Annotated in this window: 58 protein-coding genes and 1 other RNA gene (2 of these 59 only partly in view); 28 read left to right on the forward strand and 31 right to left on the reverse strand. The window is 65.8% G+C overall.

What is annotated here, in order from left to right:
- The 6 genes from ectB to E4634_RS12150 form a co-directional block, all read left to right on the forward strand.
- Positions 1-348, forward strand: partial view of a diaminobutyrate--2-oxoglutarate transaminase gene (ectB, locus tag E4634_RS12125; RefSeq protein ID WP_135444245.1) — the 3' portion only. The gene continues 960 nt to the left of window position 1, outside the view; 348 of the gene's 1,308 nt are visible here — the last part of the coding sequence; its start codon lies beyond the left edge, outside the window; it ends in the stop codon at positions 346-348.
- 29 nt (positions 349-377) lie between these two features.
- Positions 378-782: an ectoine synthase gene (locus E4634_RS12130; protein ID WP_135444247.1), complete on the forward strand. Its 405-nt coding sequence runs from the start codon at positions 378-380 to the stop codon at positions 780-782.
- Positions 779-2,233 carry an aspartate kinase gene (locus E4634_RS12135; RefSeq protein ID WP_135444249.1) on the forward strand — a complete coding sequence of 485 codons (1,455 nt, stop codon included), beginning with the start codon at positions 779-781 and terminating at the stop codon, positions 2,231-2,233. The genes E4634_RS12130 and E4634_RS12135 overlap by 4 nt, the downstream gene beginning before the upstream one ends.
- Before the next feature lie 40 nt (positions 2,234-2,273).
- Complete coding sequence (locus tag E4634_RS12140) at positions 2,274-3,704, forward strand: sodium/proline symporter (protein WP_135444251.1); 1,431 nt, start codon at positions 2,274-2,276, stop codon at positions 3,702-3,704.
- 59 nt (positions 3,705-3,763) lie between these two features.
- Positions 3,764-4,111, forward strand: a complete 348-nt coding sequence (locus E4634_RS12145) for a hypothetical protein (RefSeq protein WP_135444253.1) — start codon at positions 3,764-3,766, stop codon at positions 4,109-4,111.
- A gap of 66 nt (positions 4,112-4,177) precedes the next feature.
- Positions 4,178-4,753: a CBS domain-containing protein gene (locus tag E4634_RS12150; RefSeq protein WP_135444254.1), complete on the forward strand. Its 576-nt coding sequence runs from the start codon at positions 4,178-4,180 to the stop codon at positions 4,751-4,753.
- 75 nt (positions 4,754-4,828) lie between these two features.
- On the opposite strand, the gene E4634_RS21695 is transcribed toward E4634_RS12150, so the two are convergent.
- The gene (locus E4634_RS21695; RefSeq protein WP_206046871.1) at positions 4,829-5,659 is read right to left on the reverse strand and encodes a hypothetical protein; all 831 of its coding nucleotides are present in this window, start codon (positions 5,657-5,659) and stop codon (positions 4,829-4,831) included.
- A 191-nt stretch (positions 5,660-5,850) separates the two neighbouring features.
- Here E4634_RS21695 and E4634_RS12160 point away from each other — a divergent pair, with 191 nt between their 5' ends.
- Positions 5,851-6,585: a hypothetical protein gene (locus E4634_RS12160; RefSeq protein WP_135444256.1), complete on the forward strand. Its 735-nt coding sequence runs from the start codon at positions 5,851-5,853 to the stop codon at positions 6,583-6,585.
- A gap of 13 nt (positions 6,586-6,598) precedes the next feature.
- Here the strand turns inward: E4634_RS12160 and E4634_RS12165 are convergent, their stop codons facing one another.
- From E4634_RS12165 to E4634_RS12175, 3 genes are all read right to left on the reverse strand, one after another.
- On the reverse strand, positions 6,599-8,377 hold the full coding sequence (locus E4634_RS12165) for a BCCT family transporter (RefSeq protein WP_135444258.1): 1,779 nt from the start codon (positions 8,375-8,377) through the stop codon (positions 6,599-6,601).
- A 20-nt stretch (positions 8,378-8,397) separates the two neighbouring features.
- On the reverse strand, positions 8,398-9,897 hold the full coding sequence (locus E4634_RS12170) for a hypothetical protein (protein WP_206046872.1): 1,500 nt from the start codon (positions 9,895-9,897) through the stop codon (positions 8,398-8,400).
- Between the two features lie 216 nt (positions 9,898-10,113).
- Positions 10,114-10,443, reverse strand: coding sequence for a type 1 pili tip component (locus tag E4634_RS12175; protein ID WP_135444260.1), 330 nt, complete (start codon positions 10,441-10,443; stop codon positions 10,114-10,116).
- A 308-nt stretch (positions 10,444-10,751) separates the two neighbouring features.
- Here E4634_RS12175 and E4634_RS12180 point away from each other — a divergent pair, with 308 nt between their 5' ends.
- The 4 genes from E4634_RS12180 (at position 10,752) to E4634_RS12195 (ending at position 14,267) form a co-directional block, all read left to right on the forward strand.
- Positions 10,752-11,324 (forward strand): nitroreductase family protein, encoded by a 573-nt coding sequence (locus E4634_RS12180; protein ID WP_206046873.1) that lies wholly within the window; start codon positions 10,752-10,754, stop codon positions 11,322-11,324.
- Positions 11,325-11,423: 99 nt separating this feature from the next.
- On the forward strand, positions 11,424-13,049 hold the full coding sequence (locus E4634_RS12185; protein WP_135444261.1) for a GMC family oxidoreductase: 1,626 nt from the start codon (positions 11,424-11,426) through the stop codon (positions 13,047-13,049).
- 56 nt (positions 13,050-13,105) lie between these two features.
- Positions 13,106-13,366, forward strand: a complete 261-nt coding sequence (locus E4634_RS12190) for a hypothetical protein (protein WP_135444263.1) — start codon at positions 13,106-13,108, stop codon at positions 13,364-13,366.
- 175 nt (positions 13,367-13,541) lie between these two features.
- On the forward strand, positions 13,542-14,267 hold the full coding sequence (locus tag E4634_RS12195; RefSeq protein ID WP_491844334.1) for a hypothetical protein: 726 nt from the start codon (positions 13,542-13,544) through the stop codon (positions 14,265-14,267).
- A 57-nt stretch (positions 14,268-14,324) separates the two neighbouring features.
- Here the strand turns inward: E4634_RS12195 and E4634_RS12200 are convergent, their stop codons facing one another.
- From E4634_RS12200 to E4634_RS12290, 19 genes are all read right to left on the reverse strand, one after another.
- Positions 14,325-14,828, reverse strand: a complete 504-nt coding sequence (locus tag E4634_RS12200) for a TerB family tellurite resistance protein (protein WP_135444265.1) — start codon at positions 14,826-14,828, stop codon at positions 14,325-14,327.
- Between the two features lie 67 nt (positions 14,829-14,895).
- Positions 14,896-15,561, reverse strand: a complete 666-nt coding sequence (locus E4634_RS12205; RefSeq protein WP_135444266.1) for a sugar transferase — start codon at positions 15,559-15,561, stop codon at positions 14,896-14,898.
- A gap of 5 nt (positions 15,562-15,566) precedes the next feature.
- Positions 15,567-16,490 (reverse strand): prenyltransferase, encoded by a 924-nt coding sequence (locus E4634_RS12210; protein ID WP_167854881.1) that lies wholly within the window; start codon positions 16,488-16,490, stop codon positions 15,567-15,569.
- Positions 16,491-16,548: 58 nt separating this feature from the next.
- Positions 16,549-17,367 carry a CmcJ/NvfI family oxidoreductase gene (locus E4634_RS12215; protein ID WP_135444268.1) on the reverse strand — a complete coding sequence of 273 codons (819 nt, stop codon included), beginning with the start codon at positions 17,365-17,367 and terminating at the stop codon, positions 16,549-16,551.
- Positions 17,368-17,423: 56 nt separating this feature from the next.
- A complete protein-coding gene (locus E4634_RS12220) occupies positions 17,424-17,783 on the reverse strand; it encodes a DUF202 domain-containing protein (protein ID WP_167854882.1) in 360 nt (119 codons plus the stop codon).
- Complete coding sequence (tatC, locus tag E4634_RS12225; RefSeq protein ID WP_135444270.1) at positions 17,780-18,553, reverse strand: twin-arginine translocase subunit TatC; 774 nt, start codon at positions 18,551-18,553, stop codon at positions 17,780-17,782. Before tatC ends, E4634_RS12220 begins: the two co-directional genes overlap by 4 nt.
- Entirely contained in the window at positions 18,550-18,957 is a 408-nt protein-coding gene (gene tatB, locus E4634_RS12230; protein ID WP_135444271.1) for a Sec-independent protein translocase protein TatB, read from the reverse strand. Before tatB ends, tatC begins: the two co-directional genes overlap by 4 nt.
- Positions 18,958-18,970: 13 nt before the next feature.
- Positions 18,971-19,174, reverse strand: coding sequence for a twin-arginine translocase TatA/TatE family subunit (gene tatA, locus E4634_RS12235; protein ID WP_135444272.1), 204 nt, complete (start codon positions 19,172-19,174; stop codon positions 18,971-18,973).
- 34 nt (positions 19,175-19,208) lie between these two features.
- Positions 19,209-19,538: a phosphoribosyl-ATP diphosphatase gene (locus E4634_RS12240; protein ID WP_135444274.1), complete on the reverse strand. Its 330-nt coding sequence runs from the start codon at positions 19,536-19,538 to the stop codon at positions 19,209-19,211.
- Between the two features lie 12 nt (positions 19,539-19,550).
- Positions 19,551-19,937: a phosphoribosyl-AMP cyclohydrolase gene (gene hisI / locus E4634_RS12245; RefSeq protein ID WP_135444276.1), complete on the reverse strand. Its 387-nt coding sequence runs from the start codon at positions 19,935-19,937 to the stop codon at positions 19,551-19,553.
- A 46-nt stretch (positions 19,938-19,983) separates the two neighbouring features.
- Positions 19,984-21,609, reverse strand: a complete 1,626-nt coding sequence (gene ubiB, locus E4634_RS12250) for a ubiquinone biosynthesis regulatory protein kinase UbiB (RefSeq protein ID WP_135444278.1) — start codon at positions 21,607-21,609, stop codon at positions 19,984-19,986.
- A 1-nt stretch (position 21,610) separates the two neighbouring features.
- Complete coding sequence (locus E4634_RS12255) at positions 21,611-22,258, reverse strand: ubiquinone biosynthesis accessory factor UbiJ (RefSeq protein ID WP_135444280.1); 648 nt, start codon at positions 22,256-22,258, stop codon at positions 21,611-21,613.
- A 2-nt stretch (positions 22,259-22,260) separates the two neighbouring features.
- Complete coding sequence (gene ubiE / locus E4634_RS12260) at positions 22,261-23,010, reverse strand: bifunctional demethylmenaquinone methyltransferase/2-methoxy-6-polyprenyl-1,4-benzoquinol methylase UbiE (RefSeq protein WP_135444282.1); 750 nt, start codon at positions 23,008-23,010, stop codon at positions 22,261-22,263.
- Between the two features lie 58 nt (positions 23,011-23,068).
- Entirely contained in the window at positions 23,069-23,458 is a 390-nt protein-coding gene (locus E4634_RS12265) for a gamma-butyrobetaine hydroxylase family protein (RefSeq protein ID WP_135444284.1), read from the reverse strand.
- A gap of 11 nt (positions 23,459-23,469) precedes the next feature.
- A complete protein-coding gene (gene hslU, locus E4634_RS12270) occupies positions 23,470-24,795 on the reverse strand; it encodes an ATP-dependent protease ATPase subunit HslU (RefSeq protein ID WP_135444285.1) in 1,326 nt (441 codons plus the stop codon).
- Positions 24,796-24,798: 3 nt separating this feature from the next.
- Positions 24,799-25,344: an ATP-dependent protease subunit HslV gene (hslV, locus tag E4634_RS12275; protein WP_135444287.1), complete on the reverse strand. Its 546-nt coding sequence runs from the start codon at positions 25,342-25,344 to the stop codon at positions 24,799-24,801.
- A 61-nt stretch (positions 25,345-25,405) separates the two neighbouring features.
- Complete coding sequence (locus E4634_RS12280) at positions 25,406-26,008, reverse strand: SPOR domain-containing protein (protein ID WP_240725166.1); 603 nt, start codon at positions 26,006-26,008, stop codon at positions 25,406-25,408.
- Between the two features lie 3 nt (positions 26,009-26,011).
- Entirely contained in the window at positions 26,012-27,697 is a 1,686-nt protein-coding gene (gene argS, locus E4634_RS12285; RefSeq protein ID WP_135444289.1) for an arginine--tRNA ligase, read from the reverse strand.
- Between the two features lie 105 nt (positions 27,698-27,802).
- Entirely contained in the window at positions 27,803-29,989 is a 2,187-nt protein-coding gene (locus E4634_RS12290; RefSeq protein ID WP_135444291.1) for a primosomal protein N', read from the reverse strand.
- Positions 29,990-30,271: 282 nt separating this feature from the next.
- On the opposite strand from E4634_RS12290, the gene rpmE reads away from it, so the two are divergent.
- The gene (gene rpmE / locus E4634_RS12295; RefSeq protein ID WP_135444293.1) at positions 30,272-30,487 is read left to right on the forward strand and encodes a 50S ribosomal protein L31; all 216 of its coding nucleotides are present in this window, start codon (positions 30,272-30,274) and stop codon (positions 30,485-30,487) included.
- Positions 30,488-30,668: 181 nt separating this feature from the next.
- Positions 30,669-31,916 (forward strand): malic enzyme-like NAD(P)-binding protein, encoded by a 1,248-nt coding sequence (locus E4634_RS12300; protein WP_135444294.1) that lies wholly within the window; start codon positions 30,669-30,671, stop codon positions 31,914-31,916.
- A gap of 11 nt (positions 31,917-31,927) precedes the next feature.
- On the opposite strand, the gene E4634_RS12305 is transcribed toward E4634_RS12300, so the two are convergent.
- Positions 31,928-34,357, reverse strand: coding sequence for a penicillin-binding protein 1A (locus E4634_RS12305; protein WP_135444296.1), 2,430 nt, complete (start codon positions 34,355-34,357; stop codon positions 31,928-31,930).
- A 174-nt stretch (positions 34,358-34,531) separates the two neighbouring features.
- Between E4634_RS12305 and E4634_RS12310 the strand changes: the two genes are divergently transcribed.
- From E4634_RS12310 to hemE, 10 genes are all read left to right on the forward strand, one after another.
- Positions 34,532-35,596 (forward strand): pilus assembly protein PilM, encoded by a 1,065-nt coding sequence (locus E4634_RS12310; protein ID WP_135444298.1) that lies wholly within the window; start codon positions 34,532-34,534, stop codon positions 35,594-35,596.
- A complete protein-coding gene (locus tag E4634_RS12315) occupies positions 35,596-36,165 on the forward strand; it encodes a PilN domain-containing protein (RefSeq protein ID WP_135444299.1) in 570 nt (189 codons plus the stop codon). Before E4634_RS12310 ends, E4634_RS12315 begins: the two co-directional genes overlap by 1 nt.
- 3 nt (positions 36,166-36,168) lie before the next feature.
- Complete coding sequence (locus tag E4634_RS12320) at positions 36,169-36,783, forward strand: type IV pilus inner membrane component PilO (protein WP_135444301.1); 615 nt, start codon at positions 36,169-36,171, stop codon at positions 36,781-36,783.
- Positions 36,784-36,785: 2 nt separating this feature from the next.
- Complete coding sequence (locus E4634_RS12325) at positions 36,786-37,313, forward strand: pilus assembly protein PilP (RefSeq protein ID WP_135444303.1); 528 nt, start codon at positions 36,786-36,788, stop codon at positions 37,311-37,313.
- A 22-nt stretch (positions 37,314-37,335) separates the two neighbouring features.
- Positions 37,336-39,483, forward strand: a complete 2,148-nt coding sequence (locus tag E4634_RS12330) for a type IV pilus secretin PilQ (protein ID WP_135444305.1) — start codon at positions 37,336-37,338, stop codon at positions 39,481-39,483.
- Positions 39,483-39,998, forward strand: a complete 516-nt coding sequence (aroK, locus tag E4634_RS12335; protein ID WP_135444307.1) for a shikimate kinase AroK — start codon at positions 39,483-39,485, stop codon at positions 39,996-39,998. Before E4634_RS12330 ends, aroK begins: the two co-directional genes overlap by 1 nt.
- 72 nt (positions 39,999-40,070) lie before the next feature.
- The gene (aroB, locus tag E4634_RS12340; protein ID WP_135444530.1) at positions 40,071-41,147 is read left to right on the forward strand and encodes a 3-dehydroquinate synthase; all 1,077 of its coding nucleotides are present in this window, start codon (positions 40,071-40,073) and stop codon (positions 41,145-41,147) included.
- A 144-nt stretch (positions 41,148-41,291) separates the two neighbouring features.
- Positions 41,292-45,734: a glutamate synthase large subunit gene (gltB, locus tag E4634_RS12345; protein ID WP_135444309.1), complete on the forward strand. Its 4,443-nt coding sequence runs from the start codon at positions 41,292-41,294 to the stop codon at positions 45,732-45,734.
- A 24-nt stretch (positions 45,735-45,758) separates the two neighbouring features.
- Positions 45,759-47,180: an FAD-dependent oxidoreductase gene (locus E4634_RS12350; RefSeq protein ID WP_135444311.1), complete on the forward strand. Its 1,422-nt coding sequence runs from the start codon at positions 45,759-45,761 to the stop codon at positions 47,178-47,180.
- Between the two features lie 7 nt (positions 47,181-47,187).
- Positions 47,188-48,258, forward strand: a complete 1,071-nt coding sequence (hemE, locus tag E4634_RS12355; RefSeq protein WP_135444312.1) for a uroporphyrinogen decarboxylase — start codon at positions 47,188-47,190, stop codon at positions 48,256-48,258.
- Positions 48,259-48,351: 93 nt separating this feature from the next.
- Here the strand turns inward: hemE and cysE are convergent, their stop codons facing one another.
- A complete protein-coding gene (cysE, locus tag E4634_RS12360; protein ID WP_135444314.1) occupies positions 48,352-49,167 on the reverse strand; it encodes a serine O-acetyltransferase in 816 nt (271 codons plus the stop codon).
- 33 nt (positions 49,168-49,200) lie between these two features.
- Positions 49,201-49,875, reverse strand: coding sequence for a tRNA (guanine(46)-N(7))-methyltransferase TrmB (gene trmB, locus E4634_RS12365; protein WP_135444316.1), 675 nt, complete (start codon positions 49,873-49,875; stop codon positions 49,201-49,203).
- 70 nt (positions 49,876-49,945) lie between these two features.
- Here trmB and E4634_RS12370 point away from each other — a divergent pair, with 70 nt between their 5' ends.
- Positions 49,946-50,689, forward strand: a complete 744-nt coding sequence (locus E4634_RS12370; protein ID WP_135444318.1) for an acyltransferase — start codon at positions 49,946-49,948, stop codon at positions 50,687-50,689.
- Here E4634_RS12370 and rpiA read toward each other — a convergent pair.
- Entirely contained in the window at positions 50,677-51,351 is a 675-nt protein-coding gene (gene rpiA / locus E4634_RS12375; protein ID WP_135444320.1) for a ribose-5-phosphate isomerase RpiA, read from the reverse strand. The genes E4634_RS12370 and rpiA overlap by 13 nt on opposite strands.
- A gap of 191 nt (positions 51,352-51,542) precedes the next feature.
- Between rpiA and ilvA the strand changes: the two genes are divergently transcribed.
- On the forward strand, positions 51,543-53,072 hold the full coding sequence (ilvA, locus tag E4634_RS12380) for a threonine ammonia-lyase, biosynthetic (protein ID WP_135444322.1): 1,530 nt from the start codon (positions 51,543-51,545) through the stop codon (positions 53,070-53,072).
- Between the two features lie 181 nt (positions 53,073-53,253).
- A complete protein-coding gene (locus E4634_RS21480) occupies positions 53,254-53,400 on the forward strand; it encodes a hypothetical protein (protein ID WP_167854883.1) in 147 nt (48 codons plus the stop codon).
- Positions 53,401-53,456: 56 nt separating this feature from the next.
- On the opposite strand, the gene E4634_RS12385 is transcribed toward E4634_RS21480, so the two are convergent.
- From E4634_RS12385 to E4634_RS12400, 4 genes are all read right to left on the reverse strand, one after another.
- Entirely contained in the window at positions 53,457-54,035 is a 579-nt protein-coding gene (locus E4634_RS12385) for a 5-formyltetrahydrofolate cyclo-ligase (RefSeq protein WP_135444324.1), read from the reverse strand.
- Positions 54,036-54,040: 5 nt separating this feature from the next.
- A non-coding RNA gene (gene ssrS, locus E4634_RS12390) (6S RNA) lies at positions 54,041-54,221 on the reverse strand.
- Between the two features lie 78 nt (positions 54,222-54,299).
- Positions 54,300-54,623, reverse strand: a complete 324-nt coding sequence (locus tag E4634_RS12395; protein WP_135444326.1) for a cell division protein ZapA — start codon at positions 54,621-54,623, stop codon at positions 54,300-54,302.
- Positions 54,624-54,627: 4 nt separating this feature from the next.
- A complete protein-coding gene (locus tag E4634_RS12400; protein WP_135444328.1) occupies positions 54,628-54,828 on the reverse strand; it encodes a TIGR02449 family protein in 201 nt (66 codons plus the stop codon).
- Positions 54,829-54,989: 161 nt separating this feature from the next.
- Here E4634_RS12400 and E4634_RS12405 point away from each other — a divergent pair, with 161 nt between their 5' ends.
- Together E4634_RS12405 and pepP are read left to right on the forward strand one after the other, a co-directional pair.
- Complete coding sequence (locus tag E4634_RS12405) at positions 54,990-55,562, forward strand: UPF0149 family protein (protein WP_167854884.1); 573 nt, start codon at positions 54,990-54,992, stop codon at positions 55,560-55,562.
- Between the two features lie 9 nt (positions 55,563-55,571).
- A protein-coding gene (gene pepP, locus E4634_RS12410; RefSeq protein ID WP_135444332.1) for a Xaa-Pro aminopeptidase crosses the window boundary here: on the forward strand, positions 55,572-56,001 show its 5' portion. Its footprint extends 929 nt past the window's final position; only the first 430 of its 1,359 coding nucleotides appear in the window; it begins with the start codon at positions 55,572-55,574; its stop codon lies off the right edge, out of view.

Here is a 56,001-nt window from a genome sequence, read left to right on the forward strand (position 1 = left end):
GTGCGTCGCAAGGGCGCCTACATCTCGCGCCGCCTGCAGGAGATCGTCGACAAGTACGGCGACGGCAACTTCACCTGTCGCGGCCGCGGCATGTTCCAGGGCATCAACTGCATCAGCGGTGAACTGGCCGGCGCCATCACCCACCGCGCGTTCAAGAACGGGCTGATCATCGAGACCAGCGGCGCCGACGACCAGGTGGTGAAACTGCTGTGCCCGCTGGTGATCAGCGACGACAACCTCAAGCGCGGCATCGATATCCTGGAACAGGCGATCCACGAGACCTGCGCCGACAACGCGCGCATTCCCGAGGAAATCGATTACTTCGACGACGAACGCCTGATCGCCTGAGCGCAGAGAACAGACACAGAGGTAGCAAGATGATTGTAAGAACACTGGATGAAGCTGCGCGCAGCGAGCGCCGCATCGTCAGCCCCGACGGCAATTGGGAGAGCACCCGCATGTTGCTGAAGAACGACAACATGGGCTTTTCCTTCCATATCACCACCATCTACAAGGGTGCGGATTTTCGCATGCACTACCAGAACCACCTGGAATCCGTGTACTGCGTGTCCGGTCGCGGCGAGGTCGAGACCCTGGCCGACGGGCGCAAATACCCGATCGAGCCGGGCACCCTGTACATCCTCGACAAGCACGACGAGCACATGCTGCGCGCCTTCGAGGAAATGCAGATGGCCTGCGTGTTCAACCCGCCGCTGTCCGGCAAGGAAGTGCACAACGCCGAGGGTGCCTACGAACTCGAGGCGGAGGCGATCGGGGCATGAACGGGCAGTGTGAACATACCGTCGAGAAGATCGGCGGCACCAGCATGCTGGATTACGCCGCGGTGCGCGACAACATCATTTGCCACGCCTCACGGCAGGGCGACTGGTACCGGCGCATCTTCGTCGTGTCCGCCTACGGGGGTATCACCGACCGCCTGCTCGAGCACAAGAAATCCGGCCGACCCGGGGTCTACGCGCTGTTCGCCTCCAGTGAATCGGAGCGCACCTGGCGCGAGGAACTCAGTGTCCTGCGCCAGGAGATGCACGATCTCAACCAGCGCCTGTTCGGCGACCCGCTGAGCGTGGAGCGCGCCAACCGTTTCATCGACGAGCGCATCGAGTCCGCCCGCGAATGCCTGCGCAACCTCGAGCAGCTGTGCCGCCACGGCCACTTCTCCCTGGCCTCGCACCTGGCCACCGTGCGCGAGATGCTGGCCAGCCTCGGCGAGGCGCAGAGCGCATGGAACATGGTGCAACTGCTGCAGCGCGATGGCGTCAATGCGCGCTTTATCGACCTCACCGGCTGGCAGGACGAGGAGCATCTCGGCCTCGACGAGCGCATCCAGCGCGCCCTGGGCGGAGTCGACCTCGCCACCGAGCTGCCCATTGTCACTGGTTACGCACACACCCGCGACGGCCTGATGGCCAGCTTCGACCGTGGCTACAGCGAGATGACCTTCAGCCGCGCGGCGGTGGTGTCCGGCGCCCGCGAGGCGGTCATCCACAAGGAGTTCCACCTGTCCAGCGCCGACCCGCGCATCGTCGGCGAGGAGCACGCTGTGCCCATAGGCCGCACCAACTACGATGTCGCCGACCAACTCGCCAACCTGGGCATGGAGGCTATTCACCCCAAGGCGGCCAAAGGCCTGCGCCAGAGCAACATCGCCCTGCGCGTCAAGAATACCTTCGAGCCCGAGCACGCCGGCACCCTGATCACGCCGGACTACGTCAGCGAGACGCCGCGGGCTGAGATCATCGCCGGCAGCCGCGGCGTGTATGCGCTCGAGTTGTTCGACCAGGATATGGCCGGCCAGATCGACGTCTACGACCGCGAGATCCTCGGTACCATCCGTCGTTTCCGCGGCCAGATCATCGCCAAGGACATCAACGCCAATACCATCACCCACTACCTGGGCGGCAACCTCAAGACCATAAAGCGCATCCGCCAGGCACTGCAGGACACCTTCCCGGACGCGGAGATCGACCAGAAGAAGGTCTCCATCGTCTCCGCCATCGGCAGCGACCTGCAGGTCACCGGTATCCTCGCCAAGGCTGTGTCCGGTCTGGCATCCTACGACATCGGTGTGCAGGCCATGCACCAGTCGATGCGCCAGGTGGACATGCAGTTCGTCATCGAGGACGGCGACTTCGAAGCTGCGGTCAAGGCCCTGCACGAATGCCTGGTCGAGGTACACGACCACGGCGCGGCGATCTGCCTGGCCCAGGCCTGAACCTCGCGATAACTGCTGAACAGGGAGCCGACGCAACCCGGTGATTATCTCTTTCCTGGTCTTCCTGGCCGCCTTCACGCTGATCGGCCTGGCGTCTTCCCTGTTCAGTCGCGGCACCCGCCACGACTACTACCTCGCCGACGGCACGGTGAAGCCGTGGCTGGTCGGCCTTTCGGCTGTGGCCACCAACAACAGTGGCTACATGTTCATCGGGGTCATCGGCTACACCTACGCCACCGGCCTGCCCGCGTTCTGGCTGATGGTCGGCTGGATCGCCGGGGACTACCTGGGGTCCACCTTCGTGCACGCGCGCCTGCGTGCGGCGACTGCCAATTCGGACGAAGTCAGCTACGCCGGTGTGCTCAGCACATGGTACGGACGCGGCCAGCCGCTGCTGCAGCGCGCGATCGGCGGCATCTCCCTGGTCTTCCTGCTGTGTTACGCCTCGGCCCAGCTGGTGGCGGGCTCCAAGGCCCTGCACGTGTTGTTCGACTGGCCGCTGTGGGCCGGGTCGGTGATCGGTGCGGTGATGGTGGCGCTGTACTGTTTCGCCGGCGGCATTCGCGCCTCAATCTGGACCGATGCGGCGCAATCGGTGGTCATGATCCTGGCCATGGGCCTGCTGCTCGCGGTGGCGATCATGGCGCTTGGGGGCCCGGCGCAGAGCTGGCAACAGCTGAGCGAGATTCCCGGCTACATGGACTGGTTCCCGCGCGACCTGCCGGTGCCGGGTATCGCGGGGCCATTGCTGTTCGCCCTGGGCTGGATGGTCGCCGGGCTGTCGGTGATCGGCCAGCCGCATATCATGGTGCGTTTCATGACCCTGGATGATGGCGGCAGCATGCGCCGCGCCCGCGCCTGGTACTACCTGTGGTTTATCGCGTTCTACGCCATGGCCACCGGGGTCGGCCTGTTGTCGCGGTTGTATATTCCCGGCGGCGACGGTTTCGACGCGGAGCTGGCTCTGCCGACCATGGCGCAGTTGCTGCTGCATCCGTGGCTGGTCGGCCTGATCCTGGCCGGTATTTTCGCGGCGACCATGTCCACCGCGGACTCGCTGATCCTGAGTTGTTCGGCGTCCATCACCCACGACCTGTTGCCGCACCGGATTGAGCATACTCTTCTCATCAAGCTGACCACCCTCGGCACCACCGGCGTGGCGCTGCTGTTCGCGCTGTCCAACGTGGAGAGCGTGTTCAACATGGTGATACTCGCCTGGTCCGGCCTGGGCAGTGCCTTCGCTCCCCTGCTGATCGTGCTGTGCCTGGGGCGCAAGCCCTCCGAGTCACTGGCGGTGAGTGCGGTGATCGCCGGTTTCGCCACCGCGCTGGCGTGGCGCTACTTCGGGCTGCACGCCTATATTTTCGAGGGACTCCCCGGCGTTGCCGTCGGCCTTGCGTTGCTCGCCGCCGCGCCGCGCGCGGACGCGGAAGCGATGCCGCAGGCCAGGGCGGCGGGAACTAATCCCTAGCCGGCCTGTCCATTCCAGTGATCCCTGTCATGGTCCATCCCGGGTAGCGAAGGAGTCCGATGCGAATCGAGAGCGTGGACGAGGAAAAGCGTAGCAGCCTGGTGCTTTGGGCACCGCTGTTCTGCCTCGCCCTGTCGCTCGGCGCGCTGTCCCTGCCGGGCGGCGATTCCGGTCTTTCCCTGCAGGAAGCAGACTACTCGCCACAGGCGCTGTTCGGCGCTGACGGCGACCCCGACGGCCTGGACGGGCCGCAAGTATTCCCCGCCGCCGCGCCCGGCTGGCTTTTCCCTGCGCGAGTCAGCGTCCCCCTACCCCGTGCAACCCGCCAGGGTGAGCCACGGCCGGCCATGGCCTATCCGCAGCGGGCCCGCGGGCCACCAGCAGTCACTCCTTCAGTCGTTTCCTGAATTCAATCGGTTAATGCGTGCCTCTCGCGGCGCCGGCGTGCGCCCGCGAGGCGAAGGAGTGACCTTATGCACCGCTATAAATCCCTGCCGACCAAGGCGCTGGCCGACATCGGCCTTATCGAACGGCCCGACCGGGCCGACCCATTGACCACAGACAGCCCTGCGCTGGCCGTTCTCACCGACTTCACCGAACAGCAGCCGCTGATGTTGGAGCAATCGACACCGCTGGACGAGGCCATCGCACTGATGAAACGCACGCACGCCCGGCTCAAGCTGGTGATCGACGCGAGGGAGACCTTTCGCGGCATCATCTCCCTCGCCGACCTGTTGTCCCTGAAAGTGATGCGCGCCAGCCAGGATACCGGGCTGGGGCGCAACGACCTGGTGGTCGGCGATATCATGACCCCGCGCTCGTCCCTGCACGCGGTGGATTACGGCGATCTCGCGCGGGCGCGCATCGGTGACCTGCTGGCGACGATGCAGGATTTCGGCGATCACTATGTGCTGGTGGTCGACGGCGAGCGGCGCAGCGTGCGCGGTATCGTGGCGGCCAACGATATTTCGCGCGGCCTGCACATTCCGGTGCAGATCGGCGAGCGGGCGAATTCGTTTTCGGATATCTACCGGGCGGTGCGGGTGTGAGGCGGGTAGTCGGGGATTGAATCTGAAGCGTACCCGGCGGCGCTGGTCGCCGCCGGGTAGCTGATGCAGGCGAGGTCAGTCGTCGGAGTCGTCGGAGTCGTCGGAGTCGTCTGAATCATCCGAGTCGTCTGAGTCGTCTGAGTCGTCTGAGTCGTCTGAGTCGTCCGAATCATCCGAATCGTCGGAGTCATCTGAATCATCGGAATCATCCGAGTCATCGGAATCATCCGAGTCATCGGAATCATCCGAGTCATCTGAATCGTCCGAGTCATCTGAATCATCCGAGTCGTCGTTACCGTTGTTGAACCCGTCGAGCTTGGTCGCGGTGTCCATCACCGCCAGTTTGTCCCCCGGCTCGACCAGCAGGCCGAGTGTGTTCACCAGCAGGTCCGCGCCCTCGTTGCTGAGCAACATGAAGAGCTTGCGGTTGACCAGTCGGCCGTTGTTTTCGACCTCCGAGGTGGCGTCGTCGAAGCCGATCTCGAATATCGCCATGCGCTGCAGCACCTGGCCGTTGATCTCGACCACGGCGCTGACCACGTTCTTGCCGCCCAGTGCCTCGACGGTGAAATTGTGCAGCGCGAGCACTGTGCCGTCGCCTGCTTCCAGCTGCAGGCCACCGGACAGGTCAATCTCTCCCACGCCGCCGTCCAGGTCGATCACACCACCGTTGACGGGTACCCGCAGCCAGTCCTTGTTGGGGACCATCTTGCCGGGCTTGATGGCGGACTTCTGGACGTCGGCCAGTTCCAGCGCGGTCAGGAAGGTGTTCACCATGTACAGGGTGCTACCACCGGCCTGGTACTTCAGCTGGTAGGTGGGCGCAGCCACTGCACCGCCCGCCGAGATGCCCAGGGCGATGACCGTGCCGGCCACAAGCTTTTTCATGGAAGGATGTTTTTTCATTGGATGTTCCTCTCTTCGAGTGTTCCCGGTGCCACATTGCGACCAAACCGGCCGGCCGCGGCACCCAAATCTGCACAGCGCAGTTATTGGTGAGTACCCCTGTGTCAGGATTTGGTTTTATCCAGTGTTATCGGCTATAACAAGCCGCACTTTTGAATAAGTCCAGAAAATCCATAATCGTAGGATGAACCATGGAATCACGTGCCCCCATCGCCTTCAGTTACCGGCCGAAGGAGGAGGACTACCTGCCCGTCGTGGTCGCCGCCATCCGCCGCCACCTGGGTGACTGGCCGATTGCGCTGCTCACCGAAGAGTCCCATCTCCCATCAAAAAAATGGCTGGAAAACAATAAGATACAGACGATCACCGATTGGGAGCATTCGCCGAAAGCGAACAAGATCCTGCGCCTGTGGGAGCACCAGTACATCTTCGCCCGGCACTTCGACCGCTGGATCTGGTGGCACGACGACATGCTGCTGCTCAAGCCGCTGGCGGACCCGGAGGCCGAATTCGGCCGCCCTTTGGTGCGCCACGGGCAGCGCAAGCGCCCCAACAAGGAGATGAACAACTGGCACAACTGGCTGTGGGAGACCCTGGGTTTTTTCCGCTGCCTGTCGATTCCGGCCCCCAATCCGGTATTGCACACACCGCGCCTGATCGAGCGCAGCGAACTGGAGTCCATCCCGGAACAGTGGAATCGCAGCCGCCTGTTATTCGAGCCCACCTACCTGCTGTGGCACTGGCATCGCAGCGGACAGCGGGCCGAGGTGGCGGAGGATTATCGCGAGGCAGTGTTCGAGGGGGAAATCCCCCCGCTGGCAACGCTGGAGGCCGGCGAACACGTGATTTTCAACTGGGGTCGCAACATCGATCACACAGCCGCGCGGCGTGAATTCGCCGCCCTCTACCCGGTGGCCTTCGAATAGGCCCGGCTCGGTATCACTGCATGCCCTCTACGGCCTGGTTCACCGCCTGCTGCAACACGTGCTCTTCCTCGGCGCTGCGCACGGCCTTTTCCACCGCCTCCTCCACGTAGATTTCCTGGGAGAAGCCCACCCACTGGGCGTAGACCCCGATCAACAACACAAAGGCGAAAGGCAGGCCGGTGCTGACCGCGGCGGTCTGCAGTGTGGTCAACCCGCCGCCCACCAGCAGCACGGCGGCAATAGCCCCTTCCATGAGCGCCCAGAACACTCGCTGCCCGGTGGGCGAATCCAGCTTGCCGCCGGAAGTCAGGTGGTCCACCACCAGCGAGCCGGAGTCCGAGGAGGTGACGAAAAACACAGTGACCAGCACCACTGCGACCGTGCACAACACGCCGGCCAGCGGCAGCGCGTCGAGCATCACGAACATTGCCTTGGCCACGTCCTCACCGACCACGGACAGGATGTCCGCGCCGCCGGTGCCCTGTAGGTACAGCGCCGAGCCGCCGAAAACGGACATCCATAGGAAGGACAGCAGGGTGGGAATGAGGATGACGCCGGTGATGAACTCACGCACCGTTCGCCCCTTGGAGATACGGGCGATGAACATCCCGACGAAGGGCGACCAGGAAATCCACCAGGCCCAGTAGAACACCGTCCAGGAGCCCTGCCAGTTGGTGCCGCGGAAGGTCTCCGTCCACATGCTCATCTCGGGGAAGATCGTCAGGTAATAGCCCAGGTTCTGGGTGAAGCCGCTGAGCAGGAAGACGGTAGGTCCGGCGATCAGCAGGAACAGCAGGAACACCCCGGCGAGAATCATGTTCCATTGGCTGAGGCGCTTCACGCCACCGTCCAGGCCGGCCATTACCGAGAGCGTGGCGATAGCGGTGATGCCGGCGATCAGGATGACCTGGGTACTCACGCTGATTTCGATTCCCAGCAGGTAGTTGAGCCCCGCGTTGATCTGTGTGACCCCCAGCCCCAGCGATGTCGCCAGGCCGACCAGGGTGGCCAGTACCGAGAGAATATCGATGACATTGCCCCAGAAGCCGTAGATACGCTCGCCCAGCAGCGGGTAGAAGATCGAGCGGATGGTGAGCGGCAGGCCGCGGTTGTAGGCGAAAAACGCCAGGCCCAGGCCGACAATGGCGTACACCGCCCAGGGGTGCACGCCCCAGTGGAAGTAGGTAACGCCCATGGCCGCCTGCGCCGCCTCCGGCGTGCCCGGTTCGAGGTGGCCGAACATCGGTGAGGGCGTGCCGAAGTGGGTGATCGGTTCGCCCACGCTCCAGAACATCAGGCCTATTCCCATGCCGGCGCTGAGCAGCATCGCGTACCAGGACAGGGTGCTGAATTCCGGCTCGGCGTCGGCGCCGCCGATGCGGATCTGGCCGAACTTGCCGAGGGCGAAATAGGCCGCGGCGACGATGAACAGGTTGGTGGCCAGCACCAGGAACCAGCCGCTGGTGCTGGTGATGAAATGCAGCGCGGCGGCGAAAAACTCGGCTGCAGCCTGCTTGAACATCAGGGTCAGCACGATGAACACCAGCAGGAAAAAGGCGGAAAACACGGTGACCTGGGGGTGGATGTCAAAACCGAAGCCGACCCAGTTGCGATCGCCCGGCTCGCGGCCGGGGGCGTCGTCCTCGACCGATGCGGTCGGGTGGATCTGCAGGCCGAAGAACTTGGCCCGCTCGCGAATCGCCCGCTCCCGGGCGCGTTGCTCGACGCGCTTGAGCTTGTCCGCCAGTGCCTTGTGCATGCGGGCGTCCTTGGGGTTGGTCAGGTGGTCCATGGTGTCTCCATGCGGGCGAATTAGAAGTAGTAGCCGAAGTTGATATTGAAGCGGTCGTTCCAGCGGTCGTTGCCGGTGATGCCGAAATCGCCGACGCCGTCGTAGATGTTCGAGTAGTCGTCGCCGCGGTTGCCGATGAACAGGTTGCCGGTGGCGCGCACGTAGTCCGTATAGACGTACCAGCCGCCACTGGCGAAGGCCATGCCGAGGGTGAGCATCTGGCTGTCGTTGGCGCGGTCGATGTCTTTCACGATGCTGCTGTATTCGATATACGGCAGGGCGTAGTCCAGCCAGCCCAGGCGCGGGGTGTCCAGCTTGTAGCTGACGGAGAGCGCCGGCACCCAGGCGTCGGCGGCGACCGGCCAGGCGAAGTCGTAGGCGCCCATGGGCAGCAGCTCGTCGGTGCCCAGCGGGTTGTCGGCGTCGATGTCGTACTGGTAGCGGGTGAGCTGGCTGGCGAGGGTGAGCTGGCCGATGTGGTTGATCATGTGCACCGAGGCGGCCCAGTGCTCGCCGTCGTCGGCGCGCTTGCCGTCAAGCTGCCCGGCCTGTAGCGACAGGCCCGCGGCGGTGGGGATGGCGACATCCTCCAGGTGGTAGATGGCGCGCAGGTTGAATTGGTTGCGCTCGCTGTAGCCGTTCTCGGGGGCGGCGACGACGTCACCGTTCGGGTCTATCGCCGAGCGCCAGCGCACCGCATCGTAGCTGTAGCGGGCGCTGTCCGCGCTGTTGCCGTTCCAGTTGCCCTCGCTGCTGGGGAACCAGGCCAAGGCCAGTTCCCAGGGGCCGCGCCGGGTCAGGTACTTGAGCCCCAGGTCCATGTCGTCGGACAGTCCCAGGTAGTAGTGCTGGTCGAAGAACCAGCTCTGCGAGATACCGTAGGGGCCGGGGCCGAAGGGCACGCGGGTGACCCCGGCCTGCAACTGGTCGCCGCTGTCGAAGCCGTAGCCAAGCCACAGGGTGTGCAGGAAGTTGTAGCCGTTGTACCAGCGGTACTCCAGCTTGCCGTTCAGCTTGCCGTAGTCGAGGCTGGCGTTGATGCGGAAGGTGTCCAGTTCGACATTGCCGCCGTTGCCGCCGCGCCGGGGGCCGTCACCGCTGCCGCTGTAGTCGCCATTGACGTAGTTGACGCGCATCGCGCCGCCGATGGTCAGCGGCCCGAAGCGGATCTTGTCATCGTTCGCGGAGGGTTCGCTGCCGGTCGTTTCGAGGCCGGTCGGCTCGAGTGCGGCTGTGTCCTGGTCGGCTATTGCCTGCGCCTGCCCGGTTAATTCCTGCGCCTGCCCGGCGCTGGCCGCGCCAGCACGCTCAGCCTCGCGGGCCGCGGCGAGTCTTGCGCGCGCCTGCGTCAATTGCCGTTCGAGCTCGGCGACATCGGCCTCGAGGGTCCCGACGTCTGCGGCAAGGGAAGCTGGGCTGGTGAGGGCGGCGCCAAGCAGGGCCAGGCACAGAATGACGTACGGCCGTGCAGGCCGCAGTCGCGGGGTCGTGGATGGCAGGATGCCCGGCGCTATATGCATCGGCCCTGTTCCCCCTTGTGCGTCCCGCGCTGGCCGCCCGGCGCCGGTACTTGCTATGGCGGGGACGTGCGCGGGCCTGTGAATGGCTCTCCGTAGAGTTGGTTTGCAGGAACCATCCTAGCGCATATCGACTGCGCTGACGAAAAGGGGCCGGGAGGGGTGGCCAGAGGGGGTGCGAAAGTGGGTGGCGAGACTGCGCGGCGCGGGGCGCGCCGATCAGGACTGGTCGCGCAGGCGCTGGATGTGTTTCTCCACCAGGGCGAGGTAGCGCGGGGTGTAGCCCGCATCCTCGAACACGGGGTCGCCTTCCTCGTCGTGGGCGATGATGCGCTCGCCCTGCACGTAGGGGAAAGCGGCGACCATCTCGTCCAGTGCGCAGCTGAGGAGTTCGGCGATCAGTTGCTCGCGGGTGCGCAGCGGGAAGAGTTCGACCAGGGCCTCGAGCTTGGCGGCGCTCTCGATGCTTAGCTGTACCTGGTACTTGTCGTGGGCGAGTTCCCCGGAGGCCTGTTGATCCCAGATGCCTATCAAATCGACAAAACTCATCGGCCTCTCCATACCTCGGGAACGTGATGTGGCCCGATCGCGCCACTATTCGCGATGCTAACCCAATTCGCGTGTAGCCGCACCTGCCGTGGTGCTGTTCTGGGAATGTGAGTACTCACTGTGAGATCAACGTGCGCCGCAATACTTTCTAATAATTAGAATATTTACTCCATTATTATCGGATTTTTAAACCAAAAATTCGAATATAAGATAGGTTCATCAATGAGTAGCCCGCCGCCCGGTAACGCTCGCGGTCCACCGTAACGGGCAGGGCGGCAACCCGAACACAACGCAGCGAGGAGAATCCCGTGCAAGACAAGACAGCCGAAACCACAACCCCCATCCTCAGCGTACTGGCCGAGCGCTTCAGCCCCTACGCCTTCGATCCCGAGAAAGCGGTACCCGAGGGCGACCTGGAAGCGCTGTTCGAAGCCGCCCGCTGGACCATGTCTTCCTACAATGCGCAGCCCTGGCGCTACCTGGTCGGTGTGCGCGGCAAGGACGACCGCTGGGAGAAGATTCATGCCTGCCTGGTGGAGGGCAACCAGCCCTGGACGGCCAACGCCCCGGTGCTGGTGCTGGGCTTCGTGCGCGACAACTTCGATTTCAACGGGCAGCCAAACATCGCCGCCGAGCACGACCTCGGCGCGGCCTCCGCCATGCTCACTGTCGAGGCCACCGCCCGCGGCCTCGCGGTGCACCAGATGATCGGCGTCGACCTCGACAAGGTAGTGGCAGCCTTCGACCTGCCGGAAGGCACCCGGCCGCTGACCGCACTGGCCATCGGCTACCACGGCTCGGCCGATGTCGTCCCCGAGGCCTATGCCGAGCGCGACGCCAAGCCGCGCGAGCGCCTGTCGGCGGCAGACATCCTGCTGTAGGACCGCGCTCGCCCCGCGCTTGAGGCACCGCGGGACTGCGTGTAATGTGAGCGGCCGGAGCGGGCGCTCACGCCCGCCAGCTGGACGGGAAACAGGTTTATGGCAGCGCAGTCCCTCGCGGGATTCGACACGATCATCATCGGCGCCGGCAGTGCCGGTTGCGTGCTCGCCAACCGCCTGTCCGCCGACCCTGCCCGCCGCGTTCTGCTGCTCGAGGCCGGCGGCGACGACCGCTGGCACTGGTTCCACATCCCGGTCGGCTACCTGTTTGCCATGGGCGACCCGCGCGCCGACTGGTGCTATGAACTGGAACCCCAGGACGGGCTCAACGGCCGCGTCCTGCCCTACCCCCGCGGCAAGGTGCTCGGCGGCTGCAGCGCGATCAACGGCATGATCTACATGCGCGGCCAGGCCGGCGACTACGACAGCTGGAACCTGCCGGGCTGGTCCTGGGATGAGGTCCTGCCGCGCTTCATCCGCTCCGAGAGTTTCTACGGCGGCGCCTCGGAATTTCACGGCGATGCCGGCGAGTTGCGCGTCGAACAGCAGCGCCTGCACTGGCCGGTGCTGGACGCCTGGAAAGAGGCCTGCAACCAGTACGGCATTCCCCCCACCGACGACTTCAACACCGGCGACAACGCCGGTGTCGGCCTGTTCCACGTCAACCAGCGCGGCGGCGTGCGCTGCTCGGCAAAGCGCGCGTTTCTCGCGCCGGTGATGCAGCGCCCCAACCTGCAGGTGGTAACCGGCGTGCTGGTCGACCGGCTGGTCTGGGACGGGCAGAAGGTCAGTGGCGTGGAGGCGATCATCGACGGCCGTCCCCAGCGCATCGAGACCGCCGGGCAGGTGGTGCTCTCGGCCGGCGCCGTCGCCTCCCCATGCATCCTGCAGCGCAGCGGCATCGGCGGTGAGGCGCAGCTGGATGCCGCCGGCATCGACTGCCGGCTGAAGCTGGACGGCGTGGGCGGCAACCTGCAGGACCACCTGCAGATTCGTGTGCAGTTCCGGGTACAGGGCACCACCACCCTCAACTGCCTGAACGGCACTTGGCACGGGCGTGCGCGCATGGGCATGGAATACATGCTGCGCCGCTCCGGCCCGATGTCCATGGCGCCCAGCCAGCTTGGGGCATTTTTCAATTCCGGGACGGATGTCGACCGGCCGGACCTCGAATACCACGTGCAGCCGATGAGCGCGGAAAAACTCGGCCTGGACCTGCACCCGTTCCCCGGTATTACCGCCAGCGTCTGCAACCTGCGCCCGAGCAGCAGCGGCCGGGTTGATGTGCGTAGTAGTGACCCGGCGGCGCCTCCGCGCATCGACCCGCGCTACCTGAGCACCGAGGATGACCTGCGCATCGCCGCGCGCTCCATCGAGATCACCCGCGAGATCGCTTGCCAGCCGGCCGCGGCGCGTTTCTCCCCGGTGGAGATCAAGCCCGGGCCGGAACTCACCTCCGCGCAGGAACTGGCGCGCGCCGCCGGGGATATCGCCACCACCATTTTCCACCCCACCTGCACCTGCAAGATGGGCGCGGACGACGACCCGCTGGCAGTGACGGACGCCCGCCTGCGGGTGCGCGGCCTGGACAACCTGTACATTGCCGACGCCTCGGTGATGCCGTCCATCACCAGTGGCAACACCCACGCCCCGGTGGTGATGATCGCCGAGACCCTCAGCGAATACCTCGGTGCCGGGCCCACACCGGGGCGAACTGGCAGCTGACCGGGGCATGCACCATACTTCAGCGCGAATCCGCTAAACCTGTCTGGAGAATACGCATGAAGCAATGGTCACTTCGTCTGCTGTTGGTCGGCCTGCTGCCGCTGGCCGGTGCCGCGCTGGCCCAGGACATGGGTAAACTGGTCGAGGCTGTCGACCAGGAAAAGGCCCGCGACTCGGTGGATACCGAGCAGATGAAAGAAGCGGTGAGCACGGACGGCGTGGACTACCAGAAAGCCTACGACGCGGTGGACAAGGAAAAGGCCGCGGACTCCGTGGACATGGACAAGGTAAAAGAGGCCTTCACTGAACCGGAATAATACCGCCGCACCGCACCGCGTCGACGCCGGGGGCGAAGTCTTCACCCTCGGCATCGTCGGTGACCTGCACACGCACTGGGACGAGGTCGATGTCTGGCAGTTCGCCGGACGCCCCTACGACCTGCTGTTCTTCGCCGGCGACCTCGGCGGCGGTCTCGCCGACAGCACCCTGCGCGTGGCGCGCTCTATCTCGCGCCTGCGCCAGCCCACCCTGGTGATGCCCGGCAACAACGACACCGTGGATATCGAGGACCTGGCGGCGGAGCTGGCCCTGCAGGACGGGGTCGGGCGTATCCTCGCCATCACCGCCGATCGCGAGGACCAGGCCGGTGATGTGCGCCTGTGCGGCTACAGCCTGCACCAGCTGCGCGCCCCTGGCGTGTGTGTCGACATGATCGCCGCCCGCCCCCACAGCATGGGCGGTGCCAGTCTTTCCTTTCCCGACTACATGCGCGACACCTACGCCATCGACAGCCTCGAGGACTCCGCCGCCAGGCTGCGCGCCCTGGTGGATGCGGCCGAGGCCGAGGACCTGGTGTTCGTGGCACACAACGGGCCCACCGGGCTCGGCGACGAACCCCACGCCATCTGGGGCTGCGACTTCAAACCTGGCGGCGGTGACTGGGGTGACCCGGACCTGGCGCAGGCGATTGATCACGCCCACAGCATCGGTAAACGGGTACTGGCGGTGGTGGCCGGGCACATGCACCTGGAGACGCGACAGGGGGTGGAGCGGCCCTGGCGGGTGGAACGCAACGGCGTGCTCTACGTGAACTCGGCGCGTGTGCCGCGCATCTTTGCCGGGGACGACGACACCTACCGCCACCACCTGGTGATGAGAATCTCCGCCGGGGGCGTGGAGATCGAGGAAGTGCTGCTGGCCGGCAGCGAGCGCGGCTAGCACGCGTCCCTGGCTGAGGGTTCCAGCACCGGGCTTCCAGTGCTCGGCCCCTGGCTTTTAGCCCGTCGATTGCATCGCGCCCAGTAGCTCGCGGGCGCGCTTCGAGGACACCCCGTACCACTCGGCCACGTCGCCGACCAGGGCGCGCTCGCTGTCGGTCACCTCATCGTCCGCCAATGCCACCGCCGCCGCGAGCGTAAACGCGGTTTCGCGATCTCCGCGGTTGGCGCACAGGCGACCGCCGAGGACCTGCAGCATGACCTCGGCGCCGCGCTCACTTGCTGCGGCGGCGCAAGCGTCCAGCAGTCGATCGAGGTCGGCGTCTTCCAGCAGGTCGCGGGTGAGCAGGCGGACCGCGCCGCGCACGGCGGCGATTTCCTGCGGCGCGCTGCGCCCGTCGGCGATCATCACCAGGTACATGGTCTCGGCAAACGGTGCGACCCGCGCCAGGGCGGCGTCGCGGTGGGGGTGGGCATCCTGCGCCCCGGCCCCGGTGGCCGCCTCGGCCAGCAGTGCATCGCGCAGGCGGCGGATCACATCGGTGTTGATAGTCAGGGTCATGGTACGTCCCGGAGAGTCTGGCGAGAGTGTACTGGCAACGCGGCAAATTCGTCCACGCGCGGCCTGCTCATGCGTCGCCGGCCTGCGCCAGGCAGGTTTCCAGGCGCTGGCGGGAGCGCCGGTGGGCGGCCGACGACCAGACGCTGGCGGCGGTGCGGGCCAGTAGGCCGAGGTCGCCGCACAGGCTGCGCTGACGCAGGTAGTCGAGTTCAACCTCGACCTTGGCCGGCAGCAGTACGCGCAGGTAGAGCGCCTCTGGATCGGTTCGGCCGGCGAGCACGGTATCTTCGGCGAGAAAGGCCAGGGCGCCCGCGCCGGTGAGTCCCGGCGCCACGCTGAGCAGTTGCGTCAGCTGGTCGTTTGGAATACTGCCCGCGTGGGCCGGTGGCAGCGGGCGCGGCCCAACCAGGCTCATCTGTCCGCGAACTACCTGCCACAGCTGTGGCAGTTCATCGAGTCGCCAGCGGCGCAGCCAGGACCCCGGTCGGGTGAGGCGCGCATCATCCGCCGGGGCGACGCCGCGCTGCGTACCGCTGCCGGCGGCCAGGCTGCGCAGTTTGTAGAGTGTGAAAGGCACGCCGCCGCGGCCCAGGCGCTGTTCGCGGTGGAACACGGGGCGCCCGGACAGGGCCAGCACTGCCAGCGACAGCGGCGCGAGCAGCGGTAACGTCAGCAGCGCCAGCGGCAGCGCGACCAGCAGGTCGAGGCAGCGCCCGGCCAGGTTCCGGCGCATGGGTGTTACGCACCCCTGCCGAGCAGTATTCCCGCCGTGGTGCCCGCCGAGAGCAAGACAAAAGTGAGCAGGGCCAGGGGTTGCACCGGGCGCTGGCGGTGAAAGCTCTCCGGCTCCCGCCAGCACCAGAAACAGGCGCCCGCCGCCGGCAGCGCGGCGATAAAGCCCAGCGCGCTGGCCGTGGGCAGCAGGCCGTTGCCGAGTTGTGCGGCGAGGGTGGCGAAAGCCGCGAGGTAGATCAGCGGCAGTACCCGGCTGGCCCGCACCCGGCCCAGCCGCGCCACCAGGTTGCGTTTGTCGGCGCCGCGGTCGGCGAGGTAGTCGGGAAACTCGTTGACCCAGAGGAAGGCGGCGATCGCCAGGCCCAGGGGCAGCGCCGCGCGGATCACCCCGGTGTCGACACTGCCGGCGAGCATCAGGAAGGTGCACAGGGCGATGCCCGGGCCGTAGATCAACACCACGTCGAGCTCCCCGAGTCCGCGGTAGGCGAGTTTCAGCGGCGGCCCGTGGTAGGACCAGCCCAGCACCAGGGCAATAACCCCGGGCCAGAACACCGCCGGTTCACGCCAGAACACGATAACCGCGCCCAGCGCCAGCCCGGCCCCGCCGAAGGCGAAGGCGATGGCCCAGGTCTGGCCGCGGCTCAACAACTGGTCCACCATTACCCGCTTGCCGCCGGAGAAGGGGGTGCGGTCCTCGGGGGCCACTGCCAGGTCGGTGCCCGAGTCGTAGTCGATGACATCGCCCCAGGCGTTCTTGGCCACTTCCATACAGAACATGGCAACACCCAGCAGGAGTACCCAGAACCAGGAAAAGTATCCGTCGCTGGCGGCCCAGGCGGCGCCGATGGCCATCGAGGCCGCGGAGGTGATGCTGATCTTGGGGTCGGCGAGGCGCCAAAGTCCCTCGCGAAATGCCGCGGTGATCACGAGCGCGGTATCTCCCGGTTGTGAGGTGGATTGCGGTACGCGCAGCAGTTTCCGCGATTCAGGCGAAGAACACCAGCAGTCGCGACTCGATGCTCTCGCGCGGCGGTGCATCGGCGGGGGCCAGCGGGTTGTCGAAGGCCGTATGCACGGCGCGGGCAGCGCCCTCGCCGGGGTCGGAATCCCAGGTCTTGATCAGCAGCACCTCGTCCGGGCGCATTTCGGGGAAGTAGTACCAGCGGTGCGCCGGGTTCCAGGTGACCAGTTCCAGCTCCCCCACCCGCTCGGCGGCGCGGCGCTCGGAGGGCACCAGGTCTGACTCCGCCAGGCTGCGCCCGTCGCAACAGGCCAGCGGGCTGTGCCAGATCACGCCGGCGACGCTGCGCCAGGCGTTGACGATGGCGAAGCGCCGCTGCAGGCGCGCCGCGGCCTGCTCGGCGGTGAGCCGGTCGCGCACGCGCTTTGCCGCGGAGGCCGCGGTGTAATCGTTGTGGATCAGGGAGGCGGTTTCGCGGGTGGTGCGCGCACCGCGCACCGCGGCGCTGTCCGAGCGCAGGGTGTGGTCGAACACCAGGGCGGATTCGGCGCCGGTGGCGGCCAGCACCAGTTCGGTGAGTTCCACCTCGTAGCGCTCGCGCTGTGGCTCCAGCGCGTAAAAATCGTCCACCGCCGTGTGCTGGGCGCGCAGGCAGAAGCCCTCGCGCGCCAGGCTGGGCAGAGGGCGGAGGGCACGGGCATCCCTGACGGCCACCTCGCGATCCTCGAAACGGGCGGTGACATTGAGGGCGGCGTCCGCTCCCGCCTGGGAGGCATAGTACACGGGGCGCTCGGGCCCCGGGACGAGGTAGCGCAGGCGCGCCTGGGTGTCTTTGCTAGCCATGGCTGAATGGTAACGCCGCCGGCGGGACGTGACCACGTCTCGGCGATGTCCCGGGGTTACAGCACAAGGAATCCGAGTACCAGAGATACCAGCACCAGGAACACGGAGAGACCGATAATCGCCGGGCCCGAGCGGTAGGCCTCCTCGCTCTCGCTTTCGATCATGCGTTGGTGGCGGGCGAAGCGCACCGTGGCGAAGATGATCACCGCGACCCCTGAGCTGACCAGCAGGGCCGCCAGCGGGTTCACCCCGGGTACCAGCGCCTCGGCGCCCTGCTTGCCCAGCGAGGCGGTGACGTAGCGGGAAAACAGCTCGAAGCGTTCGATGATGAAGCCGAAGGCGATGATGGCGATGGCGGTGCGAATCCAGGCCAGCCAGGTGCGCTCGTTGGCGGCGTGGTCGCGGTAGTTCTTCACGCCGCCGGTTCCTCTTCGTCTCCAGCATCGCGTCGCTGCACGAAGCGACCGAAGAATACGCCGGCCTCGAACAGCGCCCACATGGGCAGCGCCAGCAGCGACTGGGAAATCACGTCCGGCGGGGTGAGCAGCATGCCGAGCACGAAACAGCCGACGATGATATAGGGCCGCTTGCGCCCCAGTTCCTCGGGCGTGGTGATGCCCGCCCAGATGAGCAGGATGGCGGCTATGGGAATCTCGAAGGCGACACCGAAGGCGAAAAACAGCTTCAACACGAAGTTCAGGTAGCTGTTGATGTCGGTCATGATGGTGATGCCCTCGGGCCCCACGCTGGTAAAAAACGCGAAAATCAGCGGGAAAACCACGAAGTAGGCGAAGGCCGCGCCGGCGTAGAACAGCGCGATGCTGGAGACCAGCAGCGGCAGGGCGAAGCGCTTTTCGTGCCGGTACATCCCCGGGGCGATGAACGCCCAGGCCTGGAACAGGATGTACGGGATCGCCGCAAAGATGGCCGCGAACAGGGTCAGCTTGAAGGGGGTGAGGAAGGGTGAGGCGACCTCGGTGGCGATCATGCTCGCGCCGGGCGGCAGCAGCTCGCGCAGCGGCTCCGAGACGTAGGCGTAGATCTCGTTGGCAAAGGGAAACAGGCAGATGAACACCACCAGCACCGAGAGCAGCGCGCGCAGCAGGCGGTCGCGCAGTTCGGTGAGGTGTGCCACCAGAGGCAGCGGCGGGTCTTCCGTGTCGCCCGGGGTGCCGGTGTCGTTCATCGCGACTCGCCCCTGGACCGGTCCGCGCTGCCGGTGTTCGCCACGGTCCCGTCGGATGGCGAGTTGCTGTCGCCCGGGTGGGAATCGGCTGGATCGGGGCTGGCAGCTTCCGCCGGGGAAGTGCCGGGGTCAGCCGGCTTCGGGGCCGACACGCCGGGATCGATGCTGTTCTTTATTTCACCGGCCTGCTGTTCGAGCTGGCGCCGGGTTTTTTCCAGGTCGCGCATCACCGCGTCGTTGTGCAGCTCCTGCTGCACCTCGATCTTGATGTCGTTGAAGCCGCGCTTGATCCGCGCCAGCCAGGCGCTGCCGGTGCGGATGGCCTCGGGCAGGCGCTCGGGGCCGATCACCAGCAGGCCGACCACGCCGACGATGATCAGCTCGGAGAAGCCGATATCGAACATCTGCGCGCCAGTCCTACTTGGATTCGGGCTTGTCCTGGGTGGTGTCTTCCTCGCCGTTGCGGGCGCTGGTGTCCTCCTCCGCCATGCTCTTGCGGAAGCCCTTGATCGCGCTGCCGAGGTCGGAGCCCAGGGTGCGCAGGCGCTTGGTGCCGAACAGCATGACCACAATGGCGAGGATGATGAGAAGTTGCCAGATGCTGATTCCACCGAGTCCCATAATTATCTCCGTTGCAACAGTAACGCCCGCGCGGTCACTGCCGGCGGGCGGCTTTTTCTTCCAGGCCGGAAACGCCGAAACGCTCCGCCAGGCACAGGGTGACTTCGCCCGGGTCCACGCGCAGGTGCGAGAGCATCACCATGCAGTGAAACCACAGGTCGGCCACCTCGCCGACCAGGGCCTCGCGGCTGCCACCGACCTCCAGGTCGCGGGCGGCGAGAATCGTCTCGGTCGCCTCTTCGCCCACTTTCTCCAGAATCTTGTTCAGCCCCTTGCAGTGCAGGGCGGCGACATAGGAACTTTCCGGGTCCGCTTCGCGGCGTTGCTCCAGTGTCTGCGCCAGAGCTTGCAGCACATCGTCCATGGCCTTTCCCCTCTATTTCCCGTACATCTCCCCAGGATCGCGGATGACCGCGTCGACCACCTGCAACTCGCCGCTCTCCCCGGCGAGCCGGTAGAAGCAACTGCGGCGCCCGGTGTGGCAGGCGATACCACCGCGTTGTTCTACCTTGAGCAGCACGCAGTCACCGTCGCAATCAACGCGCAGCTCTTTCAGCTGTTGCTCGTTGCCCGAACTCTCACCCTTGCGCCACAGCGCCTGGCGCGAGCGCGACCAGTACACGACCTTGCCTTCGCGGACAGTCATGGCGAGGGACTCGGCGTTCATCCAGGCCTGCATGAGCACTTCCCCGCTCTGCCAGTCCTGGGCGATGGCCGCCACCAGCCCCTGCTCGTTCCACTTGATCGCGTCGTTGAGGTTCATGCGTACTCCCGGCCGTGGCGCTCATTATTGCACACGGCTGGCATTGTCACGACTCGCGCGGCCACAACAGCAGCACCCCGGCGGCGGCCAGCAGCCAGCCGGCGACCGGAACCGCGGCGAGGGTGCCGCCGGCACTCGCCAGGGCGGCGCCGAGCAGCGCCGCACCGGCCAGTGCCCTGGCGTGCCCGCGGTGCCTGGGCGGCGGGGGGTCGCGCTCGCGCACTGCCGGGCGGGCGTGCAGCTGCATTTCCAGTTCCTGGGTGCGCGCCAGGTTATCCAGCACCATGTCCGGCAGTTGCGGCAGTTGTTCCAGCCAGCCCGGGGCCTGCCGCTGCAGCCGCCGCAGCAGGGACTGCGGCGAGTAGCGCTCCGCCACCCATTGCTCCAGGAAGGGTTGTGCGGTGTCCCACAGGTTGAGCTGCGGGTACAGCTGCCGGCCCAGGCCCTCGATGTTCAGCAGGGTCTTCTGCAGCAGCACCAGCGAGGGCTGTACCTCCATGTCGAAGCGCCCGGCCACCTGGAACAGGTAGACCAGCAGCTGGCCGAAGGAGATCTCGGCGATGGGTCGCTCGAACACCGGCTCGCAGACCGCGCGCATGGCCGCCTCGAAATCCTGTACCCGGGTTTGCGGCGGCACCCAGCCGCACTCGACGTGCAGCTGTGCCACCTCGCGGTACTCGCGGCGGAAGATCGCCAGCAGGTTGCGCGCCAGGTAGTACTGGTCGGACTCGGACAGCGAGCCGATGATGGCGCAGTCCACGGCGATGTAGGAGGGGTCGGCGGGGTCGCTGGCATCGACGAAGATGTTGCCCGGGTGCATGTCGGCGTGGAAGAAACTGTCGCGCAGCACCTGGGTGAAGAAGATCTCCACGCCGCGCTCGGCCAGCACCTTGAGGTCCACCTCGCGGCGGCGCAGTTCGGCGACGTCGGTGACCGGGATGCCGCTGATGCGCTCCATGGTGAATACCTTGCGCGCACTGTAGTCCCAGTAGACCCGCGGCACATACACCAGCTTGCCATCGGCGAAATTGCGCCGCAGCTGCGAGGCGTTGGCGGCCTCGCGGCCGAGGTCCAGCTCGTCGAGCACGATCAGCTCGTAGTCGGAGACCACCTCCACCGGGCGCAGGCGGCGGCCTACCGGGAGGAAGCGCTCGACCAGCCGCGCCAGGGTGAACATCAGGGCGAGGTCCTGGCGAATGACCGGCTCGATATCCGGGCGCAGCACCTTGACCACCACTTCCTCGCCGCTGTGCAGGGTGGCCGCGTGCACCTGCGCCACCGAGGCCGAGGCCAGGGGTTCGGCCTCGAACCGGGCATACAGCTCGTCCACCGGCTTGCCCAGGGATTTCTCGATGATCGCGGTGGCCACCGCGCCGGGGAACGGGGGTACGGCATCCTGCAGCCGCGCCAGTTCATCGGCGATGTCCTCGGGTAGCAGGTCGCGGCGGGTGCTCAGCATCTGGCCGAACTTGATGAATACCGGGCCCAGTTCCTCCAGGGCGCGGCGCAGGCGCACGCCGCGCGGCAGGTCGGGCTCCGGCCACAGCCGCCAGGGCGCCAGGCGCAGGGCAAACCGCGGCGCGGTGGGCAGGTTGTCGGCGTCGAGCAGCAGGTCCAGGCGGTAGCGACCGAGGACCCGCAGGATTTTCACCAGGCGCAGTGCGCGCGACATCTCAGGCCTGTTCCCGCTTGTCGCGCAGGCGCCGGCGCAGGCGTGACAGGCGCGAGGCGAGGCGGTCGACGCGCAGTTCCAGTTCCTGCACGTCGCGGTAGAAATCTTCCAGCTCCAGCCGCGGCGGCGACAGGCGCGCCTCCTCGTGAATGAACTCCTCGGCCTGGCGCAGCAGCGAGCTGCCCGCCTGGCGGCCCCAGCGGAAACCGCCGCGCAGCATCTGCGCCAGCTGGTGCCCGGCGACATCGCCCAGGGCATCCACCAGCGGTGCCTCCCAGTCCACGTCGAGGCCGGCGATGATGCGCTGCAGCTCCAGCAGCGGGCCGCTGTCGCCGGCCAGCTCCAGCTTGCCGTTGATCAGCGCTGCCGCCGGGTCCTCCGCCGAGGCCAGCGCCGCGAACTCGCTGGCCTCGCCGCGCAGGCTGGTGGTGACCGGGCCGTCGTAGACGCCCATCAGGCGCACTCCCTCGGCGACCGGCTGCAGGTAGACATCCAGCGGTGGCGCGGTGCAATGCAGGGCGAAGACCTTGTCGCGCAGCGCCTTCAGTGAATCGTTGGCGCCGGGCGCCAGCGCCAGGGCGCGGTTGATCGCCGCTTCCAGCGCCGCCAGGGCGCCGGTGTGCAGGGTAGGGTTGATGCCGCCGGTCACGCTCAGGCCTTGACCCCGCGGTGGACCGCGACAATCCCGCCGGTCATGTTGTGGTACTCGACGCGGGCGAAGCCGGCGTCCTCCATCATGTCCTTGAGGGTGTCCTGGTCCGGGTGCATGCGGATGGATTCGGCCAGGTACTGGTAGCTGTCGGCGTCGCCGGCCACCAGGCGGCCCATCAGCGGCAGCACGCGAAATGAGTAGGTGTCGTAGGCGCGGCTGAGCAGTTCGTTGCGCGGCTTGGAAAACTCCAGCACCAGCAGGCGGCCGCCGGGCTTGAGCACGCGCTGCATGGAGCGCAGGGCGAGGTCCTTGTCGGTGACGTTGCGCAGGCCGAAGGCGATGGTGATGCAGTCGAAGCTCTCGTCCGGGAACGGCAGGTACTGGGCGTCAGCCTGCACGAATTCGATATTGGCGTGGCGGCCGTGGTCCAGCAGTTTGTCGCGGCCGACCTGCAGCATGGATGCGTTGATGTCGGCGAGTACCACGCGGCCATCCGCGCCGACGATGTCCGCGAACTTTGCCGCCAGGTCGCCGGTGCCGCCGGCGATGTCGAGCACCGCGTTGCCGCGGCGCACGCCGGACAACTCGATGGTGAAGCGCTTCCAGATGCGGTGGATGCCCGCGGACATCAGGTCGTTCATCAGGTCGTAGCGCGCTGCGACCGAGTGGAACACGTCCGCTACCATGCCCGCCTTGGCGTCGCTGTCGACCTCGCGATAGCCGAAATGGGTTTTGTCTTTGTCGCTCATGGCCCCTCCCCGAGAGCGGGCAATTGTACCCCGATGCGCGGCGCGGGTCAGCGCGCGTTCAGGGCTGGAATTTCACCACCTGGACGTCGGGGTCGCGGGCGAGGCCGGCGGCGGCCAGGCGCTCCAGGTAGTCGGCCCAGCGGCTGTCCTGTTCCAGGCACAGGCGGTGCAGGTAGTCCCAGGAATACAGCCCGGTGTCGTGACCGTCGTCGAACACGAACTGCAGCGCGTAATGGCCGACCGGGCGGATGGCGGTAATGGACACCCGCTGCTTGCCGCTCTGCAGCACTTCCTGGCCGGGGCCGTGGCCCTGTACTTCGGCGGAGGGCGAGTACACGCGCAGGTATTCGCAGGGCAGCTGGTAGCGGCTGCCGTCGGGATAGTCGAGCTCCAGCGTGCGCGAACGGGTGTGCAGTTGGATGTTGCTCGGTCGCAGGTCCTCGGCCACGTGGCGCCCTCCTAGAGGATGAACCGGGACAGGTCTTCGTCGGTGGACAGCGCCTGCAGCTTGCCGTCGACGTAGTCCGCGTCCACGGTGAGGGTCTGTTCCGACAGCCCGGCATCGGCGGCGGCGAAGGAGGCGTCCTCCAGCAGGCGCTCCATTACCGTGTGCAGGCGCCGAGCGCCGATGTTCTCGGTGCGCTCGTTGACCTGCCAGGCGGTCTCGGCGATGCGCCGGATGCCGTCCGCGGTGAACGTCACGCTGAGCCCCTCGGTGCCCAGCAGCGCCTGGTACTGCTCGGTGAGCGAGGCGTTGGGCTCGGTGAGGATGCGCTCGAAGTCTTCCGGCGACAGCGCCGCAAGCTCGACGCGGATCGGCAGGCGGCCCTGCAGCTCGGGAATCAGGTCCGAGGGCTTGGCCAGGTGGAAGGCGCCGGAGGCGATGAACAGGATGTGGTCGGTCTTGATCATGCCGTGCTTGGTGGTGACGGTGGAGCCCTCGATCAGCGGCAGCAGGTCGCGCTGTACGCCCTCGCGGGAAACGTCCGCGCCGGCGCCCTCGCTGCGCTTGGCCACCTTGTCCAACTCGTCGATGAACACGATACCGTTCTGCTCGGCGGACTCCACGGCCTTTTGCTTGAGCTCGTCCTCGTTGACCATCTTCGCCGCTTCCTCCTCGCACAGGGCGGCGAAGGCGGCCTTGATCGGCATCTTTTTAGTCTTGCGCTGGCCGTGGGAGAGGTTGGAGAACATGCTCTGCAGCTGACTGGTCATCTCTTCCATGCCGGGCGGTGCCATGATCTCCATGCCCACTGCCGGGGCGCGCAGTTCGACCTCGATTTCCTTGTCGTCCAGTTCGCCCTCGCGCAGCTTCTTGCGCAGCAGCTGGCGGGTGTTCTGGCCGGCGCCGGGTTCGTTGTCGCCGCGCGCCGGCGGCAGCAGGATATCCAGCACACGCTCCTCGGCGGCCTCCTCAGCGCGGTAACGCACGCGGGCCATCTCCTGCTCGCGGTACATTTTTATCGCCACATCGACCAGGTCGCGGACGATGGATTCGACGTCGCGGCCGACATAGCCGACCTCGGTGAACTTGGTCGCTTCCACCTTGACGAAGGGCGCCCCGGCGAGCTTCGCCAGGCGGCGCGCGATTTCCGTCTTGCCGACCCCAGTGGGGCCGATCATCAGGATGTTCTTCGGCGTGATCTCCGCGCGCAGGGCCTCGGGCACCTGCATGCGGCGCCAGCGGTTGCGCAGGGCGATGGCCACCGCGCGCTTGGCCTCGTCCTGGCCGATGATGTGTCTGTCGAGTTCCGAGACGATTTCCCGGGGGGTCATGTTGGACATGGCTCAGGCCTGGATTGCGAGTTCTTCGATGGTGCGGTTGTGGTTGGTGTAGATGCAGATGTCGGCGGCGATGGACAGGCCTTTCTCGACGATACTGCGGGCGTCGAGCTCGGTGTTGTCGAGCAGGGCGCGGGCCGCGGACTGGGCGAAGGGGCCACCGGAACCGATGGCGATGAGGTTGTCCTCGGGTTCGATGACATCGCCATTGCCGGTGATGATCAGCGAGGTGGATTTGTCCGCTACCGCCAGCAGCGCCTCCAACTGGCGCAGCGAGCGCTCCGTGCGCCACTGCTTGGCCAGTTCCACCGCGGCGCGCACCAGGTGGCCCTGGTGCTTGTCGAGTTGCGCCTCGAACAGTTCGAACAGGGTGAAGGCGTCCGCGGTGCCGCCGGCAAAGCCTGCCAGCACCTGGTCCTTGTGCAGGCGGCGCACCTTGCGCGCATTGCCCTTCATCACCGTATTGCCCATGGAGACCTGGCCGTCACCGCCGATCACCACGCTGTTCCCCCGCCGCACCGAGAGAATCGTCGTGCCTCTGTACTGTTCCAAGCTGGATCTCCTTTGCCGAATGCCGGGATATGGGGCCTTTCCCCCCAACTTCAACCCACTGTCAGCCCTGGGCGGGGCGCTTGAGGAGTAGGGTGTCGATGCCCTGGGCGGCGGTCAGGCTGCGCGCGCGGGTGACTTTGCTGTGGGATTCGAAGGGGCCGAGGTAGACGCGAAACCAGCGGCCGTTGTCGCTGTCGCTCTCGCGGATGGTGGGTTCCAGGCCGAGCAGCAGCAACTCTGCGCGGCGCCGGTCGGCGTCCTCGCGCTGGCGGAACGAACCGGCCTGCAGCAGGTAGTAGTCCTTGCTGGCCTGGGCCGGGCGGGCGGCGGGCTGCGTGGCCTGGGTACCGGCCGGCAGGTCCTCGTCCAGGGATTGCTCCGGCAGCATGGTGTAGAAGTCGAAGCGCGGTTGCGGTACCGCCTCCTGCGCTGTACCTGCCGCTTCCTGGGGGGCGGCCGGCTCGCCGCGCGGCAGGGTGCCGAGGTAGGCGAGGAAGCTGAGGAATACGCCAGCCAGCATGCCGGTGGCGAACCAGCGCCAGTGGCCGCCGGACGCGGGCGCGGCGCTGCGGCTGGCTGGCTGCTTGCGCGCCGCGGGGGGTGCCTTGCGCCCCTTGTGCGGGCCGCGCGGCGGCGTGCGCTGCTTGGCGTAGTCGCGGGCCACGGCTTACATGGACTCCGGCGCCGAGACCCCGAGCAGGTCCAGGCCGTTGGCTATCACCTGGCGCACCGCCAGCGACAGCGCCAGGCGCGCGTCGCGCAGGGCGGTGTCTTCCACCAGGGTGCGGTGGGCGTTGTACCAGGGGTGGAAGTCGCCGGCGAGGTCGCGCAGGTAGTTGGCCACCTGGTGCGGCTCGGCGTTGACCGCGGCATTGGCCACCACCTCCGGGTAGCGGTCGAGCTGGCGCAGGACAGCCTTTTCGTGTTCTTCCTGCAGCTTGTCCAGTTGCTGCAGGGCGGCGTCCTGGTCGAAACCCTCGCCGCTCTCCTCCAGCTTGCGCAGGATGGAGCAGATGCGCGCGTGGGCGTACTGGATGTAGTACACCGGGTTGTCGTTGCTCTGCGATACCGCCAGGTCGATATCGAAGGTCAGCTGCGAACTGGGGCTGCGCGCCACTAAGAAGAAGCGCGTGGCGTCGCGGCCGGCCTGCTCGATCAGGTCGCGCATGGTCACGTAGCTGCCCGCGCGCTTGGAGATCTTCACCTCCTCGCCGCCGCGCATCACCGTGACCATCTGGTGTAAGACGTAGTCCGGCCAGCCCTCGGGAATACCCGCCTGCAGGGCCTGCAGGCCCGCGCGCACGCGGGTCACGGTACTGTGGTGGTCCGCGCCCTGCTCGTCGATGACGCGGCCGAAGCCGCGCTCCCACTTGTTCAGGTGGTAGGCGACATCCGGCACGAAGTAGGTGTAGGCGCCATCGGACTTGCGCATCACGCGGTCCTTGTCGTCGCCGAAATCGGTGGTGCGTAGCCACAGGGCGCCGTCTTTCTCGTAGGTGTGGCCGTTTGCCACCAGGCGCTCTACCGCCGCCTCCACCGCACCGTCCGCGTACAGGGCGGATTCCAGGAAGTAGCAGTCGAAGTGCACGCCGAAGGCTTTCAGGTCGAGGTCCTGCTCGCGGCGCAGGTAGGCCACGGCGAAATCGCGGATCGCCTCGAGGTTGTCCGCATCGCCGGCGCCGGTGACGTGGCGGTCTTCCGCGTCGATGGTCTCGCCGCCCAGGTAGGCTTTGGCGACGTCGACGATGTACTCGCCGCGGTAGCCGTCCGCCGGCCATTCCGGGCTGTCCGGGTCCAGGCCCTGGCAGCGCGCCTGCACCGAGCGCGCCAGGTTGTCGATCTGCGCGCCGGCGTCGTTGTAGTAGAACTCGCTGGCGGCATCCCAGCCGGTGGCGGTCAGTAGACGGCACAGGCTGTCGCCCACCGCGGCGCCGCGGCCGTGGCCGACGTGCAGCGGGCCGGTAGGATTGGCGGAGACGAACTCCACCTGCACCTTGCGCCCGGCGCCGGCATCCGAGCGGCCGAAGGCCTCGCCCTGCTCCAGGACGCGTTTGACCACCGCCTGGCCACTGTCCTGGGTGAGGAAGAAATTGATGAACCCGGGCCCGGCGATCTCGGTGCGCTCGACGATCTGGTTGGCCGGCAGCGCCGCGCAGATGGCACCGGCCAGATCGCGCGGCGGCTTGCCCGCGGCCTTGGCCAGGGTCAGGGCGACGTTGCTGGCGAGGTCGCCGTGGCTGGGATCGCGGGTGCGGTCGACCTGCACCTTGGGGGTGAGGTCTGCGGGCAACTGGCCGTTCTCGGCCATGGACGCCAGGGTCTGTTCCAGCAGCCGGGTGATTGCTTCCTTCATTGCGAGGATGGGTACCTGAGAAAACTGTGAAGTGCCCCGGCGGGTCGGGGCGGCGCAGGCGGTATTATCCTCACATCGACCAACGATGGCCAGTTCAGGCGGGACTCAGTACAGGTCCTGTGGGTCCACGTCCAGAGACCACTTCAGGCCGCCGCGGGCGGGAATACTCGCAGCCACCTCGACCAGGGTGTGGGCGGCGCGGCGCGCCGCCGCGCGCGAAGTGCAATGCAGCAGCAACTGGCTGCGGAACAGGCCGGCGCGGCGCTGCATCGGGGCGGGCAGCGGCCCGATCACCTGCGTTCCGCCGAGCCTGCCCTGGGCCGCGCTGCGCAACTGGCGCAGGAACTCCTCGCCGGCGTCCGCATCGCGGCAATCGCTGCGCGCCAGCAGCAGGTAGCCATAGGGCGGCAGGCCGGTGGCCTCGCGCCGGGCCAGCATGGCGCGCGCCTGCTCGTGGTAGGGCTGGGCGAGCATCGCCTGCAGGGCCGGGTGCTGCGGATGGTGAGTCTGCAGCAGTACGCGGCCAGGGGTCGCCTCGCGGCCGGCGCGGCCCGCGACCTGGGTCAGCAGCTGCGCCGCGTGCTCCTCGCCGCGAAAGTCGGTGCTGAACAGCATGGCGTCCATATCGACGATGCCAACCAGGGTCAGCCCTGGGAAATGGTGGCCCTTGGTCAGCATTTGCGTGCCGAGCAGGATGCAGGGGTCGCCGCGGTTGACCTGGTCCACCAGCGCCTGCATGGCCTGGCGGCCCTGCATGGAGTCGCTGTCTACGCGGAACACCGGCCAGGCGGGAAAGCGCTGGCGCAACACCTCCTCGCTCTGTTCGGTGCCCAGGCCGCGGGTCAGCAGTTGCTGACTGCGGCAGTCGGGGCACTCGCGGGGCAGCGGGCGGGCGGCGCCGCAGTGGTGACAGCGCAGGCGGCGGGCGCGGCGGTGCAGGGTCAGCCGTGCGTCGCAGGCGCTGCAGGTCGCGGTCCAGCCGCAGTCGTGGCACTGCACGGTGGGCGCGAAGCCGCGGCGGTTGAGGAATAGCAATACCTGCTCGTTGCGCCCCAGGGTTTCCTCGACGGCCTGCAGCAGGGTGTTGGACAGGCCCGCCTCCAGCGTCGCGTGGCGCACGTCGATAGCCTCGATGCGCGGCGGTTGGCCGCCGCCCGCGCGGCGGGTCAGGCGGTGGTGGCGGTAGCGCCCGGCGAGGGCGTTGTTGAGGGTCTCCAGGCAGGGTGTGGCGCTGCCCAGCAGGATCGGGCAGTTCTCGATCTGGGCACGTTTTACCGCGACGTCGCGGGCGTGGTAGCGAAAACCGTCCTGCTGTTTATAGGAAGCGTCGTGTTCCTCGTCGACCACGATCAGGCCGGGGCGTGCCAGCGGCGTGAACACCGCGGAGCGCGTGCCGATGACGATCTGCGCCAGCCCGCTGCGCGCCGCCTCCCAGGCGCGGGCGCGCTGTGCCTCGCCCAGGCCCGAGTGCAGCACGGCGAATTCGGCATCGAAACGCCGCTGGAAGCGCGACAGGGTCTGCGGGGTGAGGCCGATCTCCGGGATCAGCACCAGCGCCTGGCGCCCGGCTGCGACGCAGTCCTCGATCAGTTGCAGGTAGATCTCGGTCTTGCCGCTGCCGGTCACGCCCTCGACCAGGTGGCAGGCGAATTCCCGCGGCGCCTCGCGCAGGTCGGCGACCACCGCCTGCTGCTCGGCGGTGAGCGGCGGGTGGGACGCCGCGCTGAAGCCGCTGCTGACCAGCGGAATGTCGCAGCGTTCGGCGAGGCCCTTGTCCTCCAGCGCGCGCAGGATGCTGCGGCTTATACCCTGCTCGGCGAATACGTCGGCGGCTACGGTATCCGCGCCCTGCAGGCAGGCCAGGGCCTTGGACTGCTTGGGCGAGCGCGCCAGGGCGCCAGCCGGCAGGCCCCGGCCGCGGGTGCTCAAGCGCCAGCCGGGCAGTGCCAGCGGGGCGTGGCCCCTGCCCTGGCGCAGCGCCACCGGGAAAGCCGCCTGGTAGACCTCACCGGGTGGGTGCTGGTAGTAGTCCGCCGCCCAGCGGCACAGCTCGAGCAGCGTGTCGGGCAGCAGCGGCTGTAGGTCGATGGCGGCGCCGGCGCGCTTGAGTTGCCCGTCTGCCAGGTCGCTGTCCGCGACCACTTCCACCAGGCATGCGGTCACCTCGCGCGCGCCGAAGGGAACGCGCAGGCGGCAGCCCGGGCGCAGCGCCGCGGCGTCCACGCCCTCCGGCGGGAGGTAATCGAACAGGCTGTGTAGCGGTGTGGGCACGGCCACACGCAAAACGGACATGGGTATTCCCGGCTGGTCTCGCGGCGAGGCGGGCAGTGTACCAACCTCGGCGGCGGCGCGGCCATGCCCGGGCGCGGGGCGGCAACAGGCGGGAGAAGGAGCGCAAGAAGGGGCGGGAGAATGCCGCCGATTTGCCCCTTGCCAAAGCCGCTGCGTCTGGTAAGATGCGCGCCTCTTTTTCTCCGGAGCCGGGGCGTTTGCCCGTGCCGGCCCGGTAACCTGGTGCGGTGCCCGGCAAGGGATCGGGTGGCGGCATCGATTGTATAGTCAGGAGCTTCAACCATGAAAGCAGACATTCACCCCAAGTATGAGGCGGTGACCGCGACCTGCAGCTGCGGTAACACCATCCAGACGCGCTCTACCCTGTGCGAAGACCTTCACGTCGACGTCTGTTCCGCCTGCCACCCGTTCTTTACCGGCAAGCAGAAGATCGTCGACTCCGGCGGCCGTGTCGATCGCTTCAAGCAGCGTTTCGGCAACCGCGGCAGCAAGCGCTGAGGCAGCAACTCGTCGCGTAGCGCGACCCGAAAGCGCCAGTTACCCTAGGTACTGGCGCTTTTTTTATACCCGAGATTTGCCAGCTGCCACGCGGCGGCCGGCGCGCCGGGTGAACAAATAACCTTGTTCGGGAATAGGCTTTTATTTATCCTCGAATACCTTTTTTCAGCGGTGCCTTTTTATGTCGGACGATCTGATGCGAGCAGCACTCGCGTATCACGCCGAACCCACGCCAGGCAAAATCAGCGTTGAGTTGACCAAGCCGGCCCAGACCCAGCTGGACCTCTCGCTGGCCTACAGTCCGGGTGTCGCCGAACCGTGCCGCGCGATCGCTGCCGATGTGGACAACTCCTATGTCTATACCGGAAAAGGCAACCTGGTGGCGGTCATCAGCAACGGCACTGCCGTGCTCGGCCTGGGCAACCTCGGCGCCCCCGCCTGCAAGCCGGTGATGGAGGGCAAGGCGCTGCTGTTCAAGCGCTTCGCCGGCATCAACTCCATCGATATCGAGGTGAGCACCGAGGACGCGGGCGAGTTCATCGACACTGTCGCGCGCATCGCCGACACCTTCGGCGGCATCAACCTCGAGGACATCCGCGCGCCGGAGTGCTTCGAGATCGAACGCGCACTCTCCGAGCGCTGCAACATCCCGGTATTCCACGACGATCAGCACGGCACCGCTATCGTCACTGCCGCCGGCATGATCAACGCGCTGGAAATCCAGGGCAAACGGCTCGAAGACGTGATCATCACCTGCCTCGGCGCCGGCGCCGCGGCGATCGCCTGCATGCGCCTGCTTGTCAGCCTGGGTGCGCGCCGCGAGAACATCTTCATGCTCGACCGCCGCGGCGTGATCTATGCCGGCCGCGAGGGCGTCAATGCCTACAAGCAGGAGTTCGCCAACCGCACCGACAAGCGCAGCCTGTCCGACGCCATCGCCGGCGCGGACGTGTTTGTCGGGCTGTCCGGCGCGGACCTGCTGAGCGCGGAAATGCTGCTGTCCATGGCGCCTAAGCCGGTGGTATTCGCCTGCTCCAACCCGGACCCGGAAATCAAGCCGGAACTGGCGCGCAAGACGCGCAGCGACCTGGTCATCGCCACCGGCCGCTCGGACTACCCGAACCAGGTCAACAACGTGCTCGGCTTCCCGTTCATCTTCCGCGGCGCGCTGGACGTGCGCGCCTCGACCATCAACGAGGAAATGAAAATCGCCGCGGTGCACGCGCTGTGTGCGCTGGCCAAAGAACCGGTGCCGGATGCAGTGCTGCAGGCCTGCGGCGAAAAGGAGCTTTCCTTCGGCCCCGAGTACATCATTCCCAAGCCTATGGACGATCGCCTGCTGCACAGCCTGGCCCCCGCGGTGGCGCGGGCAGCCGTGGAAAGCGGTGTCGCCCGCCTGCCCCTGCCGGTGAAATACGCCGCGGCCTGAGGCCGGGCGCCTCAGAAAATATCCCGCACCAGGTCGTCGTCGCCCGGGCCGGCATCCTCGCCGTTCTCGGCGGCGGCCCGCGGTACATACTCCTCGCGGAAATACTCGAAGATCGCATCGCCCTGCCCCGGGCTGGCCAGTAGCCCGGTGGTGGGGTCGATGCGCACGGTGACCAGTCCCGGCGGGATCGGCGGTTGCACGTCCGGGCTGTCGACCAGCGCCTCGCGCATGTAGTCGATCCAGATCGGCAGCGCCGCGGTGCCGCCGAATTCGCGGCGCCCCAGCGGCGTGTAGTTGTCGAAGCCCACCCAGGCGGTGGTGACCACGTCGCGGTTGAACCCGGAGAACCAGGCGTCCATCGGCCCGTTGGTGGTGCCGGTCTTGCCGGCGATGTCGCCGCGTTTCAGGACCAGCGCACGGGTTCCCGTGCCGCGCTTGATCACATCCTGCAGGATGCTGTTCATGATGAAAGCCACGCGCTCGTCCATCACCCGCGGTGCGGCGGGCAGCGCCTCCCCGCGCGCGTTCTCCCGGGCGAGAATCTCTTCCATGCTCAGTTCTTCCTCCGCCGGTTCCGCCTCGGGCTGGCAGTCGCGGCATACGGTTGGCGGGCGCGCCTGGTAGACGACGTTGCCGTCGGCGTCCTCGATGCGGTCGATCAGGTACGGGTCCACCCGGTAGCCGCCGTTGGCGAGGATGGCGTAGCCGGTGACCACCTCCAGTGGCGTCATGGCGTGGGTGCCCAGGGCCAGGGAGAGGTCGGCCTGGATGTCGCTGGTATCGAAGCCGTACCGGTCCAATGCCTCGATCAGGCCGGGAATACCCAACTGCTGCAACAGGCGGATGGAGACCAGGTTGCGCGATTTGGTCAGCGCCCAGCGCAGCCGGGTCGGCCCGTAGAACTCGCCGCTGTCGTTCTCCGGCCGCCAGATATCCTCCAGCGAACTGTCGGCGAGCACGATGGGCGCATCGTTGACGATACTGGCAGCGGTGAAGCCGGCCTCCAGCGCCGCGCCGTACAGGAACGGCTTGAAGTTGGAACCCGGCTGGCGCATTGCCTGGGTGGCGCGATTGAACTTGCTCAACTCGAAGCCCATGCCGCCGACCACGCTGCGGATGGCGCCGTCGTCAGGGTCCAGCGACACCAGTGCGCCCTGCACTGCGGGCACCTGGGTGAGTTGCCACAGGCCCTCCTCGTTGCGCTTGAGGCGGATCAGGTCGCCGGGCCGGAACAGTTCCGCGGGACTCGCGGGAGGCCCGCCCTGGTAGTTCTCGCTGCGGTAGGGGCGCGCCTTGGACATGCCGTTCTCCCACAGCAGTTCGTCGTGCACGCCGTCATCGAGCAGCAGGTTGACGCGATCCTCGAGCACTTCGGTGACGACTGCCGGCATCTCGCCGATGATCACCGGGATATCCGCCAGACGCTCTGCCCAGTAGGCCTCGGGACTCTCCTCCAGCGACGGCGGCAGCGGCCAGCGCTGTTCCGGCCCGCGGTAACCGTGGCGCCGGTCGTAGGTGCGCAGCCCGTCCACCAGCGCCGCGCGCGCCACCTGCTGCAGGTTTGAACTGATCGTGGTGTACACGCTGTAGCCGTCGTTGTAGGCGGCCAGGCCATAGCGGTCGAGCATGCGCTGGCGCGCCATTTCGGCAGCGTAGTGCGCGTCGAAGTTGATCTGCGCGCCGTGCAGTTCGGCGGTTACCGGTGCCGCTGCCGCCGCGCTTGCCTGTTGCGCGGTGATGTAGCCGAGGTCGCGCATGCGGCGCAGGATCCAGTCGCGCCGCTCGCGTCCGGCCTCGGGGCCGCTGACCGGGTTATTGCGCGAGGGCGCCTTGGGAATGCCGGCGAGCATGGCGTGTTGCGCCAGGCTGAGTTCGCCGATCGGTTTGCCGTAGTACACCTCGGAGGCCGCTTCGAAGCCATAGGCGCGGTGGCCGAGGAAAACACGGTTGACGTAGAGCTCGAAGATCTCCTGCTTGCTCAGGCGCCGCTCGATCTCGATAGCCAGCAGGATCTCGTTGAACTTGCGCATGAAGGTTCTCTCCAGGGAGAGAAAGTAGTTGCGCGCCACCTGCATGGTCAGGGTGCTGCCGCCGGAGCCCTTTTCCCCGGTGACCAGCAGTTCGGAGACCGCGCGCGCCAGGCCCATCAGGTCGATGCCGCTGTGGTGGAAAAAGTTGTCGTCTTCGGCCGCGAGCAGCGCATCGACAAACTGCGGGGGAATGTCCGCGAAGTTGAGCGGGCTGCGTTTTTGCTCGCCGAACTGGCCGATCAAATCGCCGTCGCGGGTGTACACGCGCATCGGTGTTTGCAGCCTTACATCGCGCAAAGTTTCGACGTCAGGGAGGTTCGGCGCGAGGTATAAATACACGCCTGCAAGCAGCCAGAGACCGCCAAAGACACCCAAAACAGTCAAACGAATGAGAAAGTGGAGAAACGTCATGAATTCTCTTGATATAACAGTGCCCTGAGTTACTGTTATAGCGGGACGGGGCATGTGTTTGGTAATTATATGCCTTTTTTGCTTTTGGATATATTTACCGCTGTGTTATAAGTGCTAATTAATGTATCGGTGCATAAAAATATCCTAAGTTAGTGATACAGATAGGGAAATAAGTTGCTTGGTCTAATAGGAAAAAGAAAAGCGACACCGGTTCTGGGGCTCGATATTAGTTCAACGACAGTGAAGTTGCTGGAGTTGAGTTACTCCGGGGGACGTTACCGGGTAGAGAGTTATGCAGTGACTTCTCTCCCGCAGGACGCGGTGATCGAAAAGAACGTCAACGACGTGGATGGCGTGGCTAACGCCGTGCGCAGCGTTGTGGCGCAATCCCGGACCAAACTGAAGACCGTGGCGGCAGCTGTGGCCGGTTCCTCTGTCATCACCAAGGTCATCGACATGCCGTCCGGGCTCAGCGAGGACGACATGGAAACCCAGCTCACCCTCGAGGCGGACCAGTACATTCCGTACCCGCTCGAGGAAGTCGCTATCGACTTCGAGGTGCAGGGGTCGTCGGCGGAATCGCCAGCCCAGGTCGAGGTCCTGCTCGCCGCCTGCCGGCGCGAGACCATCGACCGCCGGGTCGAGGCTATCGAGACCGCCGACCTCACGCCGCGAGTGATGGACGTCGAGGCCTACGCCATGGAGCGCGCCTATTCACTGATCCATCACCAGCTCGACCTGGAAGAGGACAGCACGGTGGCGGTGGTCGATATCGGCGCGACCATGACCACGCTCAGCGTCATCAGCAACGGCCAGACAATCTATACCCGCGAACAGCTGTTCGGCGGCAAGCAACTTACCGACGAAATCATGCGCCGCTACGGCCTGCCCCTGGAGGAAGCCGGGCTGGCCAAGAAGCAGGGCGGCCTCCCCGATGACTACGAGCCGGAGGTGCTCGAGCCGTTCAAGGATGCCGTCGTACAACAGGTGGCGCGCTCGCTGCAGTTCTTCTTTTCCTCCAGCCAGTACAACGATGTCGACTGCATCATCCTCGCCGGCGGCGTCGCCTCGATGGAAAACCTGCCCGAACTGGTGCAGGAGAAGCTCGGCACGCCCACTTCGATCGCCAACCCGTTCGCGGACATGTCCATCTCGTCCCGGGTCAATGCGGTAGCGCTGTCCAGTGACGCGCCCGCAATGATGATCGCCTGCGGCCTTGCCCTACGGAGTTTCGACTGATGGCGCAGATCAACCTACTACCGTGGCGCGAAGAGCGGCGGCAGGAACTGAAACGCCAGTTCCTGGTAGTCCTGGTGATGGTCGCGCTGCTTGGCGCCGGCCTGGTGTTGCTCGGGGACCGTGTCGTCAACGGGCAGATCAATTACCAGAAGTCGCGCAACAGCTACCTGTCAGACAACATCAGCGAGCTCGACAAGCAGGTCAAGGAGATCAAACAACTCCAGCGGCGCCGCGAGCAGTTGATCGAGCGTATGCGTGTCATCCAGGAGCTGCAGGGCAACCGTCCGATTATCGTGCGCATCATGGACCAGGTCGTGCGTACCGTACCCGACGGTGTGTTCTACAAGAGCGTGAAATCCAAGGGGCAGAAAATTTCCATCGACGGCATTGCGGAGTCGAACAACCGCGTGTCCAGTTTGATGCGCCGTCTCGATGCTTCCGATTGGCTGGGCTCACCCAATCTCGACAAAGTGACGGCAGCGCCGAATTATGGCGACCAGGCGACGACCTTCAACCTCACGGTGAAGATCGAGCTGCCCAAGTCCGAGAAAGAGAAGAAGGAGCAGTGAGCCATGGCGTTTGAAGATACCCTGCGCTCTCTGCGCGAATTTGATCCCGGCGATCTCACCGCGGACAACATCGGCTCCTGGCCGATGGCGGTCAAGGTCATCATCTGGGTAATGCTACTGGTGCTCGTGGTTGCCGGCGGCTACTACTGGCACATCAAGGAACTCCAGGTACAGCTGTCGCGCGAAGAGGCCAAGGAAGTCAAGTTGAAGAAGGACTTCGAGCAGAAAGCCTTCCAGGCGGCCAACCTCGAAGCCTATCGCCAGCAGCTCAAGGAAATGGAAGAAACCTTTGGCGCCCTGGTCAGCCAGCTGCCCAGCGATACCGAAGTGCCCGGGCTGCTGGAAGACATCACCAACAAGGGTCTGCTGAACGGCCTGAAGATCGACGCCATCGACCTGTTGTCCGAGCGCCGTCGCGAGTTCTACGTGGAACTGCCGATCTCGATTACCGCGACCGGCTCGTATCACGACCTCGGTGCGTTCGTCAGCAGCATGGCTGCGCTACCGCGTATCGTCACCCTTCACGACTTCGAGATCTCGGCGTCCAAGGGCAACGCGAACATGCTGCGCATGCACATCGTTGCCAAGACTTACCGGTACCGGGATGACGAGAGGTGATTATGCGCGTGAATAGCAGACTACTCGCTCTCGCCCTTCCGCTGCTGCTTTCGGCCTGTGGTGGAAAGGGTTTTGGCGACCTCGATCAGTTCATGGCAGAGAAGCGCAGCCGCCCGGGTGGCATCATTGCGCCGATCCCGACCTTCAAGGCATACGAGGCGTTCGCCTATTCGGCGACGACCTGGCGCAGCCCCTTCGAGCGTCCTATCGAGGTTCGCGAGATTGCCCAGCTGCAGGCGGTGAGCGCCATCAAGCCAGATCCCAACCGACCCAAGGAGTTCCTCGAGCAGTACACGCTCGACTCCCTGCGCATGGTGGGGACCCTGGAGCGGGAGGGCACCTTGTGGTCGCTGATTCGCGATCCGGACGGCGGCGTGCACCGGGTGACCCTGGGCAACTATCTGGGACGCCACCACGGCAAGATCGTGGAATCGGGCGAGACCTACGTGGCTGTCGTGGAAATCGTCAGCGATGGCAGCAAGGACGGCTGGGTTGAGCGTCCGCGCACCGTAAAGTTATCCGGCTTGTAAGCCGAGGCCATGGGTGAAAGCCATGTCAAATAGAAAACAACGTTTGGGGACAAAGGCCGTGGGGAAAGGATCAATTCAGGTGCCGGCGTGGTTACGCCTGGCCGCCGGCGTCGTGCTCAGCGCGGGGGCGCTGACCGTTCAAGCGGCAACCATTACCGATATTGGGTTCAGTTCGCGGCCGAACAGCAAGTTCGAAGTGCGACTCGATTTCGACGAGCCGCCACCCGAGATGCAGGCCTACACCATCGAGAAGCCGGCGCGCATCGCCGTCGACTTCCCGGGTGCCAAGAGCGGCCTGGACCAGAAGCGCTACTCCCTGCCCTACGGCAACGCCACCGGCGTGGTCGTACTGGAATCGGGCGATCGTACGCGCATGGTCATCAACATGGTCAAACTGGTTCCCTACGAGACCCGTGTGGACGGCAACAGCTTGTTCCTGATTGTCGGCCAGGACTCCGGCGACTACGTCAAGCCCACCACGGACCCCAATCGCCTGCCCAGCAAGGTGGAGGAAGTCGCTTCGGTAGAATCGGAGATCCAGGACCTCCAGTTCCAGCGCACCGCCGAGGGCGAAGGCCGCCTGACCTTGCAGTTGAGCAATCCTTCGGTCGACGTCAACGTCTTCAGCGAGGCCGGTGATATCAAGGTACAGTTTCTCGAGACAACAGTGCCCGAGCGCCTGATGCGCCGCTATGACGTCACCGATTTCGCCACGCCGGTAAACAGCGTCGACGTGAACACCACCCAGCGCGGTGCCACCCTGACCCTGAAAACCAAGGGTGATTTCGATTACCTGGCCTACCAGACCGACAACGAATACGTGCTCAGCATCAAGCCGCTGTCACCGCGTGAACTGGAAGAGCGGCGCAAGGAGTTCGCCTATGTCGGCGACCGCATTTCGCTCAACTTCCAGGACATCGAAGTGCGCGCGGTACTGCAGTTGATCGCCGACTTCACCGAACTCAACCTGGTGGCCAGCGATACCGTGTCCGGCCGCATCACCCTGCGTCTGCAGAATGTTCCCTGGGACCAGGCTCTGGAGCTGGTACTGAAAACCAAGGGCCTGGACAAGCGCCAGGTGGGCAACGTGTTGATGGTTGCCCCGGCGGCGGAGATCGCCGAGCGCGAGCGCCAGGAAATCGAGGCTAACAAGCAGATCGCCGAACTGGCGCCGCTGCAGTCCGAATTCGTGCGCATCCGCTACGCCAGCGCCAACCAGGTCGTCAAGCTGTTCAATGCGGGCTCCGAGGAGGGCGGCAAGCTGATCTCCTCCCGCGGTTCGGTGGTTGTCGACAGCCGCACCAACTCGCTTATCATCACTGACACGGCGGCTAAACTGGCCGAGATTCGCGAACTCATCGAGCGCGTGGATATCCCGGTGCGCCAGGTGATGATCGAGTCGCGCATCGTCATCGCCAACTCCGACCTGACCCACAACCTGGGTATCGAGTGGGGTGGCGGTTATGTGAATCCCAGCGATAACAACGTACTGTCGGTTTCCGGCGACGCGGCCAACGTTATCGGCCTGAACAACGCCCTGATCAACGGCAGCACTCCGGCGGTGAGCTACCCCGGCGCTCTGCTCGTCGATCTCGGCGTTGCCAGTAACAGCGGCTTTGCGGTGGGCTTTACCAACAGCGATCTGTTCCTCACCGCGGAACTGTCTGCGCTGGAAGCCGCGGGTCAGGGCGAGGTGGTATCCCAGCCCAAGGTGATCACCGGCGACAAGCAGAAGGCCAACATCAAGTCCGGTAGCGAAATTCCCTACCAGCAGGCCTCTGCCTCCGGCGCGACCTCGGTGTCCTTCAAGGAAGCGGTACTGGAACTGGATGTGACCCCGAGCATCACGCCGGACGATCGCATCATGCTGCAGCTGGTCATCAAGCAGGATTCAGTTGGCGACCTGGTTCCCAGTGGTTCCCTCGGCGGCTTCATCCCGTCGATCGACACCACCGAGCTCAACACCCAGGTGCTGGTCGGCAATGGCGAGACCGTGGTACTCGGCGGCGTATTCCGCACCGAAGACCTCGAAACCGTCAACAAGGTCCCGTTCTTTGGCGACATCCCCTACGTGGGCGCCTTCTTCCGCAGCGAGACCCGCTCCAAGACCAAGACCGAGACTCTGATCTTCATCACGCCGCGCATCCTTGCCGATACGCTGCTTGACTGATGCCATCGCCACAACGCGTCTTTCTTGTCGGCCCCATGGGGGCCGGCAAGAGCACCATTGGCAAGTACCTCGCTGAGCAACTCAAACTCGAGTTCGCCGACACCGATACCGAAATCGAGGCGCGCACCGGCGCCGACATCCCCTGGATCTTCGACGTCGAGGGCGAGGCCGGCTTTCGCGAGCGCGAGCGCCAGGTCGTTGAGGAGCTGACCACCTGGGACGGTATTGTCCTCGCCACCGGCGGCGGTGTGGTGCTGGCGCCGGAGAATCGCCGCGCGCTGGGCGGTCGCGGTCATGTCGTTTACCTCTACGCCAGTGTCGACGAGCAGGTTCGGCGCACCCGCCGCGACCGCAAGCGTCCGCTGCTCCAGGGCGTCGACCCGGAGAAGACCCTGCGTGAATTGATGCAGGTGCGTGACCCGCTCTACCGCGAGATCGCGGACACCGTCATCGACACCGATGGCTGCAGTCCACGTGTCGTGGCCCAGCGCCTGGTGCAGGAACTCAACCCGTAAAGACAGCCCCCGCGGCAGTCAGTATGATAGGCGGCCCGTCGAGGATCCGAGGAGTCCGCCGTGTCCGTCTTGATGCACACCCTGCATGTGGAACTGGGTGAGCGCAGCTACCCCATTTATATCGGTCGCGACCTGTTGCGCGACCCGCGACTGATCGCCTCGCACATTCCCGGCTCGCAGGTCGTGCTGGTCAGCAACGACACGGTTGCACCCCTGTACCTGGACCGCCTGCGTGAGGCGGTGGGCGAACGGCGCCTCCTGACCGAGGTCATCCTGCCCGACGGCGAGCGCTACAAGTCCCTGCAGCAGCTCGAATACATCTTCGACCGCATCCTTGCCGACCGCCACAGCCGCAGCACGACCCTGGTCGCGCTGGGCGGCGGCGTCATCGGTGACATCACCGGCTTTGCCGCGGCGTGCTACCAGCGGGGCGTGGAATTCCTGCAGGTGCCCACCACATTGCTCGCCCAGGTGGACTCCTCGGTGGGCGGCAAGACCGCGGTCAACCACACCCTGGGCAAGAACATGATCGGCGCGTTTCACCAGCCGCGCGCGGTGTTCATTGATATCAACACCCTGCACAGCCTGCCGGCCAGGGAGTTCGCCGCGGGTCTCGCCGAAGTGGTCAAGTACGGACTCATTTGCGACGCGCCCTTCTACCAGTGGCTACAGGACAACATGGCGCGCCTGCTGGCGCGCGAAGAAGCGGCGCTGGCCGAGGCGGTCGAGCGCAGCTGTGCCAACAAGGCTAGGGTGGTAGCCGACGATGAGCGTGAAGCGGGCATGCGTGCCATACTCAACTTGGGGCACACCTTTGGCCATGCCATTGAGACCGCGCAGGGCTACGGCGAGTGGCTGCACGGGGAGGCCATCGCCGCCGGTATGGTACTTGCATTGCAGTTATCGGCACAGCGCGGCTGGATTGCCGGTGAGGAGGTTGCTGCGCTTGAGGAGCTGCTGAGCGGTATGGGCCTGCCGGTGGCGCCGCCGGAGGGCATGCACGCAGACCAGTTCATCGACCTGATGAGTCGGGACAAGAAAGTCCTGGATGGCCGACTGCGGCTCGTGCTGCTCCAGGAAATAGGTCAGGCATGTATCGTTGATGATGCGGGAGAGGACGAGCTGCGCGCCCTGCTGGAGCGGGTTTAGCGCTACTGGGGGGAGCGTCTCAGCCGTTTGTCGGAAACTCGGCGTCCGTGTAAAATAGCCTCCCCCTTTTGCACTACCCGGCCCGGTCCGCAGTCTTGGGGCCCCGACGTAACTTTTTGTTTTCGTTTACTATTTGGACTTGATATGAGTGCAGGCCTTTTTAGACCTGAAGACGTCCGCGACAATTGCGGTTTCGGACTGATAGCGCACACCTCGGGGGATGCGAGCCATCGGCTGCTGCAGACCGCCATTGAGTCGCTGACCTGCATGACTCACCGCGGCGGGATTGCCGCAGACGGACGCACCGGCGATGGCTGTGGCCTGCTCATGCAGATGCCCGCCCAGTTTATGCGCACCCTGGCCCGCGAGTGTTTCGACGCCGAATTGTCCGACAGTTTCGCCGTCGGCCAGGTGTTCCTCAGTCACGACGAGGCCAGCGCCGCCGCGGCGCGCGCTGCCACAGAAGAGGTGCTGCGCGACCAGGGCTTCACCGTGCTGGGCTGGCGCGTGGTGCCCACCGACGATTCCGTGTGCGGCGGCATAGCCCTGCAGACCCTGCCGCGTATCGAGCAGGTGTTTGTCGATGGTCCCGGCTTTTCCGACGTGGACCTGGCGACGCGCCTGTTCGTCGCCCGACGCAAGGCGGAGATCGCCTGTGCCAAGGATGCCGACTTCTATATTTGCAGCCTCTCCGGCCGGGTGATCTCCTACAAGGGCCTGGTCATGCCGGTGGACCTGCCGAAGTTCTACCTGGACCTCGCGGACGAGCGCCTGGAAACCGCGATCTGCGTGTTCCACCAGCGCTTCTCCACCAACACCATGCCGCGCTGGCCGCTGGCCCAGCCGTTCCGCCTGCTGGCGCACAACGGCGAGATCAACACCATCGAGGGCAACCGCAACTGGGCCGAGGCGCGCACCGCGCGTTTCGAGACCGAGCGCCTGCCCAACATCCGCGAAATTGCGCCGCTGGTGAACCGCACCGGTTCCGACTCCTCCAGCCTGGACAACATGCTCGAACTGCTGCTCACCGGCGGCGTCGACATGGCGCGCGCCCTGCGCATGCTGATCCCGCCGGCCTGGCAGAACATGGAGCTGATGGACCCGGACCTCAAGGCGTTCTACGAATACCACTCCATGCACATGGAGCCCTGGGACGGCCCCGCCGGTGTCGTGCTCACCGATGGCCGCTACGCGGTCTGCCTGCTCGATCGCAACGGCCTGCGCCCGGCGCGCTGGGTGCGCACCCGCGATGGCTTCATCACCCTCGCATCAGAGGTTGGCACCTACGGATACAAGGCCGAAGACGTCATCGCCAAAGGTCGCGTCGGCCCCGGCCAGATTCTCATGGTCGATACCCACACCGGCGAACTGCTGCAGACCGAGGAAATCGAGAACCGGCTGAAGACACGCCAGCCCTACAAGCGCTGGCTGCAGGAAAAGGCCCAGCGTATCGAGGGTACGCTTACCAGCCAGACCGAGACGGTGATCGGTACGGAAGACGTCGCCGCCTTCATGAAGATGTTCCAGGTGACCTTCGAGGAGCAGGACCAGGTGTTGCGTCCGCTGGCGGAGTCCGGCAACGAGGCGGTGGGCTCCATGGGCGACGATACGCCCATGGCCGTGCTGTCGCGCAAGGAGCGTGCACTGTACGACTTCTTCCGCCAGAAGTTTGCCCAGGTCACCAACCCGCCGATCGATCCCCTGCGCGAGACCATCGTCATGTCGCTGGAAACCGATCTCGGCGGCGAGAAGAATGTGTTCTACGAGGGCCCGGAGCACGCCGACCGCGTGATCCTCTCCTCACCGGTGCTCTCCCAGGGCAAGTTCAACACCCTGATCAACCTGGATCGACCGGGTTTCACCGTGCACCGTGTCGACTGCACCTATGACGCCCAGGGCATGGACCTGCGCCAGGCGATCGCCGCGGTCACCGCCGCCGCCGAGCAGGCGGTGCGCGACGGTGCCACCATCCTGTTGCTGTCCGACCGCGCCATTGCCCGCGACCGCCTGCCGGTGCACAGCCTGCTGGCCACCGGCGCCGTGCACCACCACCTGATTCGCCAGGGCCTGCGCGCCGACGCCAACCTGGTAGTGGAAACCGCGAGTGCGCGGGATTCGCACCAGATCGCCTGCCTGCTGGGCTTTGGCGCCACCGCCGTCTACCCCTATCTCGCCTACAGCGTGCTGGAAGAGCTCATGCGCAGCGGCGAACTGCTCGGTGAGCCGGGCATCTGCTACAAGAACTACCGCAAGGGCATCAACAAGGGCCTGCTGAAAATCATGTCCAAGATGGGCATTTCCGCAGTCTCCTCCTACCGCGGTGCCCAGTTGTTCGAGGCCGTGGGCCTGGACAGCGAAGTCGTGGATACCGCCTTCTGCGGCGTCGCCTCGCGCATCGAGGGTGCCGGCTTTGCGGAGCTCGAAGAAGACCAGCGCGTGCTCGCGGCGCGCGCCTGGTCGCCGCGCAAGACGCTGGAGCAGGGTGGCCTGCTCAAGTACGTGCACGGGCAGGAGTACCACGCCTTCAACCCGGACGTGGTCATGACCCTGCAGCAGGCAGTGGCCAGCGGCGACTACGCCGACTACCAGCGCTACGCCAAACTGGTCAACGAGCGCCCGGTCGCCACCCTGCGCGACCTGATGCGGCCGGTGATCAAGGGCGAGGGCATCCCCCTCGACGAGGTCGAGCCGATCGAAAAGATCCTGCCGCGCTTCGATTCCGCCGGCATGTCCCTCGGCGCGCTCAGCCCGGAGGCACACGAGGCGCTGGCCGCGGCGATGAACCGTATCGGCGCGCGCTCCAATTCCGGTGAGGGCGGCGAGGACCCGGCGCGCTACGGCACCGACCGCGTGTCCAAGATCAAGCAGATCGCCTCCGGCCGCTTCGGCGTGACCCCGCATTACCTGGTCAATGCGGAAGTCCTGCAGATCAAGGTTGCCCAGGGCGCCAAGCCCGGCGAGGGCGGCCAGTTGCCCGGTGGCAAGGTCAACGACCTGATCGCGCGGCTGCGCTACTCGGTGCCCGGCGTAACCCTGATCTCGCCGCCACCGCACCACGACATCTACTCCATCGAGGACCTCGCCCAGCTGATCTTCGACCTCAAGCAGGTCAACCCGCAGGCGCTGGTCTCGGTTAAGCTGGTCTCCGAACCCGGCGTGGGCACGATCGCCGCCGGTGTGGCCAAGGCCTACGCCGACCTGATCACCATCTCCGGCTACGACGGCGGTACCGCCGCCAGTCCGCTGACCTCCATCCGCTATGCGGGCTCGCCCTTCGAACTGGGCCTGGCCGAGGTACAGCAGACCCTGCGCGGCAACAAGCTGCGCGGCAAGATCCGCCTGCAGGCGGACGGCGGCATGAAGACCGGCCTGGACGTGATCAAGGCCGCCATCCTCGGCGCCGAGAGCTTCGGTTTCGGCACCGCGCCGATGGTGGCGCTGGGCTGTAAATACCTGCGTATCTGCCACCTCAACAACTGCGCCACCGGCGTTGCTACCCAGCACCAGAAACTGCGCGACGATCACTTCAAGGGCACCGTCGACATGGTGGTGAACTTCTTCACCTTCATCGCCACGGAAACCCGCGAGTGGCTGGCGAAGCTCGGTGTTGCCAGCCTCGGCGAACTGATCGGTCGCACCGACCTGCTCGAACTGCTGCCCGGTGAAACCCCGAAGCAGGCGCGCCTGGATCTCTCCCCCATCCTGCACAAGGATGCCGCGGCCGAGGGCGAGCCCGAGTTCTGCCAGGTCAGCCGCAACGCGCCCTTCGACAAGGGCGAGAAGGCGGAGGAAATGATCGCCGCCACCCTGGCCACGATCGAGTCGGGCGAGGGCGGTGAGTTCGCCTTCGACGTGTGCAACTGCGACCGCTCCATCGGCGCGCGCATGTCCGGCGAGATTGCCAGGCGCTGGGGCAATACGGGCATGGAGGACAAACCGCTGGTGCTGCGCCTGACCGGTACCGCCGGCCAGAGCTTCGGCGTGTGGAACGCCGGCGGCCTGCACATGTACCTCGAGGGCGATTCCAACGACTACGTCGGCAAGGGCATGGCCGGCGGCAAGCTGGTGATCTACCCGCCTGCCGGCACCTCCTACCCGTCGCAGGAAGCATCCATCATCGGCAACACCTGCCTGTACGGCGCGACCGGCGGCCGCCTGTTCGCCGCCGGTATCGCCGGCGAGCGCTTCGCGGTGCGCAACTCCGGGGCGCACGCCGTGGTCGAGGGTACCGGCGACCACTGCTGCGAGTACATGACCGGTGGCAACGTCACCGTGCTCGGTGCCACTGGCGTCAACTTCGGTGCCGGCATGACCGGGGGCTTCGCCTACGTGCTCGACCTCGACCGCACCTTCATCGACAAGTACAACAGCGAACTGGTGGATATCCACCGGGTCAGCTCCGAGTACATGGAGGCCTACCGCCACCACCTGCGCGGCAATATCCGCGAGTTCGTCGATGAAACCGGGTCCGCCTGGGGTGCCCACCTGCTGGAGAACTTCGCCGACTACGTGGGCAAGTTCTGGCTGGTGAAACCCAAGGCCGCGGACTTCGATCGCCTGTTGTCTCGCCTGCGTAACACCGATTGACGCGGCGACTGGAGAAGCATTGATATGAGTAATCGTCTGGCGAATTCCTTCCAGTTCATCGACGTCGGCCGCAACGATCCGGACAAGAAAATGCTGGACGTGCGCAAGCGGGAATACGTGGAGATCTACAATCCCTTCACCCGCGAACAGGTCGCCGAGCAGTCCCATCGCTGCCTCGAGTGCGGCAACCCGTATTGCGAGTGGAAGTGCCCGGTGCACAACTTCATTCCCAACTGGCTCAAGCTGGTTGCCGAGGGCAACCTGTTCGAGGCGGCGGAACTGAGCCACCAGACCAATACCCTGCCGGAAGTCTGCGGCCGCGTGTGCCCGCAGGACCGCCTGTGTGAAGGTGCCTGCACCCTGAACGACGGCTTCGGTGCGGTGACTATCGGTTCTTCGGAGAAGTACATCACCGATACCGCGCTGGCCATGGGTTGGCGCCCGGACCTGTCACAGGTGGTCAAAACTGACAAGAAGGTCGCCATCATCGGCGCTGGCCCGGCGGGCCTGGGCTGCGCGGACATCCTGGTCCGCAATGGCGTGCAACCGGTGGTCTACGACCGCTACCCGGAAATCGGCGGCCTGCTGACCTTTGGCATTCCCGAGTTCAAACTGGAAAAACAGGTGATGACCCGCCGCCGCGAGGTGTTCGAGGGCATGGGTATCGAGTTCCGCCTGAATACCGAGATCGGCACCGATGTCAGCATCGACGAACTGCTTGCCGAATACGACGCCGTGTTCATGGGTATGGGCACCTACACCTACATGAAGGGCGGCTTCCCCGGCGAAGACCTGCCCGGTGTCTACGAGGCGCTGCCCTACCTGATTGGCAACGTGAATCACAACCTGGGCTTCACCCAGGACCAGGAGGCCTACGTCAACCTCAAGGGCAAGCGCGTGATCGTGCTCGGCGGCGGCGACACCGCCATGGACTGCGTGCGCACCGCGATTCGCCAGCAGGCGGAAAAGGTGATCTGCGCCTACCGCCGCGACGAGAGCAACATGCCCGGTTCCCGGCGCGAGGTGAAGAACGCCCGCGAGGAAGGGGTGGAGTTCCTGTTCAACCGCCAGCCCATCGAGGTGGTCGAGTACTTCGGCCAGGCCTGTGGGGTCAAGGTGGTGGAGACCGAACTCGGCGAACCCGATGCCGACGGCCGCCGCCGCCCGCAGCCGATTCCCGGCAGCGAGGAGGTGCTGGAGGCGGATGCAGTGATCATCGCGTTTGGCTTCCAGCCCAGCCCGGCGGACTGGTTCGCCGATGTCGGCGTGGAAACCAACGATTGGAAAGGCGTGGTCGCAGAAGAGCAGCAGACCTATAAATTCCAGACCAGCAACCCGAAAATCTTCGCCGGCGGCGACATGGTGCGCGGTTCCGACCTCGTCGTCACCGCCATCTGGGAAGGACGCCAGGCGGCCGAGGGCATTCTGGATTATCTCGGCGTTTAGGCAGCACATGACAGAACTTAAGAACGACCGTTTCCTGCGCGCGCTGCGGCGCGAGCCGGTGGACCGCACACCCATCTGGATGATGCGCCAGGCCGGCCGCTACCTTCCCGAGTACCGGGAAACACGCGCTGCGGCGGGCTCCTTCCTCGACCTGTGCAAGAACGCTGAGCTGGCCTGCGAGGTCACCATGCAGCCCCTGCGCCGCTATCCCATGGACGCCGCGATCCTGTTCTCGGATATTCTCACCGTGCCCGACGCCCTCGGCCTGGGCCTGTATTTCGAGACCGGCGAAGGCCCCAAATTCCGCAAGACCGTGCGCAGCGAGGCCGACCTCGCCGCCCTCAACAGCTTCAACGCGGAAGACGATCTCGGCTACGTGATGAATGCCGTGCGCACCATTCGCGCCGAACTGAACGGCATGGTGCCGCTGATCGGCTTCTCCGGCAGCCCCTGGACGCTGGCCACCTACATGGTCGAAGGCGGCTCTTCCAAGGACTTCGCCCAGGTCAAGGGCATGGCCTATGACCGTCCCGAATTGATGCACAACCTGTTGTCGCTGCTCTCCGACGCGGTGGCGGATTATCTCGCGGCGCAGGTGCGCGCCGGCGCCCAGGCCGTGCAGATTTTCGATACCTGGGGCGGCAGCCTCTCGGCGGCGGGGTACAAGGAGTTTTCCCTCAAGTACATGCAGCGCGTCATCGGCCGCCTGCAGGTGCAGCCGGAGACCCACGGCGTGCCGGTCATCGTGTTTACCAAGGGCGGCGGCCAGTGGCTGCCGTCGATTGCCGATTGCGGTGCGCACTGCGTGGGCATCGACTGGACCACCGACATCGCCCACGCCCGCCAGCAGGTGGGCCAGCACGTCGCCCTGCAGGGCAATATGGATCCGGCGATGCTGTTCGCCTCCCCGGCGCGCATCCGCGAGGAAGTGGGTGCGATTCTCGCCGGCTACGGCCACGGACCGGGCCATGTGTTCAATCTCGGCCACGGAATCACGCCGGGGGTGAACCCCGACCACGTCACGGCCTTTGTCGATGCGGTGCAGGAACTGTCACCGCAGTATCACCAGGTCGACTGAGCGACTCTCTCCATCCTGTTCGGAGCGCCCTGGCGGGCGCGCCCGATGCTGTTCGTTCAGGCGCGCCTGGCTATCTCACTTACGCGCGCTTGCTCAGGCGCGTTTGGCTTTCTCGCCCGAGTCGCAGCAGAAATCGTGATCCATATCCAGCGCCGGTGACTGCGAGGCCGGGCGGCCGACAATCCGCGCCGGCACGCCGGCGACCGTGGTGTGCGGCGGAACCTCGTCGAGTACCACGCTGCCGGCGCCGACCTTGGCACCCTCGCCCACCCGGATATTGCCGAGGATTTTCGCCCCGGCGCTGATCAGTACGCCGTCGCCGATCTTCGGGTGGCGGTCGCCGTCTTCCTTACCCGTGCCGCCGAGGGTGACCGACTGCAGGATGGAGACGTTGTTGCCGACCACGGCGGTTTCGCCGATCACCAGGCCGGTGGCGTGGTCCAGCAGGATGCCGTTGCCCATGCGCGCAGCCGGGTGGATGTCCACGCCGAACTGCACCGAGACCCGGTTCTGGAAGAACAGGCCCATGGAGCGGCGCCCGTGGGTCCACAGCCAGTGGGCGATGCGGTGACTCTGCAGGGCGTGGAAACCCTTGAAGTAGAGGAAGGGAATGTACAGCTCGTGGCAGGCCGAGTCGCGGTCGACCACGGCAAGCAGGTCGGCGCGCACCGCCTCGCGGATGCCGGCGTCGTCCTCCAGGGCCTGCAGCATAACCTCGCGCAGCAGCAGCGAGGTCACCGTGGGGCTGTCCAGCTGGCTGGCGAGGTGAAAGCTGAGCGCGCATTCCAGCGTCTTGTGGTTGAGGATGGTGGAATGCAGGAAGCTCGCCAGGATGGGTTCTTCCTGGGCGTGTTTCTCGGTCTCGGCGCGGATGCGATCCCAGACCGGGTCTGGATGCTTCGGTGTCATGGTGGTTCCTCGCTTGGGACGGTGGACTGTAGCCTATTCGTTCGCGTTCGTCACGGCGCCGGCGCGGTAGCACCACAGGCTGTGACCGCTGTCGCGGTACTTGCTCTCGAACAGGGTGAGCGGGGGGGTGTGGGCCACTTGCGACACCGCACCGCGCCGTCCTGCGAGGTGCATGGCCAGGCCGAACTCCTCTACATAGAGTTGCCAGTTGGAGCGCAGTTCAATCGTTCCGCCCAGATCGAGCAGGCGACCGAAGGCGGGGTGGCCGTGTACCCGGCGCATCAGGTGCTTGCTCTTCGGCCAGGGGTTTGGATACAGCAGGTAATGATGTTCCACGTGCAGGCCGTCCGCCAGCAACAGGGCCCAGATGTCCTCGACCTCCGCCTGCAGCAGCAGGTAGTCCCCGGCCAGCTCACTGGCGTGGCGCGCCAGGCGGTGGGCGGAGCGGTCGATGCCGACCACCAGGTGCTGCGGATGGTCCCGGGCCAGCAGCGCGGTGCTCTGGCCGGTGCCGCAAAATGCGTCCAGCACCAGCGGGCGCGCCTGCCCGGCCAGGCTCTCGGTGAGTTGCGCGTAGGCGCGGCGCGAGTGCGCCGCCGGCGGTCGCCGGTAGGGGTTGTCCAGGTGCCGGCGCAGCACCGCGGGCAGTTGCGCGTGAATGCCGGGCTGGTTGCTGTGCACGGGCCGCGAATTGCCGGGTTCGCTCATCGCGACCCCGCGTTGATGTTCGCCGCGCGCGTTGTCATCATTACGCCTCCTGACTCCGGGGCTATTCACCATGCGCAAGGACCTGCGGCCCTTCTGGCTCAAGCAACTGTATCTTCGCTACCGCCACTGGTACACGGAGTATTTCCTGCGTCCCCAGTGTACCCGGCTCGGGCCTCATCATACGGTAATGAAGCCGCGCCACGTGAAAATCTCCGGCGACAACATCTGCATCGGACGCTGTTTTACCGCCATCGCCGAACCCGCGGCGCGGGTGGAGATCGGCGTGTGGGGGCGCGAGGACGGCGCCGGGCGTATCGTTATCGGCGACTGCGTGCTGATGAGCCCGGGCTCGCGCATCAGCGCCTCGGACGAGGTGCTGGTCGGCGACGGCACCATGTTCGCCAACGGTGTCTACGTCACCGACTGCGACTGGCACTCGCTCTACGACCGCACCCAGCGCGACCCGCGGGTTGCCCCGGTGCATATCGGCCGCAACGTGTGGCTGGGCGATCACGCCACGGTACTCAAGGGTGTGACCATCGGGGACAACTCGGTGGTCGCCGCGCGCGCGGTGGTGACCCGCGACGTGCCCGCCAACGCGGTGGTCGCCGGGAACCCGGCGAAGGTGGTCAAGACCCTGGACCCGGAGCGCGGCTTCGTTACCCGCATGGACTACTTCGCCGATCCGGAGGCGCTGGCGCGGTTCTTCGAGCAGGTGGACCGCGACGTGCTCGCGGGCAACACCCTGTGGCGCTGGCTGTGGTCGCTGCTCTACCCCGCTTCGCGCGGCCGCGGCGGAGATTACTCCGGGTAGAGGGTCTGCACCCCGCCGCTGGTGCCCAGCAGCAGTACATCCGCCGGGCGCAGGGCGAACAGGCCGTTGGTCACCACGCCGGTGATGTTGTTGATTTTTTCCTCGGTGGCCAGTGGCTGCGGGATGGGAAAGTTGAACACGTCGAGAATGACATTGCCGTTGTCGGTGACCACCCCCTCGCGGTAGACCGGGTCGCCGCCCAGCTTGACCAGTTCGCGCGCCACGTGGCTGCGCGCCATGGGAATCACTTCCACCGGCAGCGGAAAGGCGCCGAGCGTGGGTACCAGCTTGGATTCGTCGGCAATGCAGATGAACTTCTCCGCCACCGCCGCCACGATCTTCTCGCGGGTGAGGGCCGCGCCGCCGCCCTTGATCAGGTGCAGGGCGCGATTGCTCTCGTCGGCGCCATCGATATAAAACGCGACATTGTCCACGGCGTTGAGGTCGTACACCGGGATGCCGTGGCTGCGCAGGCGTTCCGCCGAGGCCTCCGAACTGGCGACAGTGGCCCCGATCAGGCCTTTCACTGCGGCGAGGCAGTCGATGAACATGTTGGCGGTGGAGCCGGTGCCGATGCCGAGTACCGTGTCCCCCTCGAGGTGGGGACGTATGTAGTCGAGGGCGGCCTCGGCCACGGCCTGCTTGAGTTCATCCTGGGTCATCGCTACGGCTCCGCTTGTCTGCTGGGCCGGCATTATATGCCAGCCGTTCGCGCCGGTCAGGCTCGGCGCAACCCGGTTGCTGCACACAGCGTCCCCGGCCGCGGCCCGCTTCGCTCCGACACCCGCGCGGGACTGGTAATCTGCCGCGGCATCATTAACATGGCCGCTTCGGTGAACACTCGGTAGCGACCATGCCCCACACCTATATCAAGCGCATTCTCGACGCGCGCGTCTACGACGTGGCGCGGGAAACGCCGGTGGATTACGCGGAACTCATGTCCCGCCGTCTCGACAATCACGTCTGGCTGAAGCGCGAGGACCTGCAGCCGGTGTTCTCCTTCAAGTTGCGCGGCGCCTACAACAAGATGAACCGGCTCAGCGAGGAGCAGCGCCAGCGCGGGGTGGTGGCCGCTTCCGCGGGCAATCACGCCCAGGGCCTGGCCATGGCGGCGCAACGCATGCACGTGAAGGCCACCATCGTCATGCCGCGCACCACTCCGGCGATCAAGGTAGACGCGGTACGCAACCGCGGCGCCCGCGTCGTGCTGCACGGGGATACCTTCGACGAGGCGGCGGCGCACGCGGCGCAGCTGGTCGAGGAAAAGGGCATGACCTATGTGCACCCCTTCGACGACCCGGATGTCATCGCCGGGCAGGGCACCGTGGGCATGGAGATCGTGCGCCAGCACCAGCAGCCGCTGGATGCCATCTTCGTCCCGGTGGGCGGCGGCGGCCTGCTCGCCGGCGTTGCCGCCTATGTGAAATACGTGTGGCCACAGACGAAACTGATCGGCGTCGAGCCGGAGGATGCCGCCTGCCTGAAGCTCGCCCTGGAAAAAGGCCGGCGGGCGCGCCTGTCCGAGGTCGGCCTGTTCGCCGACGGCTGCGCGGTGGCGCAGATCGGCAAGGAGACCTTCCGCGTCATCCGCAAACTCGTCGATGAAGTCATCACCGTCAGCTCCGACGAGATGTGCGCCGCCATCAAGGACATCTTCGAGGACACCCGCAGCATCGCCGAGCCGGCGGGTGCCCTGGCCCTCGCCGGGATCAAGAGCTACGTGGAGCGCACCGGAGTGCAGGGCGACAACCTGCTGGCCATCGTCAGCGGGGCCAACACCAACTTCGACCGCCTGCGCTATATCTCCGAGCGCACCGAGATCGGCGAGCGCCGCGAGGCGGTGCTGTCGGTGACCATTCCCGAGCGCGCGGGCAGCTTCCGCGAGTTCTGTCATGTGCTGGGCCGGCGCAACATCACCGAGTTCAACTACCGCTATGTCGATTCGGGATCGGCGCAGGTGTTCGTCGGCCTCTCCGTGGTGCCCGGCGGCGAGGATCTTGCCACATTGCTGGGCCACCTCGAGGACAGCGGCTACTCGGCGCTGGATCTCACCGACAACGAGGTGGCCAAGCTGCATGTGCGCTACATGGTCGGCGGCCACGCGCCGGCGGACCTCGACAACGAGCGCGTGTATCGCGTGGAATTCCCGGAGCGCCCGGGCACGCTGGCCAAGTTCCTCTCCGGCCTGGGGCAGCGCTGGAACATCAGCATGTTCCACTACCGCAACCACGGCTCCGCCTTCGGCCGAATACTGGTCGGCGTGCAGGTGCCGCCGGGTGATCGCCGCGAGTTCGAAAAGGTCCTGGATGGCATCGGTTACCCCTATTCGGACGAGAGCGACAACCCCGCCTACGCCCTGTATCTGGGCCAGCGGGGCGATTGAACGTCCACCGGCTAAAAAAATTCCCGAAAAGTCTAAACTTTTCGGTCTTAAGGTATGGACATGCAAAATCCTTGTGAAATAATCACAAAAGTTAGTGGTTGAGGGAGTGGCTCGACCACCGCAGCGGTACCGGCTTCAGTAAGAAAAGCCAGACCTTGAGACGTGAAGAGAGTGGACCAGCGTGGAAAGTAAACCTGACCTGATGATAATCCTGATGGCGGTCTTTGGTTTGGGGCTAGTAATCACCCTGATGCTGCCGATGACTGCTAATGACACCGTGGCGGCTCCTGCCTCCGAATTGCAAGCTGGCGTTATCATCCACGATTGAAGTACCGGGCCTGTTCCTGTTTTACCTGTTTCAGGTGATAGGGGTAAGGCTCTGAATCAGACCCTGCAGTCGAGCAGGGCCTCTCCTGTTGCAATGTAATCCAGTCCGATGTCCCAGGGGTCGGCGGGTAGCAGCGAAACTTCCTGAACTGAATACCCCAGCCCTATCTTGAGCACCGTAGCTGCGCACGCCAGGCTGCGGTCGTAAAAACCTCCGCCCATCCCCAGTCGCCGGCCCTCGCGGGTCCAGCCCACCAGTGGCAACAGCAGCGCATCCAGTTCGGCGGCGCCGCGCAGGGTGTCCCGCCGTGCCGGCTCGCCAATGCCGTAACGATTCTCCTGTAGTGCCTCTCCCGGCGTCCAGGGCGCGAACAGTAGCGACGAATCGGGCTGGATGATGGGCAGGTAGATTTGTTTTCCGGCGCTGTGTAGATCGACGAGCAGGGGAGCGGGATCGAGTTCGGCGTCCGCCGCGAGGTAGCCGGCGACATGTTGCAGATGCGGCCAGTCGGGCAGTGTGCGCAACAGTGCGGGGAGTGCCTGGGCGGCCGCCCGGGCCTGAATCGCTGGCAGGGCGCGGCGACGTGCGCGCAGGTCCCGGCGCAGTTGCTGCTTGGAGGGGACCGATTGTGGCATTGAAAAAGATTCCCGGCGTACCGCTGACAGCGCTGCCCTTGAACCCGACGGTTCAAGGGGGGGCTCCTGCACTGTTTCAGGCTTTCCGGTCAATGTCCGGACCTGCACACCAACAGCGGCGAGGCGCCCCCGGTTTTACATTTATCGGCTCGAGGACTGTCTGCCTGGCGCATACGCCAGGGATCCTCCTTGAGTATAACGCAGGCCGTCGCGGCGATTCGCCCCTTGATTTTTCGAAAAAAGACGCCCGCAGGCGCCGTGGCTTCAGCCGATTTCGAGCTGCCGCAGCTGGTACAGCGCGTCGTCCAGCTTGCGATTGAGGCGGTCCATGCCCGCGCTGTCGACCGCCGCCGGGGGTTGTTCCTGGTTGGATTGCTCCGAGGCCTGCAGCAGCTCGTAGCTAATATTCAGGGCCGCCATGACCGCGATGCGCTCGAGGCCGATGACCTTGCCGGAGTCGCGGATGTTGCGCATCTGCTTGTCGAGGTATTTGGCCGACACCACCAGTTCCGCCTCCTGCTCTTCCGGGCAGGCGACCTGGTATTCCTTGTCGAGGATCTTGACCGTGACAGTGTGGGGTGGGCTCACGGTTTCACTCCATGGTGCGCAGGCGGGTGATCATGGCCTCGACCTTGGAGCGGGCCATTTCGTTCTTGTCGATGAGTTCCTGCCGCTCCTGCTGCCAGTTGGCGGTCTGGCGCTTGAGCATCTGGTTTTCCCGGTTCAGCTGCTGGCACAGTTTGATCAGTTCGTCGATCTTCTGTTCCAGGGCTTTCAGTTGCTTGTCCGCCATGGAGATGTACTGGAGTTAGTCCGACAGGAGTTTTACTATAAGGGCGCGGCAGGATGAGGTCAACGAAACAAAATCAATGTAAATCAGAAGCCTGCCGACCTTTTTTAGAAGCCTGTCTCAACTGCCGCAGGGGGTGGGCAAAGAACCCCCGGGAGCGCGGGATGCACGAATTTTTTGACACCGAAACCACCGTTTTCGATTTCGACGAGATGGCCGGCCACCTGCTCGAGCAGGGTGTCGATGCCAGCCCCTCGGACCTGCACGGCTGCCTGTGCGGCCTACTTGCCGCCGGCGCACCGGCCCAGCCCGAGGCGGGCTTCGCCCTGCTCGCCCAGGCGCTGGACGTGGACCTGCACGGCGAACTGGCCGGCCTGGTCATGCAGCTGTACGAGGTCAGCGCCGCCGCGCTGGAGGACGACGAGTTCGATTTCCACCCGCTGCTGCCGGATGACGACAGCGAAATCGAGGTGCGTACCCTGGCTCTGGTGGGCTGGGTGCGCAGCTTCATTACTGGTTTCACCCGGGTGAACCGCGAGACCGTGCGCCAGGACAGCGCCGAGATCCTGCGCGATTTCGCCGCCATCGCCCAGGCCAATGTGGATGAAGGGGCCAGCGAGGAGGAATCCGAGGACAGCTACCTGGAACTCGTCGAGTACCTGCGCTTCGCCGCGCTCAACGTGTTCATGGACAGCCGCGCCGACAGCGTGGCGCCGGAAGCGCCGTCGCTGCACTGAGGAGAGCGCATGCTGCAGACCGAATCGGCGCGCCGCGAACAGGCCCGCCCGCGCATCAGCAACGGCGAGTACGCCCGGCGCCGGCGCCACCTGATGGACATGATGGAGCCCAACAGCATCGCCATCATTCCCTCCGCCCGCGAGGTGCGCCGCTCGCGGGACACCGAGTACCCCTTTCGCCAGGACAGCGACTTCAACTACCTGAGCGGCTTTCGCGAGCCGGACGCGGTACTGGTATTGGTTCCCGGCCGCGGCCATGGCGAGTACGTGATGTTCTGCCGCGACAGCGACCCGGCCCAGGAGTTGTGGCACGGCGCCCGCGCCGGCCCCGAGGGAGTGTGCCAGCACTTTGGCGCGGACGATGCATTCCCCGTTGCCGATATCGACGAAATCCTGCCCGGCCTGATCGAGGGTCGCGACCGCGTCTATTACTCCATGG

Origin of the sequence: Mangrovimicrobium sediminis, from assembly GCF_004745945.1 — a bacterium.
Lineage (GTDB): Bacteria > Pseudomonadota > Gammaproteobacteria > Pseudomonadales > Halieaceae > Mangrovimicrobium > Mangrovimicrobium sediminis.

Bases quoted from the DNA above. Each gene is read 5' to 3' on its own strand.
- E4634_RS12130 (WP_135444247.1), top strand. From the start codon at position 378: ATGATTGTAAGAACACTGGATGAAGCTGCGCGCAGCGAGCGCCGCATC.
- E4634_RS12135 (WP_135444249.1), top strand. From the start codon at position 779: ATGAACGGGCAGTGTGAACATACCGTCGAGAAGATCGGCGGCACCAGC.
- E4634_RS12145 (WP_135444253.1), top strand. From the start codon at position 3,764: ATGCGAATCGAGAGCGTGGACGAGGAAAAGCGTAGCAGCCTGGTGCTT.
- E4634_RS12150 (WP_135444254.1), top strand. From the start codon at position 4,178: ATGCACCGCTATAAATCCCTGCCGACCAAGGCGCTGGCCGACATCGGC.
- E4634_RS21695 (WP_206046871.1), bottom strand. From the start codon at position 5,659: ATGAAAAAACATCCTTCCATGAAAAAGCTTGTGGCCGGCACGGTCATC.
- E4634_RS12160 (WP_135444256.1), top strand. From the start codon at position 5,851: ATGGAATCACGTGCCCCCATCGCCTTCAGTTACCGGCCGAAGGAGGAG.
- E4634_RS12165 (WP_135444258.1), bottom strand. From the start codon at position 8,377: ATGGACCACCTGACCAACCCCAAGGACGCCCGCATGCACAAGGCACTG.
- E4634_RS12170 (WP_206046872.1), bottom strand. From the start codon at position 9,897: ATGCATATAGCGCCGGGCATCCTGCCATCCACGACCCCGCGACTGCGG.
- E4634_RS12175 (WP_135444260.1), bottom strand. From the start codon at position 10,443: ATGAGTTTTGTCGATTTGATAGGCATCTGGGATCAACAGGCCTCCGGG.
- E4634_RS12185 (WP_135444261.1), top strand. From the start codon at position 11,424: ATGGCAGCGCAGTCCCTCGCGGGATTCGACACGATCATCATCGGCGCC.
- E4634_RS12190 (WP_135444263.1), top strand. From the start codon at position 13,106: ATGAAGCAATGGTCACTTCGTCTGCTGTTGGTCGGCCTGCTGCCGCTG.
- E4634_RS12200 (WP_135444265.1), bottom strand. From the start codon at position 14,828: ATGACCCTGACTATCAACACCGATGTGATCCGCCGCCTGCGCGATGCA.
- E4634_RS12205 (WP_135444266.1), bottom strand. From the start codon at position 15,561: ATGCGCCGGAACCTGGCCGGGCGCTGCCTCGACCTGCTGGTCGCGCTG.
- E4634_RS12215 (WP_135444268.1), bottom strand. From the start codon at position 17,367: ATGGCTAGCAAAGACACCCAGGCGCGCCTGCGCTACCTCGTCCCGGGG.
- tatC (WP_135444270.1), bottom strand. From the start codon at position 18,553: ATGAACGACACCGGCACCCCGGGCGACACGGAAGACCCGCCGCTGCCT.
- tatB (WP_135444271.1), bottom strand. From the start codon at position 18,957: ATGTTCGATATCGGCTTCTCCGAGCTGATCATCGTCGGCGTGGTCGGC.
- tatA (WP_135444272.1), bottom strand. From the start codon at position 19,174: ATGGGACTCGGTGGAATCAGCATCTGGCAACTTCTCATCATCCTCGCC.
- E4634_RS12240 (WP_135444274.1), bottom strand. From the start codon at position 19,538: ATGGACGATGTGCTGCAAGCTCTGGCGCAGACACTGGAGCAACGCCGC.
- hisI (WP_135444276.1), bottom strand. From the start codon at position 19,937: ATGAACCTCAACGACGCGATCAAGTGGAACGAGCAGGGGCTGGTGGCG.
- ubiB (WP_135444278.1), bottom strand. From the start codon at position 21,609: ATGTCGCGCGCACTGCGCCTGGTGAAAATCCTGCGGGTCCTCGGTCGC.
- ubiE (WP_135444282.1), bottom strand. From the start codon at position 23,010: ATGAGCGACAAAGACAAAACCCATTTCGGCTATCGCGAGGTCGACAGC.
- hslU (WP_135444285.1), bottom strand. From the start codon at position 24,795: ATGTCCAACATGACCCCCCGGGAAATCGTCTCGGAACTCGACAGACAC.
- argS (WP_135444289.1), bottom strand. From the start codon at position 27,697: ATGAAGGAAGCAATCACCCGGCTGCTGGAACAGACCCTGGCGTCCATG.
- E4634_RS12290 (WP_135444291.1), bottom strand. From the start codon at position 29,989: ATGTCCGTTTTGCGTGTGGCCGTGCCCACACCGCTACACAGCCTGTTC.
- rpmE (WP_135444293.1), top strand. From the start codon at position 30,272: ATGAAAGCAGACATTCACCCCAAGTATGAGGCGGTGACCGCGACCTGC.
- E4634_RS12300 (WP_135444294.1), top strand. From the start codon at position 30,669: ATGTCGGACGATCTGATGCGAGCAGCACTCGCGTATCACGCCGAACCC.
- E4634_RS12305 (WP_135444296.1), bottom strand. From the start codon at position 34,357: ATGACGTTTCTCCACTTTCTCATTCGTTTGACTGTTTTGGGTGTCTTT.
- E4634_RS12315 (WP_135444299.1), top strand. From the start codon at position 35,596: ATGGCGCAGATCAACCTACTACCGTGGCGCGAAGAGCGGCGGCAGGAA.
- E4634_RS12320 (WP_135444301.1), top strand. From the start codon at position 36,169: ATGGCGTTTGAAGATACCCTGCGCTCTCTGCGCGAATTTGATCCCGGC.
- E4634_RS12325 (WP_135444303.1), top strand. From the start codon at position 36,786: ATGCGCGTGAATAGCAGACTACTCGCTCTCGCCCTTCCGCTGCTGCTT.
- E4634_RS12330 (WP_135444305.1), top strand. From the start codon at position 37,336: ATGTCAAATAGAAAACAACGTTTGGGGACAAAGGCCGTGGGGAAAGGA.
- aroK (WP_135444307.1), top strand. From the start codon at position 39,483: ATGCCATCGCCACAACGCGTCTTTCTTGTCGGCCCCATGGGGGCCGGC.
- aroB (WP_135444530.1), top strand. From the start codon at position 40,071: ATGCACACCCTGCATGTGGAACTGGGTGAGCGCAGCTACCCCATTTAT.
- gltB (WP_135444309.1), top strand. From the start codon at position 41,292: ATGAGTGCAGGCCTTTTTAGACCTGAAGACGTCCGCGACAATTGCGGT.
- E4634_RS12350 (WP_135444311.1), top strand. From the start codon at position 45,759: ATGAGTAATCGTCTGGCGAATTCCTTCCAGTTCATCGACGTCGGCCGC.
- hemE (WP_135444312.1), top strand. From the start codon at position 47,188: ATGACAGAACTTAAGAACGACCGTTTCCTGCGCGCGCTGCGGCGCGAG.
- cysE (WP_135444314.1), bottom strand. From the start codon at position 49,167: ATGACACCGAAGCATCCAGACCCGGTCTGGGATCGCATCCGCGCCGAG.
- trmB (WP_135444316.1), bottom strand. From the start codon at position 49,875: ATGAGCGAACCCGGCAATTCGCGGCCCGTGCACAGCAACCAGCCCGGC.
- E4634_RS12370 (WP_135444318.1), top strand. From the start codon at position 49,946: ATGCGCAAGGACCTGCGGCCCTTCTGGCTCAAGCAACTGTATCTTCGC.
- rpiA (WP_135444320.1), bottom strand. From the start codon at position 51,351: ATGACCCAGGATGAACTCAAGCAGGCCGTGGCCGAGGCCGCCCTCGAC.
- ilvA (WP_135444322.1), top strand. From the start codon at position 51,543: ATGCCCCACACCTATATCAAGCGCATTCTCGACGCGCGCGTCTACGAC.
- E4634_RS12385 (WP_135444324.1), bottom strand. From the start codon at position 54,035: ATGCCACAATCGGTCCCCTCCAAGCAGCAACTGCGCCGGGACCTGCGC.
- E4634_RS12400 (WP_135444328.1), bottom strand. From the start codon at position 54,828: ATGGCGGACAAGCAACTGAAAGCCCTGGAACAGAAGATCGACGAACTG.
- E4634_RS12405 (WP_167854884.1), top strand. From the start codon at position 54,990: ATGCACGAATTTTTTGACACCGAAACCACCGTTTTCGATTTCGACGAG.